A 57671-nucleotide genomic window follows, 5' to 3' on the forward strand; every position below is an offset into this window, starting at 1 on the left:
CGGCTCAATGAATACTGAACATTACATAAAGTAATGTTTGAATTGACTGTGCTGAATCTTTCGATTCAATGGTCACTACGTATCATTGAACCCTAATTTGAAACCGAAGTTTCTAATTGGATTATCATCAACGAGTGCCCACACAGATTGATAGGTCTATATTGTTAAAGAGCTTGCTTTGCGAGAAGTTTTTCTCTCAAAGCGGAGGTGCATTCTAGCGATTTAGTTGTTAGTGTCAAACACTTTTTTAAACTAATTTTTTGTAGAAGCTTTTTACCTCTTCGACCCTGCTGAAGCCTTGTGACGTCTGCCGTGTCGATGGATGCGCATTATAGGGAGAAGATTTTCTTTGGCAATACTAAAAATGCATTTTTTCTAAAAAAACATGCCAAATGGATACTTTCCATCCAACCCCAAAATTACCCAGAAATAACACTCAGGATTTATACAATTTACCCACAAAAAGCTGTGGATAACTACTCATCGCTATCAAAGAAATAAGAAATACGCGAACGCGGATTTAGATACTCTTTTACTTTATCCGGTAATTTTGACGGATGAATCGCGTTAACTATCTTTATATCTTTTGACGCAAGATCAATGATTGGCGCTTGCGTCCTTGGTACTGATGGATCGTAAACCAAGACATTCGGGAATAACAAATGCGATGCATTCACTGAGATAACCAGGCCGACCATATTATTAGAAAGCTGAACTACGGTACCCGGAGGAAACACGCCCATAAACTTAATTAGGATGTTCAGGTTCTCTTCTTTATATAGGTGTTTACAGTTCTTATATAAATGAGAGAGTGCGGTATAAGGAATCTTTTGGTCTGAGACTATCTGGGTATGACACAAGTTATCAAACGCATTGGCTACAGCAATAATTTGAGCAAACTCGTTGATCTCATCTCCTTTCAGGCCTTTAGGATAACCAGACCCATCTCTTAGCTCATGGTGCTGCGCGATCACAATTCTCGCGACTTCGGGAAAAGCCTCGATTTGACTCGCAAGATCGACGCCATATTTAGTGTGCAACTTTAAGTAGTTGGTTTCTGGCTCTGTTAGAGGTAGTTGCTTTCTTAATATTGCAGTCGGGATTTTTATTTTCCCGATATCATGGAATAGTGCGGAGAAGGAAAGCTCTTTCAACTGTGCTGCTGAGTACCCTTTAGCACGGCCAATCATCATCGAGATAACAGCCACGTTCAATGAGTGGAAATAAATATCTTCAAACTCATTTTTTCCGTTCATCAGATGTAACGTAACATTATCATCGCACATTAACTTCTCGACGATATCTTCAATAAGAAGCTTTGCTTCATCAACTGCTGCTGTCGGACGGTTACGGATTTTAGTCATGACTGAACGCATACGTGCCAGAGAGCGCTCAAACTCTTTTTCACACTGAATCACGCGTCGACGGTATGCACTTAACTTTTCTATGCGGTTCTGTTTTTCTTGCCACATTTTTTGAGTTTCATGATCTAACGACGCTTCATTTGTTACTCTGTCAGCTTGTCTTTGATCAACAGGGAGTGGAACGGCATCGCTTTGCTCTGGATTAAAGTAAACGAACTTTACGCCGAGGTGGCGGATCATCTCGACTTGCTCTTGGTCTTTAATCTTAAAGCTATTGAGTAGAAAGGGGTGATCGTTCCACTTTAGCGGAAGACGGATATGTAGTCCGGGTTGAATACGATCGACCGTTAGTTTAATGGCTGCCACTTATTCACTACTGATTTATATTTCTTAAGAGAGTTAGAATACTAGTAAATTTTGTGAATAAATTCATCAGTAACTATCAAAACATCAAACCGTTATTTCTAAGCGACTCACTTAATTAGATAGAAGTAAGCTACTTTAAGGAGCGATCTGCTTTGCGTATTTTAAGCTTGGCCTCGAACACTGGCTTGTCTATTACTTCTTGATCTTTGACTAGTCCCATTAACGTTTGTACCGCTACACGGGCCATGTCACTGATAGGAAAGTGCACTGCTGATACTGTAGGGTAAAGACTTTCACAAAGATCAACACTGTCAAAGCTAGTTAATGAGATTTGCTCTGGTACAGAAATACTGTGCTCGTGTAAGTACTGCATTGCGCCAACCGTCATTTCTTCACTGCACGAAAAGACAGCCGTCACATCAGGGTGTCGTTGTAAAATTGCAGCCATTGCATCATAACCACTTTGCCGACCATAATTCCCTTCTTCACACCAGCTTTCATCAATATCTATACCAGCATCCTTCATTGCATCAATATACCCAAGCTTTCTCAATACACTGTTATGACGTTGGGATGGACCGGCAATACAAGCAATCTTTCGATGAGCACCAGCTAAAAGGTGCTCAACGGCAATACGGCTTGCATGATGATGGTTAAAGGTAACACAACGCTCTTCTATTCCTTCCACGTAGCGATCCAGGAGAACGAAAGGTGTTGGCTGTTTAGCTAATTCACGTAAGTCATCATCTGACAAATAACGACTATGAAGTACATAGCCGTCACAACGTAAATCATTAAAACGCTGAATTGCCTCTTTTTCACCTTGTGCAGAATGATGGCCTTGAGCTGTAATCAAAAACTTCTTATGAATATCCAGCTCGGTCTGAACCTGCTCCATCATCTCGCCAAAGAAGCCCCCCGTATAGTAAGTCACCAATAACCCAACCATATTACTGGATGAGGTTGCGAGTGAACGAGCAATTGCACTGGGACGATAATTCAATTGCGCCATAGCTTGCTCTACTTTTTTTCGAGTTTCCTCGCGAAATTTCCCCTCTCCATTAATAATTCGAGAAACGGTAGAGCGATTTACACCGGCGAGTTCGGCTACATCTTTAATCCTTGCCATAATGCTATTGGGTCCAACTGCAATTGTTATTAAATATTCGTTTGTATAGAACGGCTGCCAGCAATTCGTAAGGTGCTATAGGGGGCGAAGCTGGCAGCCTTTAATCATACACTGACCATTTGATTGGTAGAAACAAGCTCAGAGTAATCCGTGACAGTTATACCATGATGAGCTAACTGTTCTTTTAAAATGGGAGAGGTAAGAACTTGTAACTCTAGCTCTCGCTGAAGCGCATAACCACTCTTTAAGATAAGCGCCTGATCGGCCTCTGCCGGGTGGCACATCACCTCAACCAAGTCATAGTCAGCTTTTAAGCTCAATAGATGTGCCATTAAGCCATTCAAGCTCACTTTTTGATCATAAAACTCATCAGTAAAGATATACCTGATTGTCATCGATTCTTGACACAAGCCAGTGCCCCGCAGTGGCACTCGGTATTCATTCGCTACTTCTTTAATAACGGGCAAAATTTGAGGGTGAGTATGCGCGTGATGATGGCTATCTAAGTGGCTTAGCTCTAACCCAAGCGATAAAAAATGTTCCACCTGAGCTTTTGCTTCATCATAAATGACCTGAGTTTCGAAGTCCTGCTTACTCCAAAGTTCGTCATAGTTGATAAAGTGCGCTCGGCCGTTGGTCAAGTTAGGATGCTTCGTTATAGGCACACCTGCTGTAAACCTAAGATGAACGCCAATTTTCAAGTCTGGATTATGGCGAGCTAGTTCTAAGGCATGTTGCTCAGCATCCATACCCACCATCATGGTGGTTGAATGAACCACACCTTGCTGATGAGCTTTAACGATGCCGCTATTTACACCTCTCGTTAAACCAAAATCATCAGCATTAAAAATGACTTTCATCGGCGCCCTTCCTTAGTCTTACAACGTCGTTAGTTTAAATTGAGGTAAATACGGAGCGTTCACCGCTAGGATATCATCCAGGATTGACTTGGCGCGGCCAATGTCAGGCACCAATGGGTTATTGGTTAATGCCATAAGCGCCTTGTCATAATTACCTTCGACAGCAGCTTCTATTGTTAGCTGCTCATACGCTTTAACTTGATGGAGTAATCCTTTGATATTTTTTGACAACTCGCCAACCGCAAGAGGTTTCGCCCCCCAGCTACCAATCACGGCACTACATTCAATCACAGCATCGTCAGGTAGGCCGTTGATCGCTCCATTATTTAAAACGTTAACAACATGAATACTATTACGATTGTTATAAATTGAATCAACTAGGTTCAGTGATGCATCAGAATAATAAGCACCACCCCGCTCCTCTAACTCTTTCGGCTTATGATCGAGGGTAGGATCTTGATAGAGCTTAAATAGCGCATTTTCTGTTTCCATTACCTGCTCAGCACGAGTGCCTTTTTCATCGGCACTTTGTTTCTCTTCAGCAAGCATGGCATCAGTTTGGTAGAAGTAACGATGATAAGGACATGGTATCGCCCCCAGTGCTTTTAGAAATGCCGGATCCCACGGCTCTTCCCAGATATTCTTCATACTGAAGTTGGCACCATCACCAACTTTCTCTAATACCGTTTGAGTAATATCTTCCCCATTGAGCCATGCTTTGTGTACCCACACGAGATGGTTTAACCCAGCAAACTCAAGTTGTAGCTCTTTTGGCTCGCACTCCATCATTTCTGCAATCATCATTTCCATTGAAACGGGCACATTGCATAAACCAATACTTTTTACTTTGGTGTACTTACTGACCGCTTCGGAAACTAAACCCGCTGGGTTGGTGAAATTGAGCATCCATGCGTTTGGAGCCAACTCTTCAATGTCTTTACAGATATCAAGAATGACCGGAATGGTTCGCAGTGCTTTAGCAAAACCACCAGGGCCCGTTGTTTCTTGGCCAATGACGTCGTACTTGATTGGGATTCGCTCATCGTTAGCGCGTGCAGCAAGGCCACCAACACGAAACTGCGTCATCACAAAATCCGCATCTTTTATCGCAGCACGGCGATCGAAACCGGCTTTTATCTCAATTTTTGCTCCGGCTTTATCGACCATTCGCTGAGCCAATCCTTTGATGATCTCAAGCTTCTCAGCTCCTGACTCAATGTCCACAAAATGGATTTTCTTAACGGGTAAATATTCTAAGCGCTTAATAACCCCTTCAACCAATTCCGGGGTATAGCTACTACCACCGCCAATAATGGCAAGTTTGATCGCCTCTCTAGACATTTTCATCCCCCTTTACTTGTTCGAGATTTTTTTGTTCAGTGCGACGATTTCTACAGCCATCTCTTGAGCCAAAATCGTAGTCATCAGGTGATCTTGAGCATGCACCATCACTAACGTCATCGGGACTTTCCCTTCTCCCTGATCTTCTTCAATAAGCTGAGTCTGTATTAAGTGGGCTTTATTAATGCACTCTCTTGCTTGAGAGAGCTTCTCGTCAGCCGCTTCAAAATCTTGTTCTCGAGATAAACGCAATGCCTCGTAGCTTAAACTTCTGGCTTCACCAGCATTGCAAATGATCTCCATCACAACCAATTCTTGTTCCATCATTTTCTCTCCGAAAATCGGGCCGCGGTAATTGCGGCCCATTAAGCACAGTTAAGCAGTAACGCCTTCGCCTGACGGCTGCGTGTCACCTTTAGTTTCCTTCGTCGTTGGTAGTTCTTGCTCCAACATTTGCTTCTCAAACATTTTGAAGAATGGGAAGTAGATGATTAGATCAAGAATCAATAAACCAATGACGAGCAATACTGGCGCAAAGGTCCAACCGCTACCCCACGAAGCACCTATCAGTGCCGGTGTTGTCCAAGGTGTTGTAGCGACACCCATACCCACAAAGCCGACATGCACAGCAAAATACGCAATCGTAGCGTTGATGACTGGAGCGAAGACGAACGGGATAAACAAGGTCGGGTTCATCACAACTGGGCTACCGAAGATCACTGGTTCGTTGATTTGGAAAAAGCCAGGCACCGCACTCATTCGACCAATGCTCTTAAGGTGAACAGAACGGCTAAACGACATCAGCATAACAAGAGCAAGTGTTGCACCAGAGCCGCCAATAAAGATGTAAAAATCCCAGAACGGTTGAGTAAATACGTTTGGAATCGGTTCACCTGCAACAAAGGCTTCAATGTTGGCACCAATGTTGGTCAAAAAGATTGGAGAAAGCAGTCCAACAACAATTGCAGCACCATGAATACCCGCAAACCAAAGCAGCTGGCAAAGCAATAAAGCGCCAATAATGGCAGGCAATGAGTTAGACGCACTAATTAGCGGTTTAAAGATAGCCATAACAGCATCTGGAATCAGCATGTCGTACTGGGTTTGTACGAAAAGGCTAAGTGGATATAAGGTAATGAATATCGCTAAGACTGGTAGCAATACTTCAAATGATCGCGCAATCGCCGGTGGCACCTGCTCTGGCATGCGAATCGTAATATTGTGCTTTTTCATAAAACGGTAGAGCTCCACCGAGAAAAATGCACACATCACTGCGGTGAAGATCCCGGTTCCGCCCATGTGAGACATAGACAACGCGCCATCTTTAGCTGGGGCCGCAATGAGTAAAAAAGACATTAGTGACAATACAGCACTCGTGATCCCATCCATCTTGTAAGCCTTCGCTAAACTATAAGCAACGCCCAGCGAAACAAAAATGGTCATGATCCCCATCGACATGTTGTAGGGCATCATTATGGTATCAAAATGTGTAGTGGCGAAATCGAGCCAAATTCGACCAAAAGTAAAGGTTGTATCTTCGGCAAATGGGGGGAATGCAAAAATCAAAATGAAACTACCGACAATAATAAACGGCATTGCGACAATAAAACCGTCTCTCATTGCGCGAACATGGGGCTGATTCCCCACTTTAGCTGCTATAGGGGCTATATGCTTTTCGACTGCGCCTATAATTGCGTCATAAAGCTTCATAGAATCCATCCTTATTTTAGGCAAAAGAATCCCACATCAAATATTTATATTTGACGTACAGTTATCTTTTTAATTTAAAACTATAGTTTAGTTAATTAATTCTAATGCTTGCTCTAGTACTTCTTCTCCCTTCATCATTCCATAATGCTGAGGAGAAATAGCATCAATGTTTTTACCATGCTCTTGCGCCGTTTTTCTTAGCTCTTCTAGCTGAAAACGTACTTGAGGCCCGAGAAGACAAACATCGTACTCTTTAATTACATCTTCAAACGCATTCACTGACATTGCATCAATTTTGCACTCAATTCCTTTATTTTCAGCAGCTTGCTCCATTTTCTTAACAAGCATACTGGTTGACATCCCTGCGCTACAGCATAAAAGGATCTTTTTCATAGCCTTACTCCCGTTGTGTAAATTTCAACCTGTAAAAACTGTAGCAAAAATAACCAAGACAAAAAAGCGCAACCGGTTGCATTATTCGTGAACACAATCCCAATTTAGAAAATACCACCTATTTTTTTGTAATTATTTAGATCTAGGATAAAAGTCATAAAATAATTTAAGACATCACATTAAGTTTCAAGTTATCAATATTTTACTACTGACAACGTCGTTATTAATTTCTTAAAAGGAATAGAGAATGAAATTTAATAAATTGGCTATTGCAGCGCTTGTAAGTGCCGCACTATCACAGCACTCATTTGCTCAAACCGACTCTAAAGGCACCATTTATCTAACGTTTGATGATGGACCAATCAATGCATCTATTGACGTTATTCAAGTACTTAACCAGGAAGATATCAAAGCGACGTTTTACTTTAATGCTTGGCATTTAGATGGAATTGGTGATGAGAATGAAGACCGTTCGCTAGAAGCCTTAAAGCTCGCATTAGACACTGGTCATATTGTCGCGAACCATAGTTACGATCATATGGTTCATAATTGCGTTGATGAGTTTGGACCGAACAGTGCTGCGGAGTGTAATGCGACCGGGGACCACCAGCTTAACTCGTATCAAGACCCTGTTTACGATGCCTCAATGTTTACGGAAAACTTATCTGTGTTAGCAAAGTATTTGCCGAACATTACAAGCTACCCGAACTACAAGGCAACAGAGTTTGCTAGACTGCCCTACACCAACGGTTGGCGCGTGACGAAAGACTTCAAAGCAGATGGGTTATGCGCCACGTCTGATGACCTGAAACCTTGGGAACCAGGATATGTATGCGATACATCCAACCCATCCAACAGTGTAAAAGCAGCTATCGAGGTTCAAAATATCCTAGCGAATAACGGCTATCAAACTCACGGTTGGGATGTGGACTGGGCACCTGAAAATTGGGGCATTGAAATGCCAGCAAACAGCCTTACAGAAGCAGAAGCATTTATTGGATATGTGGATTCCGCGTTAAACACTTGTGCACCAACAACGATTAACCCGATCAACTCCAAAGCTCAAGAGTTCCCATGTGGTACACCTTTACACGCCGATAAAGTTATCGTATTAACTCACGAGTTCCTATTTGAAGATGGTAAGCGTGGCATGGGTGCAACGCAAAACCTACCTAAGCTCGCTAAGTTTATACAGTTAGCAAAACAAGCGGGTTATGACTTCGACACAATGGATAACTACACACCGAACTGGCAAGTTGGTCATAACTACGACGCTGGCGATTACGTCTTACACCTAGGTACTGTATACCAGGCTGTAACAAACCATACTGCACAACAAGATTGGGTACCGTCTCCAACCTCTAGCCTCTGGACAAATGCGGACCCAGCCACTAACTGGACTCAGAATGTTTCCTATAAACAAGGTGATGTGGTCACTTATCAAGGTTTGCGTTATCTAGTTGATGTACCGCACGTGTCCCAAGCAGACTGGACTCCGAACACTCAAAATACCTTGTTCACAGCTCTATAGGCTGTTCTTACTATCACCATGTAGTAGTTTGCGCGAGGCATACCCCTCGCGCTTTTTTGTTTTGAAAATCCAGATACAACAAAGCCCCGACTTTCATCGAGGCTCTGTCTTAAAATATGGTACCTGCGAGTGACTTGACTGGCAGGCACTCCTGACGCCACCGCGAAGGCAACGCTAACTTTCTTTTGATATTTACGAACACCTAAAACGACGAAAGGCCGCTATAAAAGCGACCTTTCTAATATGGTACCGGTGGGCGGACTTGAACCGCCACGCCCGAAGGCAACGGATTTTGAATCCGTCGTGTATACCAATTTCACCACACCGGCATCTTTGGGCTATTGCCCTTTGATGGTTGGCATTATACGTAAGCTTTTGACCTGCGCAAGCAGAAATACCTTAAATAACTATCGTTTGCTGATAATTTCGCCACAAAGTGTGACAAAGCTGTACTCATAAGAAACGTACGCTCCATTTTCTACTACTCTTCCAGATGAAAATGAGTATACGAAACTCTTTTTAAGTTCTATTCACTGTAATATCAGAAACATAACCATTCCCAATGCTCGACAACGCATTATGGAGCATCTCTGCGGCATCTTCTGCTTGCATGAAGTGACTCGTGTCCATCGTATTGCCGCTTGTTTTCCAGAATTCCGTATCCATTCCACCAGGATAAACCGCGATGATTTTCATAGGTTTTCCTTTTAGCTCCAAACGAACCGACTCAATTAATCCTTTGACGGCCCATTTCACTGCACAATACGTAGACTCTTGCGCTTTAGGTTGTTGCGCGGCTGTGGACATGATCATGACCACTTTTATTGGATGATCTTTGTAACGCTTTACTAACTCTCTTAGCACATGAATCGCAGAATTCAGGTTGTTATCAATCAACTTTTGAATCTCTTCCGGCTCCTGCTCTTCCAGTAAGCCAAAATAACCACTTCCCGCACTATGAATGACCATTTCAGGGGACTGTTTCACCCCATCAAAGAGCTGTTTCACATTTTGGTGCAATGAGAGGTTGCAAGCTTGATAACCAACGTTATGAGAGAGTTGTTTTGCTAGTGCGGATAGTTTTTCTGTATTTCTTCCTATTACATACGTCTCTTTGCCTTCCGCATCATAACGCTTTGCTAGTTCCGCCCCTAAGCCGCTACTTGCACCTGTAATTACAATCATGCGCTACCTCTTTTCAATCACATACTTTTAATTCATCTATCAATTAAGGTAACAGAATCGTGGTAATTCACACCTCAAGAGCACCATTCTTTGAAGCAAGCAGCTTTCTTACTTTCGTGATGCATGAAATATCAAGCAGAACGACGGGCATTTAACCTATGCTTAAGCAAGAATAACTTTCTGAATTTTCTATCGACTTTCTAGTGAGAACTGAATAGGAGCAAAGAATGACTGGGTCAAAATGGCAGTGGCTACTGAAACAGATGACACGAAAACTGTGGGTCCGGACGTCACTCTACGCATTACTAGCTGTTGCTACCGCCTTAATGTCGATTGTTTTAAACCAGTTCATTACTCTGCCCCCTGCCATCAACGTCAGCAAGGATTTGTTGAACAACATATTAAATATCCTCGCAACCTCCATGCTTGCAGTGACTACATTCTCTCTCAATATTATGGTCTCAGCGTACAGTGCCGCTAGTGCAGGGGTAACGCCGCGAGCGACAAAACTGTTGATGGAAGACAGCACAACACAAAATGCCTTAGCAACCTTTCTTGGCTCTTTTCTATTTAGTTTGGTAGGAATTATCGCGCTAGGTATTGGGGCCTATCATCAACAAGCACAAATTTATCTATTCATCGTGACTATCGCCGTAATCGTGATGATCATACTCACTCTGCTACGTTGGATTCAGCACCTTTCCGTACTAGGAAGGGTCAGTGAAACCACTTCATACGTAGAGCAAGCCTTGTTAGATGCGATAAGAAAACGGGGTAAAGAGCGCTGGCTAGGTGCTCACCCATGGAGCCACCCAGAGCATAAGCCCAGAGGAAGTAAACCTATTTTGAGCCAAGAAATTGGCTACTTACAGCATGTTGATATGCATCACCTCGATAGTATTGCTGAAGCAAACCAATGCACCATCTACCTTGAGCGACAACCGGGAAGTTTTGTGTACGTAGGTCAACCATTGGCTTGGGTTTGTGGAGAGTTGCCAGACGAAAGCGAAGTAACGGCAGCCTTCACGATTCGAACGGAGCGTTCATATGATCAGGACCCTCGCTTTGGTTTAGTCGTTATGGCGGAAATCGCCTCACGAGCACTATCTCCGGCTGTAAATGATAATGGCACCGCGATTGACGTTCTTGGGCGTTCTGTACGAGCACTTTCATTATGGGGAGACCTACTCAGTGAGCCTCCTACCAAAACTCGATATCCTAGACTATTTGTGCCCGCATTGAGCTGCCAGGATTTGTTCGATGATGTCTTTTTGCCGATAGCACACGATGGTGCAGCGCAACTCCAAATACAGATTCGCCTACAAAAGGCCTTGCTAGCTCTCTCTAGTATGCACCCTAAGTTATTTTTGTCACCAGCAATCAAGCTGTCAGAAAAAGCTTTAGAGCTTTCGTTAAGCCAACATTATACCGAAGATGAGAAACACCAACTCTCTCAGCTATCTAATCTGGTCACAGACCAAAGAGCCAATGGTTAAGAGAATCGAATTCAGTTGAAACATATTGCTGCACGGCCTCGTGTATCATGACATGTGCTGATAACGTAGGGCAGAAAAGTCACTTAGTTTATACACAATTAAAGACTCTGTGCGTTAGGTCTCTTTTCTCTTGGTGAGGGAATCTATATTCTGACGCACAATTTTTAAGGTAAGTGATGGAATAATGACAACGTCTACAACTCTTCCACCTGCTGGTCTCTTTCGTCGACTTGCAGCGTTGATTTACGACACATTGATTATTATCGCAATTGAAATGATGGCCGCAGGTATTGTTATGGCCGTTGTGTTTGCACTAAATGCAGCAGGATTGTTGAGCTATGGCGAGTACGCTGATGCCGCAGATATGCTCGGAAAGCACCCTGTATTGAGCCCTCTATTTACACTTTATCTTGCGGGTGTGTGGATATATTTCTTTGTGTTCTTCTGGACGCGAGCAGGACAAACTCTTGGGATGCGCGCTTGGAAGCTTCGAGTTCGCAATGCCAAAGACGGAGCACCAATTACGGTAACTCAAGCTCTGATTCGTATTTCGACATCTGGCTTTGGCTTGGCAAATTTGACTGTACCGATTGATCCGAAGAAACGTGGTTTCCACGACATTTGGGCCAAAACAGAGGTTGTTGTATTACCTAAGGCAAACTAACTTGTCTAGGAACACAAAAAAGGAAGGCGTAATGCCTTCCTTTACATTTGGTTCGGTAAAACTTGGTTTATTCGATGATGCTTCAGTTATAGCTTTCTTCGTAGTAGTGCAATCGCAATAGCTAAGAACACCAAACTCGGGGCCAAAGCACCAAACACTGGGGATATGCCATACACCAAGCTTAATGGACCAAAGAACTCACTGGATATGTAAAAAGTAAACCCGGCAACCACGCCCGACAATACCCTTGCCCCCATGGTCACGCTTCTGAGTGGACCGAAAACAAAAGATAGCGCCATTAACATCATCACAGCAATTGAAAGCGGCTGAGTCAACTTACGCCAAAACGCCAACTCATAGCGAGATGCATCTTGTTCCGATGCTTTCAGGTAAGTCACATAATCATACAAACCGCTCAGTGACAGTTCTTCTGGCTTCACGGTCACCACAGCTAGCTTATCTGGTGCCAAAGAGGTGTGCCACTCCATCTGTTCGATGTCTTGCTTTGAAATTACGTTTTCATTTTCCATGTCCGTAATTTGTACGTAGCGCATCAGCCAGTTGTTATCTTGTTGGTAGTCGACTTCTTCGGCAAAAATAACTTTTTGTAGATTCTTATCATCATCAAAACGCCACATATTTAAAGCATAAAGCTTGTCGTCTTCGACTTTACCGATAAAGATAAAGTCGTTTGCATCACGAGCCCACACACCTGAGCGCACAGACACAATGCTACCACCTGATATCGCAAACGCACGTAAGTCACGGGCCATCTTCTGGGCCTCAGGAGCGCCCCATTGACCTAACGCCATAACGACAATCATGAGCGGGACGGCCGTTTTTAGTACCGATAACCCGATATCCAGCTTAGAGAAACCAGCAGCTTGCATCACCACCAGCTCAGAGCTTGAAGCCAACATACCTAAGCCGATCAGAGCACCGAGTAATGCCGCCATTGGAAAGAACATTTCGATATCACGCGGCACACTGAGTAACACAAAGTACAACGCATGAGTGAGGTCGTACACACCTCGCCCTACTTTACGTAGCTGTTCTACATATTTGATGATGCCCGATAAGCCAACAAACGTCGCTAAAACCAAGGCAGTGGTAGAGATGATGGTTCTACCGATGTAAAGGTCTAAGATTTTGAACACAGCTTACGCGAGCCTCTTCTTGCGGAATTTGTCTTTTATTCGTCTAGCAGCAACGCTGTCCATCATATTCGCCATGATAGCAACAATCAGCAACATCGCATTGATTGGCCACATACCAATAGCAGCCGGGATATCACCATCTTCTAATGCAGATTTGGTTGCACTGATCGCCAAGAAATACGCTAGGTAGATCAGAATCGCAGGCCCCATTTTGGCAAACCGTCCCTGACGCGGATTCACCGCAGACAAAGGAATAACGAGCATCGTTAAGAGTGGAATACACACAAATAACGAAATTCGCCATTGTAGCTCCGCTTGCGCCTCTGGATCTGGGTGACCTATCAAGTCAACCGTTGGGTATGCTTCCCAGTCTCGCCCTTTCTTTTTGACCTCACGTTGGCCGATAACACCTTCGTATTCATCGAATTTCGTGATCATATATTCAACGCGAGTAGGCACACCTTCATAACGAGTACCTTCTTTCATAGTGATGATCTGACGACCGTCCGAAAGCTCTTTTACTTCACCAGAAGATGAGAACATCACACTCGGTAACACTGAATCTCGAGGGCGCATCTGCGCAACAAAAACGTTGCTCAAGGTATTGTCTTTAATGTCATCGATGAACACAACCGATGAACCGTCTGGTGTACCTTGGAACTGACCTTTTTTAAGTAGGTCAACGCTGTTTTCTGACGCTACCTGCTCATAAAGCTGCTCAACGCGGTCTTGAGACCACGGCGATAGCCACAACGCATTGAAAGCCGCCACCGCTGAAGTAATCAACGCTAGGTATAAGGCCGCTTGAACCAAGAATTTATTACCAATACCTGTCGCGTTCATTACGACAATTTCGCTCTCTGCATACAGACGACCAAATGTGATCAATATGCCGATATACAGACTTAAAGGCAGCATTAACAGACCCATTGCTGGCATGTTCAAACCAACAATCGAGAAAATCAATCCAGCAGGAATATCCCCATCAGAAGCATCAGCAAGAACACTTATGAATTTCTGGCTTACAAACACCAAAAAAAGTACGAAAAAAATCGCAAATTGGCTCTTGAGTGTTTCGCGGATCAAATATCTAACAATAATCACGCTGAAATTACCTATACAAAACTTGTTTTTTTGGTCGAATCACTATAGTTTCCCGTTGAACCATTTATTTTTTTAAAAATTATAAACTAGATGTTAGTCGCTTAATCAGCTCTGCATGTAAGCCTGGAGCTAAAATTCAACAAGTAAGCGATCATTATCTAACATTTAGAGCAATTTGTCTTCAGGATGTAGGAGTACGCATGGAGTTCAGTGTAAAAAGTGGCAGTCCAGAGAAACAACGTAGCGCATGTATCGTTGTTGGTGTGTTTGAACCACGTCGCCTTTCTCCAGTAGCCGAACAACTTGATAAAATCAGTGACGGTTACATCAGTTCACTACTTCGCCGTGGTGATCTAGAGGGTAAACCTGGTCAGATGCTGCTACTGCATCAAGTACCAGGTGTTTTGTCAGAGCGCGTTTTACTTGTCGGTTGCGGCAAAGAGCGTGAACTTGGCGAGCGCCAGTACAAGGAAATCATTCAAAAGACGATCAGCACACTTAACGAGACAGGCTCAATGGAAGCGGTATGTTTCCTAACTGAACTGCATGTTAAGGGTCGTGATACATACTGGAAAGTGCGCCAGGCTGTAGAAGCGACTAAAGATGGTCTATACACATTTAATCAATTCAAGAGCGTGAAACCTGAGACTCGCCGCCCACTGCGCAAGCTTGTTTTCAACGTACCAACGCGTCGTGAATTGAACTTGGGTGAAAAAGCAATCACTCATGGTCTTGCTATCGCATCAGGTGTCAAAGCCTCAAAAGACCTTGGCAACATGCCGCCAAACGTAGCTAATCCAGCTTACCTTGCTTCTCAAGCTCGTCGTCTAGCGGACGACTACGAAACCGTAACCACCAAAATTATTGGTGAGCAAGAGATGGAAAAGCTGGGTATGACCTCTTACCTAGCAGTAGGCCGTGGTTCTAAAAACGAATCTATGATGTCTATCATCGAGTACAAAGGTAACCCTGACTCAGATGCAAAACCGATTGTGCTCGTAGGTAAAGGTCTAACCTTCGACTCAGGCGGTATCTCTCTAAAGCCGGGTGAAGGTATGGATGAGATGAAGTACGACATGTGTGGTGCGGCATCGGTATTCGGTACAATGAAAGCGCTGGCGAAGCTAAACCTACCAATCAACGTTATTGGTGTTCTAGCGGGCTGTGAAAACATGCCTGGCAGCAACGCTTACCGTCCAGGTGACATCCTAACGACCATGTCTGGTCAAACTGTAGAAGTTCTGAACACGGATGCTGAAGGCCGTCTTGTTCTTTGTGACGCACTGACTTACGTAGAGCGTTTCGAACCAGACTGCGTGGTTGACGTTGCAACGCTAACTGGTGCTTGTGTTATCGCACTAGGTCACCACATCAGTGGCGTTATCTCTAACCACAACCCTCTTTCTCATGAGCTAGTAAATGCTTCTGAGCAAGCGAGTGACCGCGCATGGCGTCTACCAATGGCAGACGAGTACCACGAACAGTTGAAGAGCCCGTTTGCGGATATGGCAAACATTGGTGGTCGCCCTGGTGGCACAATTACTGCGGGTTGCTTCTTATCTAAGTTCGCGAAGAAGTACAACTGGGCACACGTCGATATCGCAGGTACCGCGTGGAAATCAGGCGCAGCGAAAGGCTCAACGGGCCGTCCTGTCTCAATGCTTGTCCAATTCCTTTTGAACCGCAGCGGCCAAGAGACAGAAGAGTAATTTCTGAACAGAATCTAAAAGGGCCGCAAGGCCCTTTTTTATTATCCTAATTTTCTAAAATGAAAGTGGGACTTAAGATGGTCTTAGGAAGAGACCCAAGGCAAGTGAGAGAATGATGCAAACTGCAACCTTCTACATCATTAATGAACAGAGCCCGCAAGCAACGGTGGCTGGCTTTGAAGAATACATCGTGTTTTTGGCTCAGCACTTTGCTCGCCAAGGCGCTAAAGTGTATTTAAACTGTCAAGACAAGCCACACGCCGAGCAGCTCGCTGAAGCCTTTTGGCAAGTTGATGCAGACAAGTTCATGGCACATAACCTCGTAGGCGAGGGACCGAAATACGCCACCAATATTGAAATCGGCCATGAAGGTGTAAAACCTAATTGGAACCGTCAGCTGGTAATTAATTTGGCGGAAAATGAGACAACCTTTGCGAACAAGTTTGCTCAAGTGGTAGACTTCGTGCCCTGCGAAGAAAAAGCTAAACAACTCGCAAGAGAAAGATATAAAATTTACCGTCAAGCAGGTTACCAGCTGCAAACGATCGAAATTCAATATCCTTAACGGTCAATCCTTATAGTTAAGGCGATCTTGTTAAGATCCCTCACTTATAAAGATTGACTAAGATTCAACCATCAACGTATCCATTAAAAGAGCGCTATGGAAAAGACATACAACCCAACTTCAATCGAACAAGCTCTGTATCAGACTTGGGAAGAGAAAGGCTACTTTAAGCCACACGGTGACACTACTAAAGAATCATACAGCATCATGATCCCGCCACCGAACGTCACTGGTAGCCTACACATGGGCCACGCGTTCCAAGATACGATCATGGATACGCTTATCCGTTGTGAACGCATGAAGGGTAAAAACACCCTTTGGCAAGTAGGTACTGACCACGCTGGTATCGCAACTCAGATGGTTGTTGAGCGTAAGATCGCTGCAGAAGAAGGCAAAACAAAACACGATTACGGTCGTGAAGCTTTCATCGACAAAATCTGGGAATGGAAAGGCGAATCTGGCGGCACTATCACTAAGCAGCTTCGTCGTCTTGGCGCATCTGTAGACTGGGATCGTGAACGCTTCACGATGGACGATGGTCTATCTAACGCCGTCCAAGAAGTGTTCGTACGTCTGTACGAAGACGATCTAATCTACCGCGGTAAGCGTCTAGTTAACTGGGATCCAAAGCTACACACAGCGATTTCAGATCTAGAAGTAGAGAACAAAGACACTAAAGGCCACATGTGGCACTTCCGCTACCCACTAGCAGATGGCGCTAAAACAGCGGATGGCAAAGACTACATCGTTGTTGCAACGACTCGTCCAGAGACCGTGCTAGGCGATACGGGTGTTGCAGTTAACCCAGAAGATCCACGTTACAAAGATCTTATCGGTAAAGAAATCATCCTTCCTATCGTTGATCGTCGCATCCCAATCGTGGGCGATGAGCACGCAGATATGGAAAAAGGTACTGGCTGTGTGAAAATCACACCTGCGCACGACTTCAACGACTACGAAGTAGGTAAGCGCCACCAGCTACCAATGATCAACATTCTGACTTTCGACGCGAACATCCGCGACTCAGCAGAAGTATTCAACACTAACGGCGAAGCAAGCGACGCTTACAGCACTGAGCTACCAGCTAAATACCACGGTATGGAGCGTTTTGCCGCTCGTAAAGCTATCGTTGCTGAATTCGACGAGCTAGGCCTACTTGAAGAAGTGAAAGATCACGATCTACAAGTTCCTTACGGCGACCGTGGTGGCGTGGTTATCGAACCAATGCTAACTGACCAATGGTACGTACGTACTGCGCCTCTAGCGAAAACCGCAGTTGAAGCAGTAGAAAACGGCGACATCCAATTCGTTCCTAAGCAATACGAAAACATGTACTTCTCTTGGATGCGTGACGTTCAAGACTGGTGTATCTCTCGTCAGCTATGGTGGGGTCACCGCATCCCAGCTTGGTACGACAACCAAGGTAATGTTTACGTAGGTCGCACTGAAGAAGAAGTTCGTAAGAACAACAACCTAGAGTCTGTCATTGAACTTCACCAAGACGAAGACGTACTGGATACGTGGTTCTCTTCTGCACTATGGACGTTCGGTACTCAAGGTTGGCCAGAGCAAACTGACGATCTGAAAGTATTCCACCCTTCAGACGTACTAGTAACTGGTTTCGACATCATCTTCTTCTGGGTTGCGCGCATGATCATGATGACCATGCACTTCGTGAAAGACGAAAACGGCAAACCACAAGTACCATTTAAGACGGTTTACGTTACTGGTCTAATCCGTGACGAAAACGGCGACAAGATGTCCAAGTCGAAAGGTAACGTACTTGACCCAATCGACATGATTGATGGTATCGACCTAGAGTCTCTCGTAGAGAAGCGTTGTGGCAACATGATGCAGCCTCAACTAGCGAAGAAGATCGAGAAGAACACTCGTAAGACGTTTGAAAACGGTATCGAAGCATACGGTACAGACGCACTGCGTTTCACTCTTGCAGCAATGGCATCAACAGGTCGTGATATCAACTGGGATATGAAACGTCTTGAGGGTTACCGTAACTTCTGTAACAAACTATGGAACGCAAGCCGTTACGTAATGATGAACACAGAAGAGCAAGATTGTGGCTTCAACGGTGGTGAGACTGAATACTCACTAGCAGACAAGTGGATCGAGTCTCAGTTTGAACTAGCAGCGAAAGCGTTCAACAACCATATCGACAACTTCCGTCTAGATATGGCTGCGAACACGCTTTACGAATTCATCTGGAACCAATTCTGTGACTGGTACCTAGAGCTAACTAAACCCGTTCTATGGAAAGGTACTGAAGCGCAACAGCGTGGTACTCGCCGTACACTAATCACGGTACTTGAGAAGACTCTACGTCTGGCTCATCCTGTGATTCCTTACATCACTGAAACTATCTGGCAAAGCATCAAGCCACTAGTTGAAGGTGTAGAAGGTGAGACAATCATGCTTCAAGCACTGCCTCAATTCGACGAAGCAAACTTCAACCAAGAAGCGCTAGATGATATCGAATGGGTGAAGGCGTTCATTACCAGCATCCGTAACCTACGTGCTGAATACGACATCAACCCTGGTAAGCCGCTTGACGTTATGCTGAAAGCAGCAAATGCAGAAGATGCCTCTCGTCTAGAAGCAAGCAAGCAAGTACTGATGTCACTAGCGAAGCTAGAAGCAGTACGCGTGCTTGAAGCTGGCGAACAAACTCCAGCGTGTGCAACGGCACTGGTTGGCAAGTCTGAGCTGATGATCCCAATGGCGGGTTTGATCGACAAAGATGCAGAGCTTGCTCGTCTAGATGGCGAAATCAAGAAGACGCACGGCGAAATCAAGCGTATCGAAGGCAAACTTGGCAACGAAGGCTTTGTAGCGAAAGCACCTGAAGCTGTTGTTGCTAAAGAGCGTGAGAAGCTTGAAGGCTACAAAGAGACACTAGCTAAGCTAGAAGAGCAGAAGACAACGATCGCTGCACTTTAAGCCTCAGTGAAAGAGAAGAACTAACACTTCTCACTTTGAACCCAAAGGTTGGCCATCATGGTCAACCTTTTTTGTATATCTTTCACCAAAAACCATCATCAATAGCTTTCCCCTATCGCAACAATACTCATCATCCATTAGCATTAATGAGAATTATTATCGATAATAAACTCATCGAAACAAACACGATTGAGTAATTATCATGAAAAAGACACTAACTTTCGCAGCACTGCATTTTACTATCGCATTTAGTGTCGCTTACGTACTCACAGGCGACATTCTAATTGGTAGTTTAATTGCCATGATTGAGCCTTCAGTGAACACCGTAGCCTTCTACTTTCATGAAAAGGCATGGGCAAAAGTCCCAGCACTTAAAGCTCGTCAGTGGATGACCAAATTAAAAACCGCAAGCTTTGCGACCGTGCACTTCAGCGTCGCTTTTACAGTGGTTTACTTACTAACAGGTGATGCATTCGTCGGCGGCGTAATGGCGATGCTAGAGCCGAGTTTGAACACGGTGGCTTACTACTTCCACGAGAAAGTATGGATGCGTAAATCATCAGAAAAAGCTCCAGCACCGCAGTTTTGTTTACATCACCACGCTTAAACATGGAGGCTCACTACGTCTCCTAACGAGAAAAATGACATTTACCATTGACAAGGTTGCGCACCGCAATTAATTTAATTGCGGTGCGCAACTTTATTTTTAGAGGTAAGTGATAATGAACGCTCGTCAACTTCGACACTACTCCCGTCAAGCCGTCCGATTGCTTGGTATACTTGATAAACAATGCGGCGATGTCGCTCTCACTCCAGTGCAAGCGCACGCATTGGGTGAAATCCAATTGCAGCCATTGACCATCAATCAGCTGGCACAGCAGCTTAATGTCGACAAGTCCAACGCGAGCCGAACCGTTACTGGTTTGATTAAATTAGGTTTGGTCGAGAGCATCGAAAACCCAAAAGACAAACGTAGTCAACTCGTAGCGATTACAGATCAAGGCCAGCAGGCGTTATCACAACTGGACCAACAGCAAAACCACTTCTTTGAACAACTGCTTACCCAACTCGATGACAGCGAGCAAGAGCAACTCAAACTTGGTCTAGAGACTTACCTAAAAGGGCTAACAAAAGTGTGTCAGTCTGAGGAATACGTTCTTCGACCTCTTATTAAAGCAGACAACCCGCAAGTCGCAGATGTGATTCGTAAAGTCTCTGCAGAATACGGCTTAACCGCAGACAAAGGTTATGGTGTGGCCGATCCAACGCTTGATGATATGTATTCGGTTTACAATCAATGCGGGGCCGCCTACTGGGTCATTGAACATCGCGGAGAGATCGTTGGTGGCGGTGGCTTTGCCCCTTTAGCTGGCGAGCCAAATGTGTGTGAACTACAAAAGATGTACTTCTTACCTCAAACACGAGGGCACGGTTTAGCCAAACGCATCGTCGCATTGAGCTTACAATTGGCGAAACAATTTGGGTATCAGCAGTGCTATTTAGAGACAACTGAATGTCTGAGAGAAGCGGTAAGCTTGTATGAAAAGCTAGGCTTTGAGCATCTCGATACCCCGCTTGGACAAACAGGGCATGATGCATGTGAAGTAGTGATGCTTAAAACACTGTAATAAAGAGCATTACTAAGAGTTAAAGCACAACATGGGTAACACAAAGCTCCTGGCTCAAGGCAACAGTGAAGTTTTGGTGCTGCCCATCCAACTCAACAGACAACTGGTAGAGATCACTTGGATCAGGATCAGTAAGATCGGCATACTTTGGCGCTTCGATCTGGAATAAAGCGCTCGCATGCTCCGCTCGGACATCAATAGGAATATGGTAAGTCATACCATTAAACTTAACCGATGCAGAGACCAGACCCGGCGCAAAAGTTTGATAGTACAAGTCTACTTTAAACTCGCAACCACCACCGTGGTGCCAAATCTGCTCGGTTGCCACGCGGTCTAAACGTACATTGCGAATGAACTGCAGATACGGTTCTTGCCATACCCCTAAGCGCTCGTCACTCTTTTGGTATTCATGATCTGCAAGTGAACACAACTCCGGTTTATCCTCATCCAACAGAAGATCTTCTTCTTCCTCAAGGAATAGGATCTCAAAACGGTTGCGCCCCATCTGCATGAACGGGCGAATGTCTTTCTTGTAGACATTTTGAGAACCGTCACAGTCAAACAATGCTACTCCGTTCAAACGCACTTCTGCATGGTAATCCACACCACCCAACACCATTTCTACCGCTGGGAATGCCATCATGGATTCGTCCACTTCAATGTCATGCATCAGGTGCCACTCTTGCTGACGAATTGCTTCTTCTGTCAGTTCAGCTGGCAATACCTGACTCAAAGGAGCAGGGAAAGTAATGTCATCCTGTGGGATAGAAAGGTCCGTCAGTGGAGAGACTTGCCATAAACCGGCGAGTGAGAGTTGCATATACACCTTGAGCTAGATCAATTTTCACGCATTATAGGGAGAAATCCCCTATAAACTCAATGTGAATTATTTATCGCCTCCACATTCGTCAGTTTTTCAAGGTATAAAAAAACCAGCGTTAAACGCTGGTTTTTCCAAAAGTAGTGAGCTTTGATTACTCTTCGTCTTCATCTTCTTCAGGGTAAAGCGCATCTTCGCCTTCGTAGTACGTACCCCAACCGTCATAGATGATGTCGTATTTTTCTGCCAAGTGAATCAATTTTTCAACTTGCGCATCAATCGCTTCTGCGTCTAGTGCGGACTCCATAGTCGCATCACAGCAAAGCAACTTGTTGCCATCTTCATCTTCAGTTTCTTCTGCTTCAAGAACTTCAAAGCCCATCTTGAATGCTTCAACTACCGCTTTTTCTAGCGTGTCAAAATCTTCGGCAAACAGGTGATGCTCAATTTCGTATAGCGAATCTGGATCGCTGCCATCTTCTAGCAATGCTGCAATGATATCGCGAGTCTCTTCCTTTTGAATCTCAATTAATTCTTCTACTGATAGATATTCATCTTCGTGAGACATGTTTTGGCTCCAGATTAGTTACTTGATGGAAACACAATACCCGATACTGAGTATGCTGATCCGGTGAAATATGGCATGGATTGCGATGAAAAGCCACAAACAAACATCATACCACTGCGATTCTTATCGGTTATTTGAATCTAAATATTAAACCGACCACACAAAGAAACAAAAAATTAACAAAGAATGGCATTTTTTAATATTCAGAACATCCTAATTGACACTTAATGTGGTTATTTTCTCTTTCTATGCGTGTTTATGATGCTTTCTTGAATACACTCACGTGTAAAACGAAGAAGCATAACGAATAAATTCACTTTAATAATGCATAATTTAGAATAAAAATGCACGTTTTATGCACTGTGCATGTATTCTTTCTCAACGGGAAAATTAGAATAAAAACGCACGCACTCCAATTTAAGCAAAATAGCATTTATATCTAATAACAAATTTAATAAGAACAAAAATAAAAATAAAAAACTCACAAAGTCAAAAATATCAGAATATAAACAAAGCTTGATAACTTGCATCTTTCTAGGAAGCTTGTCATAACTAATGGCTGGAAAATTTGTAAGGATACAAAATGAGCAAGCTGTACGTTGGATCAGAAGTTGGTCAACTTCGACGAGTTCTATTAAATCGCCCTGAACGCGCCCTAACCCACTTAACTCCGTCAAACTGTCATGAGTTGCTATTTGATGACGTTCTTGCTGTAGAAGCGGCAGGTGAAGAGCACGATGCATTCGCACGTACGCTGCGCGAGCAAGACGTTGAAGTGCTTCTCCTCCACGATTTACTGGTCGAAACCCTCGCCGTTCCAGAAGCAAAACAATGGCTGCTGAACACTCAGATTTCTGACTTTCGCTACGGGCCAACATTTGCGCGAGACCTACGCCAATACTTTTCAGAAATGGATGATGAACATCTTGCCTGCATCTTTTTAGGTGGCTTAGCTTACTCAGAGCTACCGATCTCCTCATCTTCTATGCTGCCAAAAATGAAGCGTCCTCTCGACTTTGTTATTGAGCCACTGCCTAATCACCTCTTTACTCGTGATACCTCATGTTGGGTTTATGGCGGCGTTTCTCTTAACCCGATGATGATGCCTGCACGTCAACGTGAAACAAACCACCTACGTGCGATTTATCGTTGGCACCCAATTTTTTCTGGCCAAGATTTTATCAAATACTTCGGTGACGATGATCTGCATTATGATAATGCGAATGTCGAAGGCGGTGATGTGTTGGTTATTGGTAAAGGTGCAGTTCTGATCGGTATGTCTGAGCGTACGACCGCGCAAGGCGTAGAGAACCTTGCAGCGAGCCTATTTAAAGCAGGCCAAGCTACCGAGGTTATTGCAATTGATCTGCCTAAACACCGCTCATGTATGCATTTAGACACTGTGATGACCCATATGGATGTAGATACTTTCTCTGTCTACCCAGAGATCATGCGCAAAGATCTCGACACATGGCGCTTAACACCAAAAGGCAACGGTGAAATGCATGTTGAAGCCTCACATAACTATCTGCACGCGATTGAGTCCGCTCTTGGCTTAGATCAGCTGAAAATCATCACTACTGGTGGCGACAGCTATGAAGCTGAGCGCGAACAATGGAATGATGCCAATAACGTTCTAACTGTAAAACCGGGCGTAGTAATTGGTTACGAACGCAACGTATACACCAACGAAAAATACGATAAAGCTGGCATCAAAGTACTGACAGTACCTGGTAACGAGCTTGGTCGTGGTCGCGGTGGCGCTCGCTGTATGAGCTGTCCAATAGAACGAGACGATATATAACTTACTCGTCCCTTTACATTAGGTGAATCAAAACTAAGGTTGATGTGAATACATCAACCTTTTTTAGCTTTAATTGAAAATAATTATTCACAATAAAAGCATTTATATGTTTTAATGAATTCTATTAATCTAATCACATGTACTAAGGGACGAGCTATGGCTTTCAATTTACGTAACCGCAACTTTTTGAAGCTATTGGACTTCTCAACCAAAGAAATCCAGTTTTTGCTCGAACTGTCTGCAGAGCTGAAAAAAGCTAAATATGCAGGAACAGAGCAGAAGAAACTTCAAGGTAAAAACATCGCACTAATCTTTGAGAAATCTTCGACTCGTACCCGATGTGCGTTTGAAGTCGCTGCCTTTGACCAAGGTGCTCAAGTCTCTTACATCGGCCCTTCTGGCTCGCAGATCGGTCATAAGGAATCGATGAAAGACACCGCTCGCGTTCTTGGTCGTATGTACGACGGGATTGAATACCGAGGCTTTGGCCAATCCATTGTTGAAGAGCTTGGTACTTATGCTGGTGTTCCTGTGTGGAATGGTTTAACGGATGAGTTCCACCCAACCCAGATCCTTGCTGACTTCCTGACCATGCAAGAGCACGGCCGTGGTAAACAGCTGCATGAAATAACCTTCGCTTACCTAGGTGATGCGCGCAACAACATGGGGAACTCACTTATGGTGGGCGCAGCGAAAATGGGCATGGATATTCGCCTTGTCGCGCCAAAAGCGTTCTGGCCTGAAGAAGAGCTCGTGGCAACTTGTCAAACTATCGCGCAACAAACCGGTGCAAAAATCACGTTAACAGAAAGCGTTGAAGAAGGTGTGAAAGGTTGTGACTTCCTATACACCGACGTTTGGGTGTCTATGGGTGAGTCTGCCGAGGCATGGGATGAGCGTGTAGCGTTAATGACACCTTATCAAATCAATATGAACGTGATTAAGCAAACGGGCAATCAACATGTGAAATTCATGCACTGCCTTCCAGCTTTCCACAATGATGAAACCACCGTCGGCAAAGAAGTCGCTGAAAAATACGGTATGAAAGGCCTTGAAGTAACAGAAGAGGTATTTGAATCGGAATACTCCATCGTATTCGACGAAGCTGAAAACCGTATGCATACCATCAAAGCCGTAATGGTTGCGACGCTAGGAAGCTAACCAGCGCGCAAAAACAGCCGCTAAAAACCATGATGTAATCGCTTGCGCTCACGAAAGTTAAGCGTATAATGCTCGGCAATTTGTCTGAGGATTAAGAAATGACCACGCTGATTGCTGACTTAAAAACGCGATTTGCTCTCGCTAAGCGACTACGCTTACGTGGTGTTATTTTCGTTAATTCTATTGAATTTTAAAACCTCCCCATTGGGGAGGTTTTTTTATGTCCAAAATTCCTTTCGGTTATTTGGATGTAGTCATCAATGTTATAGGGAAGAAGATCATGGCGAACTCGCTTTACCAGAAGCACATCATCTCTATTCCAGAGCTTTCACGCGAAGAACTGGAACTTATCGTAGAAACAGCAGGTAGCCTTAAAAAAGCACCTCGACCAGAACTGATTAAAAACAAAGTCGTTGCAAGTTGTTTCTTTGAACCATCAACACGTACACGTTTATCGTTTGAAACAGCGATTCAGCGCATTGGTGGTGACGTGATTGGCTTTGATAATGATGGTAATACCTCTCTGGCGAAAAAAGGCGAAACACTCGCAGATTCAGTACAAGTCATCTCTTCTTACGTCGATGCCTTTGTGATGCGTCATCCACAAGAAGGCGCCGCTCGCTTGGCCTCTGAATTTTCAAATGGCGTGCCAGTGATCAACGCGGGCGACGGTGCAAACCAACACCCAACTCAAACACTACTCGACCTATACACCATAGCGGAAACACAAGGGCGTCTAGACAACCTGAACGTCGCATTCGTAGGTGACCTAAAATATGGCCGCACAGTGCACTCACTGACTCAAGCCTTAGCAAAGTTTAACAACATCCGCTTCTTCTTTGTTGCACCAGATGCGCTGGCAATGCCAGATTACATCTGCGAAGAACTAGACGAAGCTGGCATTCAATATAGCCTACACACAGACATGGAAAGTGTGATTCCTGAACTGGATATTCTGTACATGACACGCGTACAGAAAGAACGTTTTGACGAATCGGAATACGCACATATTAAGTCGGCTTACATCCTAACGGCGGCACTACTAGAAGGCGCGCGTGAGAACTTGAAAGTACTGCACCCACTACCACGTGTGGATGAAATTACAACTGATGTTGATAAAACGCCTCATGCCTACTTCTTCCAGCAAGCTCAAAATGGCGTGTATGCTCGCCAAGCACTGCTGGCGCTTGTTCTAAACGAAACACTGTAATCGAGGGGAAAAATCATGGCTAAAGAAACTCAATTGCAGGTAGAAGCAATCAAAAATGGTACGGTCATCGACCACATCCCTGCGCAAATCGGCATCAAAGTATTAAGACTGTTCGATATGCACAATTCATCACAACGCGTAACGATTGGACTGAACTTGCCATCATCAGCACTCGGTCATAAAGATCTACTCAAAATCGAAAATGTGTTTATCAATGAAGAGCAAGCGAGCAAGCTAGCGTTGTATGCTCCTCACGCGACCGTGAATCAAATCGAGAATTATGAAGTGGTGAAAAAGCTCGCGTTAGAGCTTCCTGAGCGCATCAATGATGTATTTGAATGCCCGAATTCAAACTGTATTTCTCATAATGAACCAGTAGAAAGCAGCTTTAGCGTGTTCGAGAAAAAACAAGAAATCCGCCTAAAGTGTAAATACTGCGAGAAAGTGTTCTCACGCGAGATCGTAACCGAGCGATAAACACGCAGCACGACTAGGCTGTGATACGTTTAAAATACCCTGCAATGTCAGGGTATTTTGCTCTTTACCTACCGAGGGTTTAGAGGCAAACTGAGAATCTTTATTCCCTACAACTGATGGAAAAATCAAATGACGAAAGTACTTCACACTGAGTCTGCACCAGCAGCAATCGGTCCTTACGTTCAAGGCGTAGATCTAGGTAACATGGTTCTTACTTCAGGCCAAATCCCAGTAAACCCAGCGACAGGTGAAGTGTCTGCTGATATCGCAGAACAAGCTCGTCAGTCTCTAGAAAACGTAAAGGCTGTAGTTGAATCTTCAGGTCTTAAAGTATCTGATATTGTAAAGCTAACGGTTTTTGTTAAAGACCTAAATGACTTTGGCACAGTGAACGAAGTTTACGGCAAGTTCTTTGATGAGCACGGCGTAGCAAACTACCCTGCACGCTCTTGTGTAGAAGTGGCTCGCCTACCAAAAGATGTTGGCATCGAGATTGAAGCAATCGCTGTTCGCAAATAATTGCACTTGCTGACAAACAATAAAAAACGGGTAGCTCAGGCTACCCGTTTTTTATTGTCTTTTCGTGATGATATCGCAGTAAAACTTAAGCAGCGTTGCGCTGTTTGACTTCTTCATCTAACGATTCAAGCTTCTCTTTCATCTGTTCACGACAGATATTCGCTAACTCGCGAATGCCCTCTTTACCATAGCCTTCAGTGCTGATTGGAGGTAGCATTTCAACAATCACATGACCATTGTTCCAACGGTTCAGCTTAATTTTATTCGTCGAGCTACATACGATAGGAATGATTGGCACACCTGCACCAATTGCCGCATGAAAAGCACCTGTTTTGAATGGCAGCAAACCACGTCCACGAGAACGCGTGCCTTCTGGGAACATCCACACCGAAACATCACTTTCTTTCATGCTGCTCACGACCTGATCGATAGTACCTTTTGCTTTAGAACGATTCGCTCGGTCAATCAGAATGTTACCCGTAAGCCAGTAAAGCTGACCAAACAGTGGCATCCAAGCCAAGCTCTTTTTACCTACTGTCACAACTTTCGGAGTCACAGCCGCAGAAACAGTAAACATGTCCCAGTTGTTCTGGTGGTTAGCAATGTAAACATGTTGGCCGCGTGAATACGCATCTTCAGGGATACGCAACTCTAACTTAATCCCAAACACACGAGACATCTTGGCAAACAAACGGCCAAAAGTGAAAACGTGCTTAGGGTTTCTAGGGCTTAATAGGCAGTAACCACAACCACCAATAAACATAACAATCGCAAAGATAGCGACAGCAAATACACGTAACAGTGCAATCATTCTTGTTCTCCAGGAACCGGCTTTTGCCAGATACAGCTATTAATATCTCTCTTTCCATAAAGGGAAAATATGGTCATGAGAGTGATATAAAAAAGCCGAAACTCAGGTTTCGGCTCTCTTGATATCCAAGTTACCTGCGGTGCAGTTTAACTTGCCTAGCTCACTCGCTCAATATTTGCGCCAAGTGCAGCCAGTTTATTTTCGATTTTGTCGTAACCACGGTCGATATGGTAAATACGATCAACGACGGTTTCGCCTTTAGCAATGCAACCTGCAATAACCAAACTAGCCGAAGCTCGTAGATCGGTTGCCATCACTTGCGCACCGCTGAGTGACTCAACATCACCACAGATAACCGTATTGCCTTCGATCTCAGCTTTAGCGCCCATACGCATGAGTTCTGGTACGTGCATAAAGCGGTTTTCAAAGATAGTCTCTGTGATCACGCCGCCACCTTTCGCCATCATGTTCAGAAGCGTAAATTGAGCTTGCATATCCGTCGGGAAACCAGGATGTGGCGCAGTACGTACACTTACCGCTTTTAGCTCGCGGTCGGTCATATCAACGGAGATCCAATCTTCACCCGTTTCGACAAGCGCGCCAGCTTCTTCCAGCTTGGCGAGAACCGCTTCAAGCAAATGAGCATTAGTGTTGCGACATACCACTTTACCGCCAGATACTGCTGCTGCGACAAGGAATGTTCCCGTCTCAATACGGTCAGCAACCACGTTGTGTTTACAACCGCCTAGGCGCTCAACACCTTCAATCGTAATGGTATCTGTGCCAGCGCCAGAGATTTTTGCGCCAAGCTTATTTAGGAAATCAGCGGTATCGACGATTTCAGGCTCACGCGCAGCGTTATCTAGTGTTGTTGTGCCTTCCGCCAGCGTTGCGGCACACATGATGGTGATCGTCGCGCCTACGCTGACTTTATCCATCACGATGTGTGCGCCTTTTAGCCGACCATCCGCTTCTGCTTTCACATAACCATCTTCTAATGTAATGGTTGCGCCAAGCTGCTCTAAACCAGAAATATGCAGGTCCACAGGACGAGCGCCAATAGCACAACCGCCTGGTAAAGAAACCTGACCTTGACCAAAGCGCGCCACCAAAGGACCTAAAGCCCAAATAGAAGCACGCATGGTTTTCACCAAATCATAAGGCGCGCAGTATTCTGTAATACTGCTTGGGTCAACATGAACAGAGCCATTGCGGCTTACTTTTGCGCCTAAACGCTTAAGCAATTCCATGGTTGTATCGATATCACGAAGGTGTGGTACGTTTGCCACTTCTACTGGCTCTTCCGCCAAGATAGACGCAAATAAAATCGGCAGTGCTGCGTTTTTTGCACCTGAAATGGTCACTTCACCAACTAGTGGTTTATCTGACCCAATAACTCGAAACTTTTCCATCAATAAACCTTAAAGCGACATCAATTTCTTATCACGAGCCCACTCTTCTGGTGTGAACGCTTTGATTGATAATGCGTGAATGTCGTTACGCTGGATGTATTCCATCAGAGGAGCATAAATTAGCTGCTGCTTCTTAACGCGGCTCATTCCATCGAAACAAGCATCAACAGCAACCACTTCATAGTGGCTACCTTCACCTTTCACATGCACTTCTTGAAGGTTTAGTGCTTCTTCTAATAACTGTTGTACTTTTGCGCTATCCACAATTTACCCCTGATAATTCTGTATGTGTTTGGCCACTAAAGATTCAACATTGCTCAGTTGAAACAAAGTGCGCAGTTGCGCCGGCACGAAACTGAGCATTATATGACAGTTTTGCTTTTTTGCATGCTCTAATAAGTGGATTAACATCACCATTCCTGCAGAGTCGACGCGCTCTATCTCTTTTAGCGAGCATTCCAGCTCCGATTGAGCAGGTTGCCATTGCTGTGCATACGCCCACAATGAAGGCACTGTATCTCTATCAAGTGCCCCTGTTAGCTTAAGAATGTTTTGATCCAATTGCCACTGAACGGGAGTCTGGGCCATTATTTCTTCGCCTCGAAACGGATCGGTTCTGCGGCCAATTTTTCTAAGTCTTTAGCAACAGATAGAATGCCTTCTTGACGAATTTTACTGTTCCATTCGGATTGTTTACTAGAAAGTAAACTAATGCCCTCTGCAATCATATCGAATGCTTCCCACTCTCCAGACTGGTTGTCTTTACGCAGTTTAAACTCAAGTTTGATGTTTGGACGCGGAGTATCGATGATATCAACTTTAATGCTTGTAATACGCTTAGAGTCATCAATGCTAGGCTCAGGACCAAACTCAATTTTTTGGTCAGAGTATTGCGTCAACACTTGTGCATAAGACGCAATCAGGTACGCACGAAATGCATCGATAAACTCAAGTACATCTTCACGCTTAGCACCTTTTAAGTTTGGACCAAGAAGTTTTAACCCTGCATAGCGGTAGTTGACGTAAGGCATTAGCTCTTCTTCAACGATCACTTTAAGTAAATTTGGATCTTGTTTGATTTTCGGCTGTTCGGCTTTCAATCTTTCAAACGTGACTTCAGCTACCTGCTTCATCATCTTATAAGGTTCAGTTTTATCCACCTCTGCTGCTGTTGCTCCAAAGACGCTAAACACAGCACAAACTGAAAGTAGTAATCTCGCTAACATAGTTATTCCTTACTTGAGTCGTCTGAACCACCTACGCTGTATAGTACTTGACCAATTAAGTCTTCAAGCACAAGCGCCGATTTGGTGTCTTCGATGGTATCACCATCCACCAGCATGACTTCTTCATCAAAAACGAAGCCAGGTACTAAACCAATGTATTGCTCACCAATCAGGCCAGATGTCAAAATTTGTACGCTCGACGTTTCTGGGAACTGATTGTATTTGCTATTGATAGATAGTGTTACAACTGGCAATAAGTTGTCTGGGTTAAGCGAAATACTACTTACTCGACCAATCACAACGCCCCCCACTTTTACGGGAGAACGAACTTTTAAACTGCCAATATTATCGAACTCGGCTTTGAGGGTATAAGTATCACCAGAGCCAATGCTTTTTACGTCAGCAACTTGAAAAATCATCACAAGAATCGCGCAAATTCCCGCTAATACAAAGCTGCCAACCCATAATTCAGTTTTACGTGTTTGTTGCATGATTAATTCCCAAACATCAATGCGGTCAGTACAAAGTCTAATCCTAGTACTGCTAAAGAAGAATGCACAACAGTGCGCGTAGTTGCTCGGCTGATCCCTTCCGATGTTGGAATAGCATCATAACCGTTAAATAGAGCGACCCAAGTAACCGTAATTGCAAACGCAAAACATTTGATCATACTGTTACCAATGTCTTGTCCTAGCTCAACAGAGGACTGCATCGCTGACCAAAAACTGCCGTGATCAACGCCTTTCCAGTCAACACCAACAAGCTGAGCTCCCCAAATTCCCACAGCCATGAAAATCATAGCCAGTAAAGGCATTGAGATAACCCCAGCCCAAAACCGTGGTGCAATCACTCGTTTCAATGGGTCTACCGCCATCATTTCAAGGCTAGACAGTTGTTCCGTTGCTTTCATTAGACCTATCTCTGCGGTTAACGCAGAACCGGCACGACCAGCAAACAAAAGTGCAGTAACAACGGGTCCTAATTCACGGAGTAACGAAAGCGCTACCATTTGCCCCAAACTGCCTTCTGCGCCGTAATCCACCAACACAACATAGCCTTGTAGACTCAAAACCATTCCAATGAACAGACCAGATACGACGATGATCGCCAGCGACTGAACACCAACAGAATAAAGTTGCTTAACAAGCAGAGGAAAGCTTCTGATCGGTTGTGGCTTAGAAAATAGCGCCCCAATCAACATGAAAGTCGCACGACCAAATGCTCCGCAAATAGAAAGCGTGCGTCGACCCAGCGAGGCGACAAAGTGAATGAAGTTATCGACCATCAAATAAGTCCTTTTCGATACTTTGAGAAGGGAAACGAAACGGTACAGGACCGTCGGCATCACCTTGTAAGAACTGCTGGACACGAGGATCAGAGTTTTGAGTCAGCTCTTCTGGCGTACCATAGGCGATGATTTTTCCATCGGCCATCAGGTATACCCAGTCAGCAATACTCATGACTTCAGGTACGTCGTGAGAAACCACAATAGAGGTCAAACCTAACGCTTGGTTTAGATTGCTAATTAGCTCAACCAAAACGCCCATAGTGATTGGGTCTTGCCCCACAAACGGCTCATCGTACATGATCAGGTCAGGATCAAGTGCGATTGCACGAGCCAAAGCAGCGCGTCTTGCCATACCACCTGAAAGCTCACTCGGCATTAATTGCGCCGCGCCGCGCAGACCGACAGCTTCGAGCTTGAGTAACACCATGGTGCGAATCAAATCTTCCGATAAATCGGTATGCTCTCTCAATGGAAAGGCGACATTATCAAAAACATTCAAATCAGTGAATAAAGCCCCTGACTGGAACAACATGCTCATTTTCTTTCGAGCATGGTAGAGTTTTTTACGCGAGAGAGAGGGAATATTGTCGCCATCAAACCAGATCTCTCCTTGCTCGGGATACAACTGACCACCAATCAAACGCAGCAATGTTGTTTTACCAATTCCCGATGGTCCCATAATGGCCGTCACTTTGCCCTCAGGAACATGCAGATCAATATCATCAAAGATCATGCGTTCTCCCCGTGAAAAAGTGAGGTTGTTCACGGTGACTAAATCGTTGTTCGACATATCATCTCTTCTACTGTAGGAGCGTTGCAACTCACGGAATCATCAAGCAGATACTCATCGGAGTTGAATTCTACGTTTAATAAAGTAACGTCGGTACATTTATTAGGCTGCAATCATAAGCACATTGGCGTTGAATTTAAAGCACTGTTCAATTAAATAAAGTCGACTATATCCCTGCAATTTCTCATGGTTTATGACCTAATTAGCACGAAGTGTTTAAATCCTAGACCAGAATTGCTCATTTAAATGAGTGAGATTTACATACATTTTCGTTACTAACCTTTAATTTATTCTTCGTTTATCTTCCATTTTAGGCCGCAAAAGGTCAAAATTAGCGGTTATTCATTTTACTTATTTAATACTTAGGAATTCTCATGCTCGAAGCCGTTGCGTTGCTTATAGTCGGTCTTGTTTTGCTTGTTTGGAGTGCAGATAAACTTGTTTTTGGCTCTGCAGCGATAGCCCGCAACGTCGGTATTTCCCCGCTTGTCATCGGCATGACAATCCTTGCGATGGGCTCATCCGCCCCTGAGATGATGGTATCTGCAACCGCCGCTTGGGATGGCAAAACAGATACAGCGGTGGGTAACGTATTAGGCTCAAACATAGCGAACATTGCGTTAATCTTAGGTATTACAGCGCTGATCAAGCCTTTGTCGATTAGCTCCGCCGTCATCCGCCGAGAACTTCCACTCATGATAGCCGTAACCGTACTCGCTGGTATTCTGCTTTGGAATAGCCATCTCGGTTTTTATGAGGGTGTCTTATTGTTTGTACTCTTTGGGGCATTTTTATTTGCTATGTTGCAAATCAGCCGCAAAGAGCAAAAATCAGGTGATGTTTTTCTTGATGACCAAGAGTCAGAGATCCCAGAAGGCGTCAGTAACCCTAAAGCAATCATGTGGGTGGTTATTGGCTTGATATTGCTTCCTTTGGCAGCCAGCATGCTGGTTGATAACGCGGTAATTATTGCTAAACACTTTGGTATGAGCGACCTTGTTATCGGCCTAACTATTATCGCCATTGGCACTAGCCTGCCAGAACTGGCCGCATCACTTGCGGGAGTTTTAAAGGGTGAAGACGACATGGCTGTCGGTAACATTATCGGTTCGAATGTGTTTAACATTCTGGCGGTAATGGGGATTCCTGGCATCATTAATCCATCGGTGCTCAGTGAGTACGCGATGGGACGTGACTTCTGGGTCATGTTAGGCGTTTCATTGTTACTTGTCGCGATGTGTTTGGGTAAATCACGCAGTATTAACCGTATTGAAGGTGCCATCTTGTTTGTGTGCTTCTTAGGTTACCAAGTGTACTTATTCGCAAACATGACCGCTTAATTACCACGATCAATAAGTAGAGATCTGATATGTCCAATCAATTTGATTTTCGCGCTGCTGCTAAACAAGTTCTTGATATCGAAGTTGCTGCTCTGCAAGAGCTAGATACCTACTTTGATGATCAATTTGAAAAAGCGTGTGAACTTATCCTTTCCAACAACGGCAAAGTTGTCGTTATGGGTATTGGCAAGTCAGGCCATATTGGTAACAAGATTGCCGCCACTCTGGCAAGCACTGGGACTTCGGCGTTTTTCGTTCATCCAGGCGAAGCCGCACATGGTGACTTGGGTATGATTAGCCCTGGTGACATTGTGCTGGCAATTTCTAACTCTGGTGAATCAAACGAAATTCTGTCTCTATTTCCAGTATTAAAGCGCCTGAATATTAAGATCATCAGCATGACAGGTAAGCCAGAATCAAATATGGCCAAGCTGTCTGACTTACACCTGCAAATTACGGTACCTCAAGAAGCTTGTCCGTTAGGCCTGGCGCCAACTAGCAGTACGACTGCCACATTAGTGATGGGAGATGCATTAGCCGTAGCTCTGCTTCAAGCTCGTGGTTTTTCTGCCGAAGATTTTGCCCTATCTCACCCAGGTGGTGCACTGGGGAGAAAACTGCTACTTAAGTTGTCTGATATTATGCACTTTGGAGAAGCGTTACCTAAAGTTTCTCCTGACGCATTAATTCGCGATGCCCTGCTTGAAATTTCAGAAAAGGGGTTAGGCATGACAGCCATCGTCGATGAGCACGATGCTATGCTTGGTATATTCACCGATGGTGATTTACGTCGTACCTTAGACAAGCGTATCGATATTCATACGACGGCAATTGGCGAGGTCATGACGACAAACCCAACCACAGCACACCCTGATATGCTGGCGGTTGAAGGTTTGAACTTGATGCAGAATAAAAACATTAACGCTCTGATTTTATGTAAAGACGAAAAAATTGTGGGTGCACTGAACATGCACGATTTACTAAAAGCTGGCGTGATGTAATATCAGCACAAACATTTAAATCATTTATTAGACGAATAAAGGCAATGGTCAGGGAAGTACTGAGCTAAACGATAGGCCTTCATTATATGAGTTTTACTCGCCTTATTTATTTGCTCTTGATCTTCGTTGTAGCGTGGTGCGGTTATTACCTACTAACCCCTAAAGGCAACGACGCAATTCAAGTAGCACCAGATTCTGAACTGCCCATGTTCAGTGGTTCTGGATTAGAAAACATCACCTACGGTGAAGATGGTGTCCGCAGTTACATCATTCGCTCCACTAACTTAGACCATTATGCTAAGAGTGGAGATACTATTTTTAATAACCCGACTTTGATGGTTTACCGTGAAGGTAGCGTCATTGAATGGAAGGTGACTGCCACAAGAGCAGTGTTAGATGAAGACCAAGTTTTGACTTTATATGACAAAGTCTTAATGCAAAATCTTCTGCCTGGTGCGAGTTTTGATACCATGGCAACAGACAAATTGGTCATTAATCTAACCAATCGTGATTTTAAAGCTGACCAACAAGTGATGTTGGTTGGACCACAATTTGAAACTACTGGAGGCGCAATGCAAGGCAACTTAAAACAGCATACTGCGACTCTGACAGATGAAGTTCAAGGTCGATATGAAACCGTTACACCTTAGCCTACTGGCACTGGTATTGGCGGCGCCTCAAGCGCTGGCACTCAAGTCGGATACTCAACAGCCGGTTTACATAAACTCTGACACCCAACAGGTGGATATGAAGAGTAACCAGGTTGTTTTTGAAGGCGATGTATCTCTTAAGCAAGGGAGCATCAATATCGATGCTGATAGAATCGTGGTAACTCGCGATCCTAAAACCGAAGCAATTAAACAGATTCAAGCATTTGGTAAACCTGCGAAGTTTTCTCAGCTGATGGACGATGGTAAAACACTTAGTGGTCAAGCTACGGAGTTGGATTACCGTATTTCTACAGACGAACTGACCATGAAAGGTCAAGCGCAGCTGGCGCAAGACAACAACACCATCAAAGGTTCTTCGATTCGTTACCAAATTGGTAAACAAAAGCTAGTCGCAGATAGCTCTAAGGAAGAGCGCGTTACGACCATTTTGCAACCCAATCAGATAGAGAACTAATATGGCAGTACTGAGTGCGAAAAACTTGGCGAAAAGCTACAAAAAACGCAAAGTCGTCACTGATGTTAGCTTAGAAGTTGAATCTGGTCAGATTGTTGGGCTGCTCGGTCCAAACGGTGCGGGTAAAACCACCTCGTTTTACATGATTGTCGGCTTAGTACCTCGCGATGAAGGCACCATTACCATTGACGACAATGACATCAGTATTTTGCCGATGCATAGCCGTTCACGACTTGGCATTGGCTATCTTCCGCAAGAAGCGTCGATTTTCCGTAAGCTTTCAGTAGAAGATAACATCATGGCCGTACTTGAAACTCGTCAAGAAATGACGAGGGAAGAGCGCCAAGATAAACTGGAAGATTTGTTGGAAGAATTCCACATCCAGCACATCAGAACCAGTGCTGGTATGGCACTATCAGGGGGTGAGCGACGCAGGGTGGAAATCGCTCGAGCTTTAGCGGCCAACCCTCAGTTCATTTTATTGGATGAACCTTTCGCTGGTGTTGACCCAATTTCGGTTAATGACATCAAGAAAATCATTGAGCATCTGCGCGATCGTGGTCTCGGAGTGTTAATCACTGACCATAATGTACGTGAAACACTGGACGTATGTGAAAAAGCCTATATCGTGAGCCAAGGGCACCTAATTGCATCGGGAACTCCGGCAGAAGTTCTCAATAATGAACAGGTGAAACAAGTTTATCTCGGCGAACAATTCCGTCTATGATTATATTAGGAACGGTAAGATTCTGAGCATTACAAGGTAAGTAACACTGAATGAAACCTTCATTACAACTCAAGCTAGGTCAGCAGTTAGCCATGACGCCACAGTTGCAGCAAGCGATTCGCTTATTGCAATTGTCGACACTCGATCTTCAACAAGAAATCCAAGAAGCGTTGGACTCAAACCCATTATTGGAAGTTGAAGAAGGCCAAGACGAGCCTCTAGCAAACGGTGAAGATAAGTCAGCGGTCGAGGCTGCTGATAGCAACAGTGCTAGCGAACCAACAGAAATTGACGTTCCAGATAGCTCCGATGTGATAGAGAAATCAGAAATTAGCTCTGAACTTGAAATCGACACGACTTGGGATGACGTCTACAGCGCGAATACTGGTAGCACTGGCTTAGCTCTTGATGATGATATGCCCGTCTACCAAGGCGAAACCACTGAATCATTACATGATTACCTCATGTGGCAGCTTGACCTAACACCATTCAGTGAAACCGACCGCACGATTGCATTAGCGATTATTGACGCTGTTGACGACTACGGCTATTTAACTTTGTCGCCTGAAGAGATTCATGAGAGCTTCGATAATGAAGAGATAGAGTTAGACGAAGTAGAAGCCGTTCGTAAACGCATTCAACAATTCGATCCTCTTGGCGTTGCATCGCGTAACTTACAAGAATGTTTGTTACTGCAACTGACGACCTTCCCAGAAGACACGCCATGGCTTGCTGAAGCCAAAATGATACTTGCGGATCATATTGATCACCTAGGCAACCGTGACTACAAGCTCGTCATCAAAGAGACTAAGCTGAAAGAAGCCGATCTGCGTGAAGTCTTAAAGCTTATCCAACAGTTAGATCCTCGTCCAGGTAGTCGCATCACTCCTGATGATACCGAGTACGTAATTCCAGACGTATCCGTTTTTAAAGACAATGGCAAATGGACCGTTTCTATAAACCCGGATAGCGTGCCAAAATTAAAAGTAAATCAACAATATGCTCAATTAGGCAAAGGTAATAGCGCGGATAGCCAGTACATCCGCAGCAATTTGCAAGAGGCAAAATGGTTAATTAAGAGCTTAGAGAGTAGAAACGAGACGCTACTCAAAGTTGCAAGATGTATTGTTGAACATCAACAAGATTTCTTCGAGTATGGTGAGGAAGCCATGAAGCCAATGGTACTCAATGATGTCGCTTTGGCTGTGGACATGCATGAATCCACGATTTCTCGTGTAACAACGCAAAAATTTATGCATACACCACGTGGTATTTTTGAATTGAAGTACTTCTTCTCTAGCCATGTTAGTACTGACAACGGCGGAGAATGTTCGTCAACAGCAATTCGTGCACTCATTAAAAAACTGGTCGCAGCAGAGAATACTGCCAAACCACTGAGTGATAGCAAGATTGCTGCTCTTCTGGCTGACCAAGGGATTCAGGTCGCAAGACGTACGATAGCCAAATATCGCGAATCCTTGGGAATTGCCCCTTCAAGTCAGCGTAAACGCCTATTATAAGGCACTAACTGAAAAGGAAAGTCTATGCAAATCAATATTCAAGGCCATCACGTTGATCTTACCGATTCAATGCAAGACTATGTAAATTCTAAGTTTCAGAAGCTCGAAAGGTTCTTCGACCATATCAATCAAGTGCATGTTGTACTAAAAGTTGAAAAAATTACTCAAATCGCGGAAGCTACGCTTCACATAAATCAAGGCGAAATCCACGCATCAGCCGATGACGAAAATATGTATGCCGCGATCGATTCGCTGGTAGATAAATTGGTTCGCCAACTTAATAAGCACAAAGAAAAACTAAACAGTCATTAATCATGCAACTGAGCGAAATACTGTCATTGGACTGCACCAAAAGTGCGGTCCACTGCACGAGTAAAAAACGCGCCCTTGAAATGATCAGCCGTATCGTGGCTGATCAAACGGGCCAAGATTCTACCGAGCTGTTCGAATGCATGCTCAATAGAGAAAAAATGGGCAGTACCGGTATCGGAAACGGTATTGCGATCCCTCACGCGAGAATGCAATCAAGCGACAAGGCCATTGCTGTCTTACTGCAATGTGATGAAGCAATCGAATTTGATGCGATTGACAATCGACCTGTCGATCTTCTTTTTGCGCTCCTTGTACCAGAAGAACAGTGCAAAGAGCACCTCAAGACTCTATCCTCTATGGCAGAACGTCTGAGCGATAAGCAAGTATTAAAACTACTGCGTAATGCTCAGAGTGATGAAGAACTTTACGACATCATGATTCACCAATAAGCAGGACTAACTCCATGCGACTAATCGTTGTTAGCGGGCACTCAGGTGCCGGTAAAAGTATTGCGCTTCGTGTACTGGAAGACTTAGGTTACTACTGTGTTGATAACCTGCCAGTTAACTTGCTGGACGCATTTGTTCATTCTGTTGCTGACAGCAAACAGAATGTTGCAGTCAGCATTGATATTCGTAATATTCCTAAAAAGCTAAAAGAACTGACGAGTACACTAGAACAGTTAAAAACTGAGCTTGATGTGACCATGCTTTTCTTGGACGCCAATAAAGAAACGCTACTCAAACGCTACAGCGAAACACGCCGAATTCACCCGTTATCTTTAGGTGGCACCTCCCTCTCGCTCGATCAAGCCATCGAGCGTGAGAAACAAATTTTGACGCCACTCAAAGCGCATGCAGATCTGGTCCTAAATAGTAGTGGGCAGTCTTTGCATGAATTGAGTGAAACCGTGCGTATGCGCGTTGAAGGCAGAGATCGCAAAGGGCTCGTTATGGTATTTGAGTCTTTTGGTTTTAAATACGGCCTGCCTTCCGATGCCGATTACGTATTTGACGTTCGCTTCTTACCTAACCCACATTGGGAACCAGCACTACGCCCGCTCACAGGTCTGGATGCTCCTATCGCCGCATTTTTAGAGCAACACCAATCGGTGTTAAGTTTGAAATATCAAATTGAAAGCTTTATAGAGAATTGGTTACCTCTGCTTGAGAAAAACAACCGCAGCTACCTGACCGTTGCAATCGGTTGTACTGGTGGTAAGCACCGCTCGGTGTACTTAACTCAGCAAATCGGTGAATACTTCGCCAACAAAGGACACCAAGTACAAATTCGCCATACCTCACTAGAGAAAAACGCTAAGGAGTAGCCGTGGAGTTAAGTCGTAAAGTATTGATTCAAAACCGCCTTGGCTTACATGCTCGTGCAGCAGTCAAACTGGTCGAACTGGCACAGAGCTTTGAAGCGGTCATCACCATCGACAATGAAGAAGACAAAACCGCCACAGCAGACAGCGTAATGGGCCTGTTAATGCTAGAGTCCGCTCAAGGACAATACGTCACGATCCACGCAACGGGTGGGCAAGCGGAAGAAGCACTGGATGCCGTTTGCCATTTGATCGAAGATAAATTTGATGAAGGCGAGTAGTTTACTCGCTTTTTTCTTACCTCCCATTATCTTTCTCTTCCCTGACCTAATAAATAAATTTGCTTAGTATCATAAGTTGTTATTAAAAGGCGCCTAGAATTAAGTTATTATTCAACGCATTGTAAATATCAGGAATTGGGAGGAATGAATGGCAGAGCAAATTGAATTCGACCAAGCTCACCAAGCCCTCCAAGAAGTCACAGAAGCGCTAGAAAATGGCCGCTTCGTCCATGTTCGTCGTCAATTACAGGACATGGAACCTGAGGATATCGCTCACCTTTTAGAAGCCTCCCCACGTAAGAGCCGTGAAGTTCTTTGGCAACTCACCGACCCTGAAGATTATGGTGAAATCCTTGACGAGCTGAACGAAGACGTCAAAGACAGCCTCGTATCCAAAATGGCACCAGAAGCGCTTGCAGAAGCGACAGAAGGCATGGATACCGATGACGTGGCTTACGTACTGCGTAGCTTGCCTGACAACCTGTCACGCGAAGTCCTGTCGCAAATGGACTCATCTGACCGCCTACGGGTCGAAACCGCCCTATCCTACCCAGAAGACACCGCGGGTGGACTGATGAACACCGACGTCATCACAATTCGTGGTGACGTAGATGTGGACGTAGTTTTGCGTTATCTACGTATGAAAGGCGAGCTTCCAGAAGCTACGGATGCCCTGTATGTGATCGATGAAGAGAGTAAGCTCATCGGTGAACTGCCGATCACGACGCTTATTACCACTCAGCCAGACGTAAAAATCATTGATGTAATGGAAGACGCGGACGAGGCCATCACCGTCGATACTAGCGACTCAGATGTTGCGAGTCTGTTCGAACGCCGTAATTGGGTATCTGCACCTGTTGTTGATGAAAACTTGCATTTGGTCGGTCGTATCACCATCGATGACGTGGTTGACGTTATTCGTGAAGACGCGGAACACTCGATGATGAGTATGGCGGGTATGGACGATGACGAAGATACTTTCGCGCCTGTTGTAAAATCAGCTCGCAAACGCAGTATCTGGCTTGGCGCTAACGTATTAGCCGCCCTTGCTGCTGCTTCCGTTTCTAACATGTTTGAGGCCACATTAGACCAAATGGCGGCCATTGCGGTATTGATGACGATTGTTCCGTCCATGGGTGGTGTCGCTGGTAACCAAACCGTCGCACTAGTGATTCGTGGTCTTGCTCTTGGTCATATCGGTGACTCAAACAAACGCGAACTGTTAATGAAAGAAGCCTCGATCGGCTTACTTAACGGCATCATGTGGGCGCTAATTATTGGTGGTATTGTTGTTGCTTGGAAAGGTAACTGGATGCTCGGAGGAATCATTTCCGCCGCCATGCTGACCAACTTATTGGTCGCAGGTATTGCCGGAGTAACGATTCCAATCCTATTGAAAAAAATGAACATCGATCCCGCTTTAGCTGGTGGTATGGCATTAACAACAGTGACGGATGTGATTGGTTTATCTGTCTTCTTAGGGCTTGCCACAATACTGATTACCTAACAGAAAAAACGAAAAAGCCTGATGAACACATCAGGCTTTTTTGATTCTGAATTGCTAGAAAAGCTTATTCACCCGCCACTTTCATGCTATCCAGTAGGATAGAGCCCGTTTGGATTTGTGAGCGCGTTTCAATATCACTACCAACCGCCACAATCTTGGTGAACATGTCTTTTAGATTACCTGCGATGGTAATTTCTGATACTGGGTATTGGATTTCACCATTCTCAACCCAGAAGCCTGCGGCACCGCGAGAGTAATCACCCGTTACCACGTTCACACCTTGTCCCATGACTTCTGTCACTAGAAGACCAGTACCGAGCTCTTTAAGCATTTGCTCGAAGTTTTGGCCTGTCGACTTCACGTACCAGTTATGAATCCCACCAGCGTGACCTGTCGGCGTCATCTTCATTTTACGTGCGGCATAACTGGTTAACAGATAAGTTGCTAGCACACCGTCGGTAATGATCTCACGGTCTTGAGTGTACACACCTTCACTATCGAATGGACTTGATGCCAAACCACGCAATACATGCGGACGTTCTGAGATATTGAACCATTCAGGAAGCACTTGTTTGCCTAGATGGTCAAGTAAGAAAGAAGATTTTCGGTACAGGTTACCACCGCTGATCGCCATAACGAGATGGCCAATCAAGCCTGTCGCAACATCAGCCGCAAACATGATTGGGTATTGACCTGTTTTTAGACGCTGCGCATCTAGGCGGTTAACCGTATTCTCTGCCGCCTTACGACCCACCGTTTCTGGGGTCCATAAGTCATCACGATGACGTGCCACGGTGTAGCTGTAATCACGTTCCATCTCGCCGTTTTGACCAACGCCAATTACACAACAGCTAGTACTATGTCGGCTAGACGCATAACTAGCTAATAAGCCATGGCTATTGCCATACACTTTCACGCCGTAATGACTATCATAACTCGCGCCATCACTTTGTTTGATTGCACTATTATAATTTAGCGCCTCTTTTTCTGCTGCAATCGCCACATTGGCAGCATAGTCTGGATCGGGTGCGTCAGGGTGGAAAAGATCAAGCTCAGGGATCTCTTGCACCATGTATTCTTTCGCTGCAGGGCCTGCAAATGGGTCTTCAGATGTGTAATGTGCAATATCTAGCGCCGCTATAACGGTTTGCTCGATTGCAGCTTCACTTAAATCAGACGTGGAAGCACTGCCTTTGCGTTGACCTCGGTAAACGGTAATGCCCAGCGCACCATCGCTGTTGAACTCGACATTTTCTACTTCACCCATACGAGTTGAAACACTTAAACCAGTGCTTTTAGTAATTGCGACTTCGGCGGCGTCAGATTTTGCCGATGCAAGCTTTAAGGCTCTTGCTACGGCTTGCTCTAGCTCGGTACGTTGCTCAGCAACCTGCTGTTTAATATCCATTGTCTTTCACATCTTGTCTTTGATGAACAATAGGATAACAAGAATTTCGCTTTCTCCCCATGATTCTTGTTAAAATAGTCATAATATTAATCAAAACACAGGCAACTGAAATGGCACGTAAGAATCAAAAAGCGCCATGGGAACCAGAAGAAGAGATCATCTGGGTAAGTAAATCCGAGATGAAGCGAGACATGGAAGAACTGCAAAAGCTAGGTGAGGAGCTTGTCGGCCTCAAACCTTCAGTTCTAGAAAAGTTTCCATTGAGTGAAGATTTGCGAGAAGCAATTGCTGACGCGCAACGCTTTAAAAATGAAGCGCGTCGTCGCCAATTACAACGTATCGGTAAATTGATGCGTTACGAAGATCCAGAGCCAATCCAAGCCGCACTGGATAAAATTCGTAATAAGCACTCTCAATTAACGGCGGTATTCCACAAACTTGAAGCGTTGCGTGATCGCGTAGTGGAAGAAGGTGACAAAGCCATTGATGACGTAATGGAAATGTACCCAGAAGCGGATCGTCAGCGTCTACGCCAACTTGCTCGCCAAGCAGCGAAAGAGAAAAAAGCTGGGAAACCAGCAAAAGCGTACCGCGAAATCTTTCAGATCCTTAAAGGTCTAAACGAAGAAGAGTTTTAATTCGACGGCTCAAGCAATGAGCATTCGATTTAAACGCAAAAAGCAGACGTCAATGTCTGCTTTTTTTATCTTTGGTTTTACTGTCAGCGTTACACTAAGCGATTCACGCGGTCTCCGCGCTCGAAAGCGTTAATGTTCTCAATCAAGATTTCCGCTAAACGTTGGATAGATGAGTCGCTGCCCCATGCAACATGCGGTGTAAGTAACAAATTAGGTAAACTCATATTGGCAATCAGCGGATTGCTCTCATCAGCCGGTTCTTGTGTAAAAACATCAAAACCAGCCGCTGCAATTTCTTGCTGTTTTAAGGCATCCACCAGCGCGCTCTCATCCACCAAACCTCCACGCCCTGTATTAATCAAAATGGCGTTGGACTTCATTTGTTGCAACTCAGCTTGACCAATTAAATTCTGAGTACGATCGTTGAGCGGGCAATGCAAAGTCAGCGCATCGGAGCGTTTTAATACTTCCTCAAACGGCACATAACCTGGTCTACATTCTGCCGCCCCTTTACGCTCAGAAAACAACACGGTCATTCCTAACGCTTGAGCCAGATTCGCCGTCGCTTGCCCTAGTGCCCCACTACCAACAACACCTAACGTGCTACCACCAATATCCCCGATTGGGTGAGTAAAAAAACAAAACTGCTGGTTACGCTGCCACTCACCTGCGGCAATATCTTGGTGGTACCCAAATAAATTCCGTCTTAAAGCGAATAACATTGCCATCACGTGCTCGGGCACCGAACGCGTCGCGTAACCACGTACATTAGCAACCGCAATATCATGATTAGCACAGTAGTTCACATCGACGTTGTTAAAACCAGTTGCGGCAACCGCGATCATCCGTAATTTTGGTAGTTGCTCTAATACATGTTGGTCAAGCAGGACTTTATTGCTAATCACGATATCGGCATCTGCTAACCTTTCTATTACCTGCTCAGGCGCAGTTAGGTCGTACTCACGCCAGTGGTGCGGAAAGCCAGGTCGTGGGACCTCAATATGTTCTGGGATGGTCGCTCGGTCTAAAAATACGATGCTTGGCAAAGACATAACAACTCCTTGTTCACGGCTGAAAGACAGGATACATCAACCACAGTAACGAAATAGCCAAAAATAGCGAACTAGAAAGAACCGCTGTTGAGTGCAATTGGCATTAAGGGTGTGGCAACGTTTTATAATCAGGCAATGTACGCTCTGGCGAAAAATAGTTAAAGATCATCGCCTCGGCTTCAGAATAAAAGTCACAGGGTACAAAAATACTGCTCAGCTGATCCGTAGCTGGATGATAAAAACTTAGCTCCGCAGCGTGCAACTCTAAACGTTCTGAAAACTGATACGCCTCTTCAGTTGCATAAAACTCATCACCCACAATCGCATGACCAATCGCCATCAAATGCACGCGTAACTGATGCGATCGACCAGTAATGGGGAGTAACCGCACAACGGTTGTATGGGTGCCATCAGGGTGCACTTCACGCTTCACTACTTGGAATAAAGTTTGAGATGGTTTGCCGTCGTCAAAACATACTTTTTGTCGTGGACGATTTGGCCAATCACAAATTAATGGAAGATCAATATTCCCTTCTTGCGGCTCAACATGCCCCCAAACACGTGCGTAATACACCTTGTGAGTGAGGCGATATTGGAACTGCTTTTTTAATGCTCGCTCCGCGGGTTTGTTTTTCGCCAGCAACATCAACCCTGATGTCGACATATCCAAGCGATGCACAACTTGAATTTCTGGATGCAACTCTTTGAAGCGGCTCCACATGCTGTCGTAATGCTCTGCAAGGCGACCAGGGACAGACAGCAGCCCTGATGGCTTATTCACTGCCAGAATGTCGTCATCCTCAAAAACGATATCAACCCAAGGGTCGGTGGGAGGGGTATATTCAAGCATTGCCATGGGAGATCTCTACAAAATAAAAACGCCACGATTATATACCCAAATAGCACCCAGATGCAGGATTCTGAAGAAAAGTTCAACCCAATAAAACAAAGTCAATCCTTTAGCATAAAAACTAAAAATAGCACGTTGTAAATTTAGTTTGACAACAAGACGCATAACTGAATAGAGTGCTAGATGCACACAGCATGATATTCGCAAAGAATACTTAAAATAAATACACCAAAACACAGCATTTAAAAGACATTACCGTTGCGCAGTATAGGGCGTTCGCTCAGCTTGTCATGTACTGCGGTATGTATCTCTTTAGAAAGATACATAAGATAAAAAGGACAATAAGCAATGGACTCCGCCGTTATAGATAAACCCCAATCCAAACTTTCCTTATTTTTTCGTTCGCTAGGCCCCGGCATATTAATGGCATCTGCTGCGGTCGGTGGCTCTCACCTCGTGGCATCAACCAAGGCTGGTGCGATTTATGGTTGGCAATTGGCTGCACTGGTTCTGCTCGTAAACCTGTTTAAATACCCTTTTTTTCGAGCGGGCGTACAGTACACCATGGGGACAGGGCTCACCTTGGTTGAGGGCTACGCGAAATTAGGTCGGCCTTATCTATGGCTATTTCTATTTCTGAGCGTGGTATCGGCCGTCATCAATACCGCCGCTTTGTTGATGTTTAGCGCTAGCTTGCTGGGCTACTTCATTCCGTTTTCACTATCAATGGCATCACTCAGCATCATTGTGATTGTCACCTGCCTGATCATATTATTTGCTGGCCATTACAAAGCGCTCGATACGCTATCTAAAGTGATCATGTCGGTGTTAACCATCGCGACTTTACTCGCTGTTTCTATCGCCTTTGGTAACCCTGTTGAACAAGTAGCCAACTTCGAGCCACCGTCACCTTGGTCTATTGCGGCTATTGGTTTTATCGTTGTGACAATGGGGTGGATGCCTGCACCGATAGAGATCTCCTGTTTAACCTCAGCATGGCTAAAACGCCAATCAAGCCAGCAAGAAGTAACATACCGCTCTGCTCTATTTGACTTTAATGTCGGTTATATTGGCACGGCGTTTCTTGCCATTATCTTTGTATCGCTAGGATCTTTGATGCTTTATGGATCTGGCGTTGCGCTTGAAAGCTCTGGTGTTGGCTTCTCCCACCAATTGGTTGGCTTATATGCGGCAACGATTGGCGAATGGTCTCGTTACTTGATCGCGGTAATTGCGTTTTTCTGTATCTTTGGCAGCACGATTACCGTTATTGATGGCTATTCGCGCGTTATTTCGGATTCTCAACGCTTACTTCGCTCACAACCAGACACTAACCCTAAAACCACTTCAGCGATCATGCTGGTAGTCTCTTTACTTGCATTGGGTATTGTGGTTTTCTGGGCTTCTGCGTTATTGCCTATGCTGAACTTTGCGATGATCCTCGCCTTTATGACCACGCCGTTCTTTGCTCTGCTAAATTACACATTAGTGAGCAAAACCAAGTTACCTGAGCCTTTGGCTGTTGGACCTAAACTAAAGTGGTTGTCGATTGCAGGCCTGATTTACTTGTTTGGCTTCTTGGCTGTGTTTATCTGGTGGAAGTGGTTGATGTAAATGCGGTAGCTATCAGTGATTAATGCATTCCGCATAAAGAAACTAAACCGTAAATAAAGAAAAAGGTCTTCAACTGAAGACCTTTTTTAATGAGCAATAAATACTTACTTAGTTGTGGCTCACCACAATCAAACGCAGCGAGTCGAGCTGAACTTGAGCTTGGTTGATGTAACCAGTAAGCTCTTTAATTTGTGCGTCGATAGCTTCAATTTCTTCGTCACGAATATTTGGGTTCACCGCTTTCAGTGCTTGCAAACGCTCAAGCTCTGCATTCAAACTATGCTGCATATCTTGATGAGCTTGCTTGCGTACTTCTTCGACCTTCTCTTCAATAAGAACATCACCGGCTTCAATTAAGCGGTGTACGTCTTTCTGTACCGACGTAACCAACTTGCTCCCTAAGTGGCGGTTTACAGGGCTGAGCTGGCGGTTAAAGCTTTCAAACTCCACTTGAGCAGACAAATCATTACCACGCGAGTCCATCATTAAACGGATTGGCGTTTTCGGTAAGAAGCGCGCGATACCACTGCGTTTTGGCGCTTGCGCATCTACCGCGTAAATCAACTCAAGAAGAATAGTCCCGACTGGTAACGCTTTGTTTTTCAATAGAGATACCGCAGACGTCCCCACCCCTTCACTCATAAGAAGATCGATACCACCCTGGATCATTGGGTGTTCCCAACTGATAAAGTGCATATCTTCACGAGATAAAGCCGTATCACGATCAAACGTGATCGTCGCTCCTTCGTATGGCAGACCTGGGTAGCTTGGCACCATCATGTGCTCAGATGGGGTCACAATCAGGGCGTTTTCACCTTTATCGTCTTGATTCAAGCCAATCGTGTCAAAAAGAGAAAGTGCGAAGGTGACCAGATTGGTATCGCCGTCAGTTGATTCAATTTTCTCAACGATTTGTTGTGCTTTTTCCCCGCCATTTGAATGCATTTCTAATAGGCGATCACGGCCTTGCTCCAATTGGGATTTCAGCTCTTTATTCATTTTTGCTGACGCTTCAATGATCTCATCTAGCGTGCTGGTATCACCAGAGGCAAGAATTTCAATCAGATCATCGGAGTACTTATCGTAAACAGCACGGCCTGTTGGGCAGGTTTCCGCAAAAGCGTTCAGGCCTTCATCGAACCAACGTGCTAGGATCGCTTGCGATGTGCCTTTCAGGTAAGGAACATGAATGTCGATATCGCGATTTTGACCGATACGGTCCAAACGACCAATACGTTGCTCAAGCAAGTCTGGGTTGAATGGCAAGTCAAACATGACAAGTTGGTTGGCAAACTGGAAGTTACGACCTTCAGAGCCGATTTCGCTACAGATAAGAACTTGTGCTCCACCTTCTTCTTGCGCAAAGTAAGCCGCCGCTTTGTCACGTTCAAGAATCGACATACCTTCGTGGAAAACGGTGGCGCGGATACCTTCACGCTCACGCAGTGCTTGCTCCAATTGCAGTGCGGTACTCGCACGAGAAGCAATCACGAGGATTTTCTCGCTGCGCTTCTCTTTTACTTTTTCAAGCAACCAATTCACACGCGAGTCAAACTGCCACCAGCTCGCGTCATCGCCTTCAAATTCTTGGAAAATTTCTTCCGGGTAAAGGTTCTTCATCGCACGTGCTTCAGAACTCATCTTACCGCCAATCATCCCAGCAACACGCATTGATGTAGTGTATTGCGGTGGAATATCCATTGGCATCAGATGCACGTTACGCGTAGGGAAGCCTTTGATGGCCGCGCGCGTGTTACGGAACAGAACACGCCCTGTACCATGACGATCCATCAAGTTATCGATCAGCTCTTGGCGTGCCGACGCTTTAGCTTCTTCGTCCGCTTCACTTTCGATAATGCGGAAAAGTGGTTCTACGTCTTGTTCAGACAACAACTCAGTGATCTGGTTTTTTGCTTCATTAGGTAGCTTTTCACCGGAAAAGAGTGAAGTAATCGCATCTGCTACGGGCGCGTATTGCTCTTCTTCCTCAACGAATGCTTCGTAATCATAGAAGCGGTCTGGATCCAACAAACGCAGACGAGCAAAGTGACTCTCACGACCAAGCTGCTCTGGCGTTGCAGTCAGTAGCAACACACCAGGAGTACGTTCAGCCAAGCCTTCTACCACTTGGTATTCGCGACTTGGTTTGTCTTGGCTCCACTCTAGGTGGTGCGCTTCATCGACAACCAGTAGGTCCCATTCACCTTCCAGTGCTTGTTCAAAACGCTTGCGGCTCTTGCGTAGGAAATCCAAAGAACACAGCACATATTGCTGAGTATCAAATGGGTTTTCTGCATCCGCAAACGCTTCGATACAGCGCTCTTCGTCAAAGATAGAGAAATGCAGATTGAAACGACGCATCATCTCAACCAGCCATTGATGCTGCAGTGTTTCAGGCACCACAATCAAAATGCGTTCGGCACGACCAGACAGAACTTGTTGGTGGATGATCATGCCCGCTTCGATGGTTTTACCCAAACCTACCTCATCCGCCAACAAGACGCGTGGCGCGTGACGACGGCCAACTTCGTGCGCGATGTAAAGCTGATGAGGGATCAAACCTGCACGCATACCACACAGGCCACGCATTGGGCTCTTATGCTGCTCAAACTGATTGGTTAGCGCACGATAACGCAGAACAAAGTTGTCCATACGGTCGATTTGACCGGCGTACAACTTATCTTGAGGTTTGTTAAAACGAATTTGGTTGCTAAGAAAAATCTCACGCAGAACAACAGCGGTTTCTTGCGTGTCTTCACGAGTACCGAAATAGGTGTAAAGACCTTCATCTTCCAGTACTTCTTCTACTTTTAGAGACCAACCTTCTTGGCAATCGATGACATCCCCAACATTAAAGGTGACTCGGGTAACAGGTGCATCGTTACGTGCGTAAACTCGGTTTTCCTCTGACGCTGCAAACATCAATGTCACAGTACGAGCATCCATTGCTACAACGGTACCTAAACCTAAATCGCTTTCCGTATCGCTAATCCAGCGCTGCCCCAAAGCAAATGTCATGAATTGACTACCTCGTTATTAGTTCTTGATTCGTATTTCTTGTTGGTCTACTCATGCCCGTGGGCATGGATAATAGTTTAGATCTGATTCTGGCTTCTGCTATGCCGATAGCATTCGTCATTTCAGTATGAACTGAGTATTTTTTAAGCCAGCTCAACATGATAAATCGGACGTAGCCTATACGCAGAAAAAGGTCGCTAATCTTACTTGAAGCTGTGATTTAGGTCACGCCGAAACCGCACCAAGCAGAAACTTTTTTTCCCAAACTCTAAATGCAATCAAATTGTAAAATACTCATGCCAATTATTAAGTTGTAGAACGTAAATATTACGTATACTTCTAATGAGGGGCGTTTAAAACCATTGCATATGATTTAAGCGCGTTAGTACACGATTAGGATCAACACGGGTTTGCAGTAAGTTGTCTTGCTACTCGGTTGCACACTAGCCGACATCAGCCCGACAACCTCTATTGCAAGCAATCAGAGTTAGGTCACTTCACACCTATTTGGAAACGACCTAACAACTCGCATGCAGAGCCGTACTACGGCAAGGAGACGCTATGGGCGATACCGATCGGAAACTGTTTGTACTCGATACCAACATTCTTCTTCATGAACCCTTTGCCATCTTCTCTTTCCAGGAACACGATGTCGTTATCCCCATGACCGTGTTGGAAGAACTCGACCGAATCAAAGACAGTAAGCGCGACGTTGCAAGAGATGCGCGCGTGGCTATTCGCACCTTGGAAGATTTGTTTAAAGAAGCAACGCCAGATGAAATCTCTGAAGGCATTCCTGTTTCTAAAGACAACCCCGACCAAGGTACTATTTCCATTTTGGCGGATTTTGAACTGCAGGAAACCGTCAAAGCCTTCGCCGACAAAGCCGGTGACAACCGTATTCTCAACGCGGTGCTTTATCTGCAAAATAAACGTGCACCACGTGAAGTGGTACTGATCACGAAAGACATCAACATGCGTCTGCGAGCCAAAGGGGCTGGTGTACGCTTTGTTGAGGACTATAGAACCGACCAACTGATTGACGACATTCAATACCTAACCAAAGGCTTTCAATTGCGTGAAGGTGATTTCTGGAGCGGTATTGAGGAAGTAGAAAGCTATGCACTGGGCGGAAAAACTTACCACAAACTCAGTCGCGAACCCTTCGACCCAACCTTTATCAACCAATACGTTATTGATGAAGACAGTGACTTTGCTGGTCGCGTAGAAACCATCAATGAAGACAAGCTAACGCTTCTCGACCTGAGCCGCGAACGTCTAATGCATCGTAAGGCTTGGGACATCACACCTAAAAATATCTACCAGGGAATGGCGTTAGATGCCTTACTCGATCCAGAAATTGACTTGGTGATTCTAACGGGTGCGGCGGGTAGTGGTAAGACATTACTGGCAATGGCAGCAGCATTGGAGCAAACCATTGAAAAAAGCATGTTCGATAAAATTATCGTAACACGTAACACGCCAGATATCGGTGAATCCATCGGCTTCTTACCCGGCTCCGAAGAGGAGAAAATGATGCCGTGGTTAGCGGCGGTGACCGATACCTTGGAAGCACTACATAAACACGATCACTGCACTGAAGGCTCATTGAAGTACATCTGCGATAAAGCCAACATTCAATTTAAATCGATCAACTTTATGCGTGGCCGTTCGATTCAAAATGCGTTTGTACTGCTTGATGAGTGTCAAAACCTCACTGCATCACAAATCAAAACCATCATTACCCGCTGTGGCGAAGGAACCAAAATCGTCTGCTCCGGTAACTTGGCGCAGATTGACTCTCATTACCTCACCCCAGTGACATCAGGATTGACGTACATGGTTGAGCGCTTCAAGAACTTTGAAGGCAGCGCAAATATTCACCTCAACGGCGTGGTTCGTAGCCGCTTGGCGGAATTTGCTGAAGAAAACCTGTAATTGACACCGACTCACAAAGCAAAAGAGCGCTCTAATGAGCGCTCTTTTTATAACGATTCGACTGAGTTACTCAGTGCCACCCACTGTCAGTGAGTCCAGCTTCAAGGTCGGCTGACCAACACCAACCGGCACACTTTGACCTGCTTTACCACATACGCCAACGCCCTTGTCGATACTTAAGTCGTTACCGACCATAGACACTTGCTGCATTGCTTCGATACCTGAGCCAATCAACGTCGCACCTTTAACAGGGCGCGTAATATTACCGTTTTCAATCAAGTACGCTTCCGATGCAGAGAACACAAACTTACCCGAAGTAATGTCCACCTGGCCGCCACCAAAGTTTGGCGCATACAACCCTTTCTCGACCGTCGAGATAATTTCTTCTGGCGTATGTTCACCTGGAAGCATGTAGGTGTTGGTCATACGAGGCATTGGCAAGTGTGCATACGATTCACGACGACCATTACCTGTTGGGTTCACACCCATTAACCGCGCGTTTAGCTTGTCTTGCATGTAACCTTTCAGCACACCATTTTCGATAAGCGTGTTGTACTGGCCGTTTACCCCTTCATCATCCACATTCAATGAACCACGAAGGTCTTTTAACGTGCCATCATCGACGATGGTACATAGTGAAGACGTCACTTGTTGACCCATTTTTCCAGAGAACACTGACGACTCTTTGCGGTTAAAGTCACCTTCTAGGCCATGACCTACCGCTTCGTGTAGCAACACGCCTGGCCAACCTGAGCCTAATACCACTGGCATCATGCCTGCTGGTGCGGCTTCTGCTTCAAGGTTGATTAACGCCATTCGAATCGCTTCGTCTGCATAATGGAAAGCTTGTTTCACTCCATTGCTTTCCGTTAAAAAGAAATCGTAACCGAAACGGCCGCCGCCCCCCGCACTACCGCGTTCACGTCGTTCGCCTTTTTGTGCAAGCACACTAATAGACAAACGCACCAAAGGACGAATGTCGCCTGCATAAGTACCGTCTGTTGCCGCAACAAGCATCTGCTCATGCACACCGCTGATGCTAATCGAAACTTCTTTAATCAATGGTTCTTTAGTGCGGATGTAAGCATCTAGAGATTTGAGCAATTCTGTTTTTTGCTGCTTTTCCCATTCAGCTAGTGGATTCACAGCCGCGTAGTACGCTTGGTTTTCGGTGCGTTTAAACGCTTGGACTTTGCCATTTTGCCCTTGCTGAGCAATACCGCGCGCCGCCATTGCACTCTGCTTCAGGCCTTCAGGCTGGATTTGATCAGAGTAGGCAAAGCCTGTTTTCTCGCCAGTTACTGCACGGACACCAACACCACAATCAATGTTAAAAGAGCCATCTTTGATGATGCTATCTTCTAGAACCAGAGACTCATGCCAGCTGGACTGAAAGTAAATGTCCGCATAATCGATCTGGCGCGTCGCAATGCTGGCAAGCGTGTCAGCAATGTCTTGTTCTGTCAGACCATTTGGGGCAAGGAGTGCCTGTTCTATTTGGTTTGTGCTCATAGTTAGCTCTTTTATTTCCGTCTCAATTCATTTTGAAAGCGACTGTGTTGAGTCAGCGGCATATTCTGCCTTACTTGTTGGCTTTGTGACAAATCTATCTCTGTCACCAATAAGCCTACTTCATCCTGAAGCTGTTTATGGATACGTCCCCAAGGGTCAACGACCATTGAGTGTCCCCATGTTTTTCGTCCACATGGATGCGTTCCAGTTTGTCCGCTTGCCAAAATCCAACATTGTGTCTCAATCGCTCTAGATCGCAATAATACTTCCCAGTGAGCTTGCCCCGTCACAGCGGTAAACGCAGCGGGCACCACAATGATATCCGCCCCTTCTTGACGCAATACTTTATAAAGTTCTGGGAAACGTAAATCATAACAAATACTCAATCCAACACTGCCGATATCAGTTTCCGCAACGACTATTTGATTACCCGCCATAAACGTATCCGACTCACGATAACTACCATAACCATCGGCTACGTCGACATCAAACATATGCAGTTTGTCATAGTGAGCAATGCATTTACCGTGCGGCGGAAATACCAGTGTTGTGGTGGTGACACCTTTTGCGGTTTGAATGGGCATGCTTCCGACAATTAGCGTTAACTGGTTCTTTCTAGCGATTTCACAGAGCCGCTGTTGAATCATGCCACTGCCAAGTGGCTCTGCATGTTGATGATAAGCTTCGCGACTGGAAAATAGCACTGTATTTTCAGGAGTAAGAACAAGTTTGGCACCTTGCTTGCTCGCTAAAGCACACTGTTTTTCAATGAAGTCCAAATTCGCGTTAATATCCGGACCCGAAGTCATTTGAATAATGCCAACACGCTCCATGTGTTTCCTCCCTATTCCATTATATTCGGTGAGTTATTTGGCCTGTTCACGCAGTTTTTCTGGCAGCTTGTATTCACCTTTACTTCGCGAAATTTCTTTCACCGTTGGTGAATCTAGTGGGCCTTTCACTTCATAATTGACTTGAGTGAAGACCTCAACCACCGGAGATATCACCGTAGAGATGGCCAAGACATACAAAGCAGTTTGAGGCGCAACGGCAAACGCGGTCAGCATTGGTAGGCCTGATGTGATGTCTGGTGTGAATTTCACTTCCGCATCAACCATTCTGCTGTTCATATTAGCGATGCCGCGGATTTGCATTTCCCCTGCTAACGCATCCATTACGATATCATTGGTGATAAACACACCGTCTTGGATTTTGCCCGTTCCCGTGATCGAGTTGAATGCCATGCCTTTATCGAATACGTCGGTAAAGTCGAGCTGCATCTTACGGATGATAGAATCCAAGCTGAACAAGCCTAACAAGCGTGCCGCACCACTAACTTCACTGATCACGCCTTTACCAAATTCCGTTGAGACGTTTCCTTGCAAGGTTTGTGTCTTCATTGACCAAGGTGCGCCGTCCCATTCCATATTGGCATTGATCTCAAATGGTGCTTGTTGAATGCCTGATGTAATACCAAAGCGCTCCATAAGATCGGTGTTGTTATCACCTTTCATTTTCATGGTTAAGTTGGAATGACTACTCTCTTTCGTCAGGTCCCACCAACCACTCATATCAATGCGGTTTTTGCCGCTACTAAAGGTGATATTTTTCCACTCCAAGCGGTTCTCGCGACGCTGCAAATCAACATTAACTTTGCCCACTTTGTAACCTTGCAGCCAAAAATCATCGATGTTCAAAGTTAAGTTTGGCATCTCTGCGTGAAACTTGCGGTCAAAATTGGTAATCAAAGGTGCGTTTTGATCTTCACTCGCAAAGATTGAACTGCGCTCTTTGGTCATCTCTTCAAACCCTGGGATGTACAGATGCAAGTGCTCTAGAGAGACCGATAGATCATAGGGTTTCAGATAGTTAGCTTTCCCTTTAACCTCTTGACTGTCCACCTCGAGTTGCCAACTCAAATTTTTCTTGCTTGCTGAAAAATCCACATCATGAAACTCAATCCCACCGAGCTGTAAGTTTGGCGTTTCAACTTCAATGCGTGTCGGCAATGGAATGGTCGGCGTTTTCATGCTTGCCAAAACAGACGATGAAGGCTTGCTCTCAGAGACCTGCGCAAGCTCCGCCCATTGGTCTAAATTCAGTTCTTCGACACGCACCGAAGCATCGTGCCCGACAATAGGACTAATCCGGAAGCCACCTTTGCCAACCATTAAATGAGTCGCAGTCAGAACCGGGACATCGCCAGCGATATCTATCTCAGTTTGATACTTCACATTTGGGATCTGTAGTCGTGCTGAAATACTCTCTTGGTTGCCGGATGCTTGCAGTTTCGCTTGCCCAGACTCACCAATTTTTTTCGCTAAAGGATAAGGATATTGACTAGCCAGACGATTTAGCTGCGCCAGCACTTCAAGCTGATAAGTGAAACCAACATCATTGAGTTGCAAGTCAATATCCATTTGCCACGGCGCATGGCCAGAAACAAGGTTTAACCAACGCTCACCGACATAGGGTTTGAGCGGCTCGACATCCCAATCTCCTAGTGTATTAATTGTCACGTTGTAGCCTTGCTCCGCACTCTCTCCATGGAAATCAAGAGAGATAGGCTGTTGTAATAATTCGGCCGACAAACCCGATGTGGTAACCACATCATTGTCGAAGGTGATACGCCCTGTGGCGTTTTCAAGCGTCATTGGCGGCGCTTCAATATCAACACGATTTTCTGTTAAATCTGCATAACCCCAAGCGCGAGACTCTTTCTCAAAATCAAACGGTATATTGAGTTGAAACTCAGAGTAAACGGGACCACTCACTTGCAGCGCTGTCAATGCGGCACCGACTGAATCCACTAATGGCGTAGCCATCATGTAGTCACGGACTTCATTACCCGGCGCGCTTGCTTTCGCTTCAATCTCGATGTGTCCACCTTCTGCCAACTCAGGGATTCGCCCAGTGATACGCTTAGCATGAACGCCATTTAGTGTGGCTGATTTTGAATCCAAATACATGGCATCATTTTCAAACAGCAAGTCTAGCTGCAAATCCGTGATGGTTGGCCATGCCGTATCAAAGCTAAATTTCGCGTCTTTTAATCCAACCCAAGCTTGGAACATGCCATTATGTTCTTTGTAAGGAAAATCACCTAACTCGCCATACCACAACAATTTCGCTGTATTCACTTTTCCGCCCTGAATCGCGGTCGAAAGATAGTCGGTCAAGTCTTGTCCAAGTGCCAGAGTCGGTAGATAGCGCCATGTTTCACCCGCGTTGTAGAGATCCGCTTCGGCATAGAACGATAAA

The 57671-nt window shown here is 45.0% G+C and carries 54 protein-coding genes and 1 tRNA gene (1 of these 55 running past the window's edge); 27 read left to right on the plus strand and 28 right to left on the minus strand.

The genetic code is table 11. The features are described from left to right. Positions 1–476: 476 nt before the first annotated feature. The 7 genes from R7D93_RS21290 to R7D93_RS21320 form a co-directional block, all read right to left on the minus strand. On the minus strand, positions 477–1730 hold the full coding sequence (locus tag R7D93_RS21290; protein ID WP_225497128.1) for an HD-GYP domain-containing protein: 1254 nt from the start codon (positions 1728–1730) through the stop codon (positions 477–479). A gap of 130 nt (positions 1731–1860) precedes the next feature. Continuing rightward, positions 1861–2859 carry a LacI family DNA-binding transcriptional regulator gene (locus R7D93_RS21295; RefSeq protein WP_053303320.1) on the minus strand — a complete coding sequence of 333 codons (999 nt, stop codon included), beginning with the start codon at positions 2857–2859 and terminating at the stop codon, positions 1861–1863. A 104-nt stretch (positions 2860–2963) separates the two neighbouring features. Next, positions 2964–3719: a chitin disaccharide deacetylase gene (gene chbG, locus R7D93_RS21300; protein WP_225497126.1), complete on the minus strand. Its 756-nt coding sequence runs from the start codon at positions 3717–3719 to the stop codon at positions 2964–2966. Between the two features lie 18 nt (positions 3720–3737). Beyond that, positions 3738–5060, minus strand: a complete 1323-nt coding sequence (locus tag R7D93_RS21305) for a 6-phospho-beta-glucosidase (protein ID WP_213968989.1) — start codon at positions 5058–5060, stop codon at positions 3738–3740. A 12-nt stretch (positions 5061–5072) separates the two neighbouring features. Further along, positions 5073–5384, minus strand: coding sequence for a PTS lactose/cellobiose transporter subunit IIA (locus R7D93_RS21310; protein ID WP_031777269.1), 312 nt, complete (start codon positions 5382–5384; stop codon positions 5073–5075). 51 nt (positions 5385–5435) lie between these two features. Continuing rightward, complete coding sequence (locus tag R7D93_RS21315; RefSeq protein ID WP_005381064.1) at positions 5436–6770, minus strand: PTS sugar transporter subunit IIC; 1335 nt, start codon at positions 6768–6770, stop codon at positions 5436–5438. A gap of 87 nt (positions 6771–6857) precedes the next feature. Next, positions 6858–7163 carry a PTS sugar transporter subunit IIB gene (locus R7D93_RS21320; RefSeq protein WP_020480920.1) on the minus strand — a complete coding sequence of 102 codons (306 nt, stop codon included), beginning with the start codon at positions 7161–7163 and terminating at the stop codon, positions 6858–6860. Positions 7164–7410: 247 nt separating this feature from the next. On the opposite strand from R7D93_RS21320, the gene R7D93_RS21325 reads away from it, so the two are divergent. Continuing rightward, complete coding sequence (locus R7D93_RS21325; protein ID WP_225497123.1) at positions 7411–8694, plus strand: carbohydrate-binding protein; 1284 nt, start codon at positions 7411–7413, stop codon at positions 8692–8694. A gap of 244 nt (positions 8695–8938) precedes the next feature. On the opposite strand, the gene R7D93_RS21330 is transcribed toward R7D93_RS21325, so the two are convergent. Beyond that, positions 8939–9023 (minus strand) — tRNA-Leu (locus tag R7D93_RS21330). Between the two features lie 190 nt (positions 9024–9213). After that, positions 9214–9879, minus strand: a complete 666-nt coding sequence (locus R7D93_RS21335; protein WP_213886858.1) for an SDR family NAD(P)-dependent oxidoreductase — start codon at positions 9877–9879, stop codon at positions 9214–9216. Between the two features lie 227 nt (positions 9880–10106). Between R7D93_RS21335 and R7D93_RS21340 the strand changes: the two genes are divergently transcribed. Further along, the gene (locus R7D93_RS21340; RefSeq protein ID WP_017636178.1) at positions 10107–11375 is read left to right on the plus strand and encodes a DUF2254 domain-containing protein; all 1269 of its coding nucleotides are present in this window, start codon (positions 10107–10109) and stop codon (positions 11373–11375) included. Between the two features lie 184 nt (positions 11376–11559). Continuing rightward, positions 11560–12039, plus strand: coding sequence for an RDD family protein (locus R7D93_RS21345; RefSeq protein WP_005381070.1), 480 nt, complete (start codon positions 11560–11562; stop codon positions 12037–12039). An 86-nt stretch (positions 12040–12125) separates the two neighbouring features. On the opposite strand, the gene lptG is transcribed toward R7D93_RS21345, so the two are convergent. Both lptG and lptF read right to left on the minus strand, forming a co-directional pair. After that, the gene (lptG, locus tag R7D93_RS21350) at positions 12126–13196 is read right to left on the minus strand and encodes an LPS export ABC transporter permease LptG (RefSeq protein ID WP_005381071.1); all 1071 of its coding nucleotides are present in this window, start codon (positions 13194–13196) and stop codon (positions 12126–12128) included. Between the two features lie 3 nt (positions 13197–13199). Next, positions 13200–14300, minus strand: coding sequence for an LPS export ABC transporter permease LptF (lptF, locus tag R7D93_RS21355; RefSeq protein WP_005381072.1), 1101 nt, complete (start codon positions 14298–14300; stop codon positions 13200–13202). A gap of 200 nt (positions 14301–14500) precedes the next feature. Between lptF and pepA the strand changes: the two genes are divergently transcribed. From pepA to R7D93_RS21380, 5 genes are all read left to right on the plus strand, one after another. Continuing rightward, the gene (gene pepA / locus R7D93_RS21360; protein ID WP_005381073.1) at positions 14501–16009 is read left to right on the plus strand and encodes a leucyl aminopeptidase; all 1509 of its coding nucleotides are present in this window, start codon (positions 14501–14503) and stop codon (positions 16007–16009) included. A gap of 115 nt (positions 16010–16124) precedes the next feature. After that, entirely contained in the window at positions 16125–16574 is a 450-nt protein-coding gene (locus R7D93_RS21365) for a DNA polymerase III subunit chi (RefSeq protein ID WP_225497130.1), read from the plus strand. Between the two features lie 96 nt (positions 16575–16670). Then, positions 16671–19529, plus strand: a complete 2859-nt coding sequence (locus R7D93_RS21370; RefSeq protein WP_225497121.1) for a valine--tRNA ligase — start codon at positions 16671–16673, stop codon at positions 19527–19529. Between the two features lie 202 nt (positions 19530–19731). Further along, positions 19732–20136, plus strand: a complete 405-nt coding sequence (locus R7D93_RS21375; protein ID WP_005381078.1) for a DUF2061 domain-containing protein — start codon at positions 19732–19734, stop codon at positions 20134–20136. 115 nt (positions 20137–20251) lie between these two features. Further along, the gene (locus R7D93_RS21380; protein ID WP_225497119.1) at positions 20252–21157 is read left to right on the plus strand and encodes a bifunctional helix-turn-helix transcriptional regulator/GNAT family N-acetyltransferase; all 906 of its coding nucleotides are present in this window, start codon (positions 20252–20254) and stop codon (positions 21155–21157) included. Between the two features lie 19 nt (positions 21158–21176). Here R7D93_RS21380 and R7D93_RS21385 read toward each other — a convergent pair whose 3' ends face one another. Continuing rightward, the gene (locus R7D93_RS21385) at positions 21177–21977 is read right to left on the minus strand and encodes a glycosyl hydrolase 2 galactose-binding domain-containing protein (RefSeq protein ID WP_104975633.1); all 801 of its coding nucleotides are present in this window, start codon (positions 21975–21977) and stop codon (positions 21177–21179) included. Between the two features lie 154 nt (positions 21978–22131). Then, positions 22132–22545: a ribonuclease E inhibitor RraB gene (rraB, locus tag R7D93_RS21390; RefSeq protein WP_213912444.1), complete on the minus strand. Its 414-nt coding sequence runs from the start codon at positions 22543–22545 to the stop codon at positions 22132–22134. A gap of 583 nt (positions 22546–23128) precedes the next feature. Between rraB and arcA the strand changes: the two genes are divergently transcribed. The 5 genes from arcA (at position 23129) to R7D93_RS21415 (ending at position 27716) form a co-directional block, all read left to right on the plus strand. Beyond that, positions 23129–24349, plus strand: coding sequence for an arginine deiminase (gene arcA, locus R7D93_RS21395; RefSeq protein ID WP_213912445.1), 1221 nt, complete (start codon positions 23129–23131; stop codon positions 24347–24349). Positions 24350–24505: 156 nt separating this feature from the next. Further along, positions 24506–25510 carry an ornithine carbamoyltransferase gene (locus R7D93_RS21400; RefSeq protein WP_053350615.1) on the plus strand — a complete coding sequence of 335 codons (1005 nt, stop codon included), beginning with the start codon at positions 24506–24508 and terminating at the stop codon, positions 25508–25510. Between the two features lie 280 nt (positions 25511–25790). Further along, a complete protein-coding gene (gene pyrB, locus R7D93_RS21405) occupies positions 25791–26720 on the plus strand; it encodes an aspartate carbamoyltransferase (RefSeq protein ID WP_005381085.1) in 930 nt (309 codons plus the stop codon). 15 nt (positions 26721–26735) lie between these two features. Further along, positions 26736–27197: an aspartate carbamoyltransferase regulatory subunit gene (pyrI, locus tag R7D93_RS21410; protein WP_005381086.1), complete on the plus strand. Its 462-nt coding sequence runs from the start codon at positions 26736–26738 to the stop codon at positions 27195–27197. A gap of 129 nt (positions 27198–27326) precedes the next feature. After that, a complete protein-coding gene (locus R7D93_RS21415) occupies positions 27327–27716 on the plus strand; it encodes a RidA family protein (RefSeq protein ID WP_005381087.1) in 390 nt (129 codons plus the stop codon). An 85-nt stretch (positions 27717–27801) separates the two neighbouring features. Here the strand turns inward: R7D93_RS21415 and R7D93_RS21420 are convergent, their stop codons facing one another. The 8 genes from R7D93_RS21420 to mlaF form a co-directional block, all read right to left on the minus strand. Further along, complete coding sequence (locus R7D93_RS21420) at positions 27802–28527, minus strand: 1-acylglycerol-3-phosphate O-acyltransferase (protein WP_005381088.1); 726 nt, start codon at positions 28525–28527, stop codon at positions 27802–27804. 155 nt (positions 28528–28682) lie between these two features. Next, on the minus strand, positions 28683–29939 hold the full coding sequence (murA, locus tag R7D93_RS21425; RefSeq protein WP_213912446.1) for a UDP-N-acetylglucosamine 1-carboxyvinyltransferase: 1257 nt from the start codon (positions 29937–29939) through the stop codon (positions 28683–28685). Between the two features lie 9 nt (positions 29940–29948). Further along, on the minus strand, positions 29949–30203 hold the full coding sequence (gene ibaG / locus R7D93_RS21430) for a BolA family iron metabolism protein IbaG (protein ID WP_005381092.1): 255 nt from the start codon (positions 30201–30203) through the stop codon (positions 29949–29951). Between the two features lie 3 nt (positions 30204–30206). Beyond that, on the minus strand, positions 30207–30527 hold the full coding sequence (locus R7D93_RS21435) for a lipid asymmetry maintenance protein MlaB (protein ID WP_054728869.1): 321 nt from the start codon (positions 30525–30527) through the stop codon (positions 30207–30209). Continuing rightward, positions 30527–31165, minus strand: a complete 639-nt coding sequence (mlaC, locus tag R7D93_RS21440; protein WP_005381098.1) for a phospholipid-binding protein MlaC — start codon at positions 31163–31165, stop codon at positions 30527–30529. Before mlaC ends, R7D93_RS21435 begins: the two co-directional genes overlap by 1 nt. Positions 31166–31167: 2 nt before the next feature. After that, positions 31168–31656 (minus strand): outer membrane lipid asymmetry maintenance protein MlaD, encoded by a 489-nt coding sequence (gene mlaD / locus R7D93_RS21445; protein WP_115386306.1) that lies wholly within the window; start codon positions 31654–31656, stop codon positions 31168–31170. Positions 31657–31658: 2 nt separating this feature from the next. Then, positions 31659–32450, minus strand: coding sequence for a lipid asymmetry maintenance ABC transporter permease subunit MlaE (mlaE, locus tag R7D93_RS21450; RefSeq protein WP_005381100.1), 792 nt, complete (start codon positions 32448–32450; stop codon positions 31659–31661). Next, entirely contained in the window at positions 32440–33243 is an 804-nt protein-coding gene (gene mlaF, locus R7D93_RS21455) for a phospholipid ABC transporter ATP-binding protein MlaF (RefSeq protein ID WP_005388422.1), read from the minus strand. Before mlaF ends, mlaE begins: the two co-directional genes overlap by 11 nt. Positions 33244–33617: 374 nt before the next feature. On the opposite strand from mlaF, the gene R7D93_RS21460 reads away from it, so the two are divergent. From R7D93_RS21460 to mgtE, 11 genes are all read left to right on the plus strand, one after another. Next, positions 33618–34583 carry a calcium/sodium antiporter gene (locus R7D93_RS21460; RefSeq protein WP_005381102.1) on the plus strand — a complete coding sequence of 322 codons (966 nt, stop codon included), beginning with the start codon at positions 33618–33620 and terminating at the stop codon, positions 34581–34583. A gap of 29 nt (positions 34584–34612) precedes the next feature. After that, on the plus strand, positions 34613–35584 hold the full coding sequence (gene kdsD, locus R7D93_RS21465; RefSeq protein WP_005381104.1) for an arabinose-5-phosphate isomerase KdsD: 972 nt from the start codon (positions 34613–34615) through the stop codon (positions 35582–35584). A gap of 86 nt (positions 35585–35670) precedes the next feature. Further along, the gene (lptC, locus tag R7D93_RS21470; protein ID WP_005381106.1) at positions 35671–36234 is read left to right on the plus strand and encodes an LPS export ABC transporter periplasmic protein LptC; all 564 of its coding nucleotides are present in this window, start codon (positions 35671–35673) and stop codon (positions 36232–36234) included. Beyond that, positions 36215–36709: a lipopolysaccharide transport periplasmic protein LptA gene (gene lptA, locus R7D93_RS21475; protein WP_005381109.1), complete on the plus strand. Its 495-nt coding sequence runs from the start codon at positions 36215–36217 to the stop codon at positions 36707–36709. Before lptC ends, lptA begins: the two co-directional genes overlap by 20 nt. Position 36710: 1 nt before the next feature. Next, positions 36711–37436, plus strand: coding sequence for an LPS export ABC transporter ATP-binding protein (lptB, locus tag R7D93_RS21480; protein ID WP_005381111.1), 726 nt, complete (start codon positions 36711–36713; stop codon positions 37434–37436). A 50-nt stretch (positions 37437–37486) separates the two neighbouring features. Then, complete coding sequence (locus R7D93_RS21485) at positions 37487–38956, plus strand: RNA polymerase factor sigma-54 (protein ID WP_005381112.1); 1470 nt, start codon at positions 37487–37489, stop codon at positions 38954–38956. A 24-nt stretch (positions 38957–38980) separates the two neighbouring features. Further along, positions 38981–39268 (plus strand): ribosome hibernation promoting factor, encoded by a 288-nt coding sequence (gene hpf / locus R7D93_RS21490; RefSeq protein WP_005381114.1) that lies wholly within the window; start codon positions 38981–38983, stop codon positions 39266–39268. 2 nt (positions 39269–39270) lie between these two features. Next, on the plus strand, positions 39271–39717 hold the full coding sequence (ptsN, locus tag R7D93_RS21495) for a PTS IIA-like nitrogen regulatory protein PtsN (RefSeq protein WP_005381116.1): 447 nt from the start codon (positions 39271–39273) through the stop codon (positions 39715–39717). Positions 39718–39731: 14 nt separating this feature from the next. Continuing rightward, positions 39732–40595 carry an RNase adapter RapZ gene (gene rapZ, locus R7D93_RS21500; protein ID WP_005388424.1) on the plus strand — a complete coding sequence of 288 codons (864 nt, stop codon included), beginning with the start codon at positions 39732–39734 and terminating at the stop codon, positions 40593–40595. Between the two features lie 2 nt (positions 40596–40597). Then, positions 40598–40873: an HPr family phosphocarrier protein gene (locus R7D93_RS21505; protein ID WP_005381120.1), complete on the plus strand. Its 276-nt coding sequence runs from the start codon at positions 40598–40600 to the stop codon at positions 40871–40873. A gap of 148 nt (positions 40874–41021) precedes the next feature. Beyond that, positions 41022–42380: a magnesium transporter gene (mgtE, locus tag R7D93_RS21510; protein WP_005381121.1), complete on the plus strand. Its 1359-nt coding sequence runs from the start codon at positions 41022–41024 to the stop codon at positions 42378–42380. A gap of 64 nt (positions 42381–42444) precedes the next feature. Here mgtE and pmbA read toward each other — a convergent pair whose 3' ends face one another. Next, the gene (pmbA, locus tag R7D93_RS21515; RefSeq protein ID WP_047103623.1) at positions 42445–43788 is read right to left on the minus strand and encodes a metalloprotease PmbA; all 1344 of its coding nucleotides are present in this window, start codon (positions 43786–43788) and stop codon (positions 42445–42447) included. Positions 43789–43898: 110 nt separating this feature from the next. Between pmbA and yjgA the strand changes: the two genes are divergently transcribed. Next, entirely contained in the window at positions 43899–44426 is a 528-nt protein-coding gene (yjgA, locus tag R7D93_RS21520) for a ribosome biogenesis factor YjgA (protein ID WP_005381124.1), read from the plus strand. An 89-nt stretch (positions 44427–44515) separates the two neighbouring features. Here the strand turns inward: yjgA and R7D93_RS21525 are convergent, their stop codons facing one another. Both R7D93_RS21525 and R7D93_RS21530 read right to left on the minus strand, forming a co-directional pair. Next, positions 44516–45478 carry a D-2-hydroxyacid dehydrogenase gene (locus R7D93_RS21525; RefSeq protein ID WP_151514342.1) on the minus strand — a complete coding sequence of 321 codons (963 nt, stop codon included), beginning with the start codon at positions 45476–45478 and terminating at the stop codon, positions 44516–44518. 103 nt (positions 45479–45581) lie between these two features. Next, complete coding sequence (locus R7D93_RS21530; RefSeq protein ID WP_225497117.1) at positions 45582–46334, minus strand: pseudouridine synthase; 753 nt, start codon at positions 46332–46334, stop codon at positions 45582–45584. A gap of 342 nt (positions 46335–46676) precedes the next feature. Between R7D93_RS21530 and R7D93_RS21535 the strand changes: the two genes are divergently transcribed. Further along, entirely contained in the window at positions 46677–47942 is a 1266-nt protein-coding gene (locus R7D93_RS21535) for an NRAMP family divalent metal transporter (RefSeq protein ID WP_225497115.1), read from the plus strand. Between the two features lie 108 nt (positions 47943–48050). Here R7D93_RS21535 and rapA read toward each other — a convergent pair whose 3' ends face one another. Continuing rightward, a complete protein-coding gene (gene rapA, locus R7D93_RS21540) occupies positions 48051–50960 on the minus strand; it encodes an RNA polymerase-associated protein RapA (protein WP_005388434.1) in 2910 nt (969 codons plus the stop codon). Between the two features lie 561 nt (positions 50961–51521). Here rapA and R7D93_RS21545 point away from each other — a divergent pair. After that, positions 51522–52898, plus strand: coding sequence for a PhoH family protein (locus tag R7D93_RS21545; protein ID WP_005381133.1), 1377 nt, complete (start codon positions 51522–51524; stop codon positions 52896–52898). Positions 52899–52964: 66 nt separating this feature from the next. Here R7D93_RS21545 and tldD read toward each other — a convergent pair whose 3' ends face one another. The 3 genes in view from tldD to R7D93_RS21560 are tightly spaced (at most 33 nt apart) and all read right to left on the minus strand, a layout consistent with a single transcriptional unit that may run on beyond the window. Then, complete coding sequence (gene tldD, locus R7D93_RS21550; protein ID WP_225497113.1) at positions 52965–54410, minus strand: metalloprotease TldD; 1446 nt, start codon at positions 54408–54410, stop codon at positions 52965–52967. Positions 54411–54421: 11 nt separating this feature from the next. Beyond that, complete coding sequence (locus R7D93_RS21555; protein ID WP_171346115.1) at positions 54422–55243, minus strand: carbon-nitrogen hydrolase family protein; 822 nt, start codon at positions 55241–55243, stop codon at positions 54422–54424. Positions 55244–55276: 33 nt separating this feature from the next. Next, positions 55277–57671, minus strand: the 3' portion of a protein-coding gene (locus tag R7D93_RS21560; RefSeq protein ID WP_225497111.1) for a YhdP family protein. The gene runs 1487 nt beyond the window's last position; only the last 2395 of its 3882 coding nucleotides appear in the window; its start codon lies off the right edge, out of view; it ends in the stop codon at positions 55277–55279.

Source organism: Vibrio sp. YT-15 (assembly GCF_033337445.1).
GTDB classification, from domain to species: Bacteria; Pseudomonadota; Gammaproteobacteria; order Enterobacterales; family Vibrionaceae; genus Vibrio; species Vibrio alginolyticus.

Bases quoted from the DNA above. Each gene is read 5' to 3' on its own strand.
- R7D93_RS21295 (WP_053303320.1), bottom strand. From the start codon at position 2,859: ATGGCAAGGATTAAAGATGTAGCCGAACTCGCCGGTGTAAATCGCTCT.
- chbG (WP_225497126.1), bottom strand. From the start codon at position 3,719: ATGAAAGTCATTTTTAATGCTGATGATTTTGGTTTAACGAGAGGTGTA.
- R7D93_RS21305 (WP_213968989.1), bottom strand. From the start codon at position 5,060: ATGTCTAGAGAGGCGATCAAACTTGCCATTATTGGCGGTGGTAGTAGC.
- R7D93_RS21310 (WP_031777269.1), bottom strand. From the start codon at position 5,384: ATGGAACAAGAATTGGTTGTGATGGAGATCATTTGCAATGCTGGTGAA.
- R7D93_RS21315 (WP_005381064.1), bottom strand. From the start codon at position 6,770: ATGAAGCTTTATGACGCAATTATAGGCGCAGTCGAAAAGCATATAGCC.
- R7D93_RS21320 (WP_020480920.1), bottom strand. From the start codon at position 7,163: ATGAAAAAGATCCTTTTATGCTGTAGCGCAGGGATGTCAACCAGTATG.
- R7D93_RS21325 (WP_225497123.1), top strand. From the start codon at position 7,411: ATGAAATTTAATAAATTGGCTATTGCAGCGCTTGTAAGTGCCGCACTA.
- R7D93_RS21335 (WP_213886858.1), bottom strand. From the start codon at position 9,879: ATGATTGTAATTACAGGTGCAAGTAGCGGCTTAGGGGCGGAACTAGCA.
- R7D93_RS21340 (WP_017636178.1), top strand. From the start codon at position 10,107: ATGACTGGGTCAAAATGGCAGTGGCTACTGAAACAGATGACACGAAAA.
- R7D93_RS21345 (WP_005381070.1), top strand. From the start codon at position 11,560: ATGACAACGTCTACAACTCTTCCACCTGCTGGTCTCTTTCGTCGACTT.
- pepA (WP_005381073.1), top strand. From the start codon at position 14,501: ATGGAGTTCAGTGTAAAAAGTGGCAGTCCAGAGAAACAACGTAGCGCA.
- R7D93_RS21365 (WP_225497130.1), top strand. From the start codon at position 16,125: ATGCAAACTGCAACCTTCTACATCATTAATGAACAGAGCCCGCAAGCA.
- R7D93_RS21370 (WP_225497121.1), top strand. From the start codon at position 16,671: ATGGAAAAGACATACAACCCAACTTCAATCGAACAAGCTCTGTATCAG.
- R7D93_RS21375 (WP_005381078.1), top strand. From the start codon at position 19,732: ATGAAAAAGACACTAACTTTCGCAGCACTGCATTTTACTATCGCATTT.
- R7D93_RS21380 (WP_225497119.1), top strand. From the start codon at position 20,252: ATGAACGCTCGTCAACTTCGACACTACTCCCGTCAAGCCGTCCGATTG.
- R7D93_RS21385 (WP_104975633.1), bottom strand. From the start codon at position 21,977: ATGCAACTCTCACTCGCCGGTTTATGGCAAGTCTCTCCACTGACGGAC.
- rraB (WP_213912444.1), bottom strand. From the start codon at position 22,545: ATGTCTCACGAAGATGAATATCTATCAGTAGAAGAATTAATTGAGATT.
- arcA (WP_213912445.1), top strand. From the start codon at position 23,129: ATGAGCAAGCTGTACGTTGGATCAGAAGTTGGTCAACTTCGACGAGTT.
- R7D93_RS21400 (WP_053350615.1), top strand. From the start codon at position 24,506: ATGGCTTTCAATTTACGTAACCGCAACTTTTTGAAGCTATTGGACTTC.
- pyrB (WP_005381085.1), top strand. From the start codon at position 25,791: ATGGCGAACTCGCTTTACCAGAAGCACATCATCTCTATTCCAGAGCTT.
- pyrI (WP_005381086.1), top strand. From the start codon at position 26,736: ATGGCTAAAGAAACTCAATTGCAGGTAGAAGCAATCAAAAATGGTACG.
- R7D93_RS21415 (WP_005381087.1), top strand. From the start codon at position 27,327: ATGACGAAAGTACTTCACACTGAGTCTGCACCAGCAGCAATCGGTCCT.
- R7D93_RS21420 (WP_005381088.1), bottom strand. From the start codon at position 28,527: ATGATTGCACTGTTACGTGTATTTGCTGTCGCTATCTTTGCGATTGTT.
- murA (WP_213912446.1), bottom strand. From the start codon at position 29,939: ATGGAAAAGTTTCGAGTTATTGGGTCAGATAAACCACTAGTTGGTGAA.
- R7D93_RS21435 (WP_054728869.1), bottom strand. From the start codon at position 30,527: ATGGCCCAGACTCCCGTTCAGTGGCAATTGGATCAAAACATTCTTAAG.
- mlaC (WP_005381098.1), bottom strand. From the start codon at position 31,165: ATGTTAGCGAGATTACTACTTTCAGTTTGTGCTGTGTTTAGCGTCTTT.
- mlaD (WP_115386306.1), bottom strand. From the start codon at position 31,656: ATGCAACAAACACGTAAAACTGAATTATGGGTTGGCAGCTTTGTATTA.
- mlaE (WP_005381100.1), bottom strand. From the start codon at position 32,450: ATGGTCGATAACTTCATTCACTTTGTCGCCTCGCTGGGTCGACGCACG.
- mlaF (WP_005388422.1), bottom strand. From the start codon at position 33,243: ATGTCGAACAACGATTTAGTCACCGTGAACAACCTCACTTTTTCACGG.
- R7D93_RS21460 (WP_005381102.1), top strand. From the start codon at position 33,618: ATGCTCGAAGCCGTTGCGTTGCTTATAGTCGGTCTTGTTTTGCTTGTT.
- kdsD (WP_005381104.1), top strand. From the start codon at position 34,613: ATGTCCAATCAATTTGATTTTCGCGCTGCTGCTAAACAAGTTCTTGAT.
- lptC (WP_005381106.1), top strand. From the start codon at position 35,671: ATGAGTTTTACTCGCCTTATTTATTTGCTCTTGATCTTCGTTGTAGCG.
- lptA (WP_005381109.1), top strand. From the start codon at position 36,215: ATGAAACCGTTACACCTTAGCCTACTGGCACTGGTATTGGCGGCGCCT.
- lptB (WP_005381111.1), top strand. From the start codon at position 36,711: ATGGCAGTACTGAGTGCGAAAAACTTGGCGAAAAGCTACAAAAAACGC.
- R7D93_RS21485 (WP_005381112.1), top strand. From the start codon at position 37,487: ATGAAACCTTCATTACAACTCAAGCTAGGTCAGCAGTTAGCCATGACG.
- hpf (WP_005381114.1), top strand. From the start codon at position 38,981: ATGCAAATCAATATTCAAGGCCATCACGTTGATCTTACCGATTCAATG.
- ptsN (WP_005381116.1), top strand. From the start codon at position 39,271: ATGCAACTGAGCGAAATACTGTCATTGGACTGCACCAAAAGTGCGGTC.
- rapZ (WP_005388424.1), top strand. From the start codon at position 39,732: ATGCGACTAATCGTTGTTAGCGGGCACTCAGGTGCCGGTAAAAGTATT.
- mgtE (WP_005381121.1), top strand. From the start codon at position 41,022: ATGGCAGAGCAAATTGAATTCGACCAAGCTCACCAAGCCCTCCAAGAA.
- pmbA (WP_047103623.1), bottom strand. From the start codon at position 43,788: ATGGATATTAAACAGCAGGTTGCTGAGCAACGTACCGAGCTAGAGCAA.
- yjgA (WP_005381124.1), top strand. From the start codon at position 43,899: ATGGCACGTAAGAATCAAAAAGCGCCATGGGAACCAGAAGAAGAGATC.
- R7D93_RS21525 (WP_151514342.1), bottom strand. From the start codon at position 45,478: ATGTCTTTGCCAAGCATCGTATTTTTAGACCGAGCGACCATCCCAGAA.
- R7D93_RS21530 (WP_225497117.1), bottom strand. From the start codon at position 46,334: ATGGCAATGCTTGAATATACCCCTCCCACCGACCCTTGGGTTGATATC.
- R7D93_RS21535 (WP_225497115.1), top strand. From the start codon at position 46,677: ATGGACTCCGCCGTTATAGATAAACCCCAATCCAAACTTTCCTTATTT.
- rapA (WP_005388434.1), bottom strand. From the start codon at position 50,960: ATGACATTTGCTTTGGGGCAGCGCTGGATTAGCGATACGGAAAGCGAT.
- R7D93_RS21545 (WP_005381133.1), top strand. From the start codon at position 51,522: ATGGGCGATACCGATCGGAAACTGTTTGTACTCGATACCAACATTCTT.
- tldD (WP_225497113.1), bottom strand. From the start codon at position 54,410: ATGAGCACAAACCAAATAGAACAGGCACTCCTTGCCCCAAATGGTCTG.
- R7D93_RS21555 (WP_171346115.1), bottom strand. From the start codon at position 55,243: ATGGAGCGTGTTGGCATTATTCAAATGACTTCGGGTCCGGATATTAAC.